The organism is Providencia sp. CIM-Carb-044 (assembly GCF_033901115.1).
GTDB classification, from domain to species: domain Bacteria; phylum Pseudomonadota; class Gammaproteobacteria; order Enterobacterales; family Enterobacteriaceae; genus Providencia; species Providencia hangzhouensis.
In genome coordinates, this window is the sequence record NZ_JAXADV010000016.1 from 1 (window position 1) to 57671 (window position 57671).

At 41.1% G+C, this 57671-nt stretch carries 54 protein-coding genes (1 of these 54 running past the window's edge); 12 read left to right on the forward strand and 42 right to left on the reverse strand.

From position 1 onward, the window contains the following. Positions 1-271: 271 nt before the first annotated feature. From SJ312_RS20430 to SJ312_RS20460, 7 genes are all read right to left on the reverse strand, one after another. Positions 272-982: a metalloregulator ArsR/SmtB family transcription factor gene (locus SJ312_RS20430; protein WP_319868294.1), complete on the reverse strand. Its 711-nt coding sequence runs from the start codon at positions 980-982 to the stop codon at positions 272-274. Next, positions 979-1368 carry a hypothetical protein gene (locus tag SJ312_RS20435; protein ID WP_004257151.1) on the reverse strand — a complete coding sequence of 130 codons (390 nt, stop codon included), beginning with the start codon at positions 1366-1368 and terminating at the stop codon, positions 979-981. Before SJ312_RS20435 ends, SJ312_RS20430 begins: the two co-directional genes overlap by 4 nt. Next, entirely contained in the window at positions 1361-1684 is a 324-nt protein-coding gene (locus SJ312_RS20440; RefSeq protein WP_094961787.1) for an antibiotic biosynthesis monooxygenase family protein, read from the reverse strand. Before SJ312_RS20440 ends, SJ312_RS20435 begins: the two co-directional genes overlap by 8 nt. Before the next feature lie 116 nt (positions 1685-1800). After that, positions 1801-2133 carry a YfiM family lipoprotein gene (locus SJ312_RS20445; protein WP_094961836.1) on the reverse strand — a complete coding sequence of 111 codons (333 nt, stop codon included), beginning with the start codon at positions 2131-2133 and terminating at the stop codon, positions 1801-1803. A gap of 71 nt (positions 2134-2204) precedes the next feature. After that, on the reverse strand, positions 2205-3560 hold the full coding sequence (gene pssA, locus SJ312_RS20450; RefSeq protein ID WP_153674180.1) for a CDP-diacylglycerol--serine O-phosphatidyltransferase: 1356 nt from the start codon (positions 3558-3560) through the stop codon (positions 2205-2207). A gap of 159 nt (positions 3561-3719) precedes the next feature. Then, a complete protein-coding gene (locus tag SJ312_RS20455) occupies positions 3720-6365 on the reverse strand; it encodes a bifunctional acetate--CoA ligase family protein/GNAT family N-acetyltransferase (RefSeq protein WP_096864975.1) in 2646 nt (881 codons plus the stop codon). A gap of 228 nt (positions 6366-6593) precedes the next feature. Then, positions 6594-7295 carry a tRNA-uridine aminocarboxypropyltransferase gene (locus SJ312_RS20460; protein ID WP_164455904.1) on the reverse strand — a complete coding sequence of 234 codons (702 nt, stop codon included), beginning with the start codon at positions 7293-7295 and terminating at the stop codon, positions 6594-6596. A 169-nt stretch (positions 7296-7464) separates the two neighbouring features. Between SJ312_RS20460 and SJ312_RS20465 the strand changes: the two genes are divergently transcribed. Beyond that, the gene (locus SJ312_RS20465) at positions 7465-8559 is read left to right on the forward strand and encodes a tRNA/rRNA methyltransferase (RefSeq protein WP_004257138.1); all 1095 of its coding nucleotides are present in this window, start codon (positions 7465-7467) and stop codon (positions 8557-8559) included. Between the two features lie 107 nt (positions 8560-8666). Here SJ312_RS20465 and emrB read toward each other — a convergent pair whose 3' ends face one another. From emrB to nrdH, 11 genes are all read right to left on the reverse strand, one after another. Continuing rightward, on the reverse strand, positions 8667-10202 hold the full coding sequence (emrB, locus tag SJ312_RS20470) for a multidrug efflux MFS transporter permease subunit EmrB (protein WP_110591302.1): 1536 nt from the start codon (positions 10200-10202) through the stop codon (positions 8667-8669). 13 nt (positions 10203-10215) lie between these two features. Next, positions 10216-11397 (reverse strand): multidrug efflux MFS transporter periplasmic adaptor subunit EmrA, encoded by a 1182-nt coding sequence (gene emrA, locus SJ312_RS20475; RefSeq protein WP_153674166.1) that lies wholly within the window; start codon positions 11395-11397, stop codon positions 10216-10218. A gap of 216 nt (positions 11398-11613) precedes the next feature. Beyond that, positions 11614-12129, reverse strand: a complete 516-nt coding sequence (gene mprA, locus SJ312_RS20480) for a transcriptional repressor MprA (protein WP_004257124.1) — start codon at positions 12127-12129, stop codon at positions 11614-11616. Between the two features lie 661 nt (positions 12130-12790). After that, positions 12791-13990, reverse strand: coding sequence for an MFS transporter (locus SJ312_RS20485; protein ID WP_136134943.1), 1200 nt, complete (start codon positions 13988-13990; stop codon positions 12791-12793). A 131-nt stretch (positions 13991-14121) separates the two neighbouring features. Beyond that, positions 14122-15117, reverse strand: a complete 996-nt coding sequence (gene proX, locus SJ312_RS20490; protein WP_319868297.1) for a glycine betaine/L-proline ABC transporter substrate-binding protein ProX — start codon at positions 15115-15117, stop codon at positions 14122-14124. Positions 15118-15219: 102 nt separating this feature from the next. Further along, complete coding sequence (gene proW / locus SJ312_RS20495; RefSeq protein WP_165880261.1) at positions 15220-16395, reverse strand: glycine betaine/L-proline ABC transporter permease ProW; 1176 nt, start codon at positions 16393-16395, stop codon at positions 15220-15222. Then, a complete protein-coding gene (gene proV / locus SJ312_RS20500) occupies positions 16388-17587 on the reverse strand; it encodes a glycine betaine/L-proline ABC transporter ATP-binding protein ProV (RefSeq protein ID WP_004257111.1) in 1200 nt (399 codons plus the stop codon). The genes proW and proV overlap by 8 nt, the downstream gene beginning before the upstream one ends. Before the next feature lie 727 nt (positions 17588-18314). Continuing rightward, positions 18315-19286, reverse strand: a complete 972-nt coding sequence (gene nrdF / locus SJ312_RS20505; protein ID WP_094961793.1) for a class 1b ribonucleoside-diphosphate reductase subunit beta — start codon at positions 19284-19286, stop codon at positions 18315-18317. 12 nt (positions 19287-19298) lie between these two features. Continuing rightward, entirely contained in the window at positions 19299-21431 is a 2133-nt protein-coding gene (gene nrdE, locus SJ312_RS20510) for a class 1b ribonucleoside-diphosphate reductase subunit alpha (protein ID WP_153674169.1), read from the reverse strand. A gap of 11 nt (positions 21432-21442) precedes the next feature. Then, positions 21443-21856 carry a class Ib ribonucleoside-diphosphate reductase assembly flavoprotein NrdI gene (gene nrdI / locus SJ312_RS20515; protein WP_165880266.1) on the reverse strand — a complete coding sequence of 138 codons (414 nt, stop codon included), beginning with the start codon at positions 21854-21856 and terminating at the stop codon, positions 21443-21445. Between the two features lie 8 nt (positions 21857-21864). Beyond that, positions 21865-22092 (reverse strand): glutaredoxin-like protein NrdH, encoded by a 228-nt coding sequence (gene nrdH, locus SJ312_RS20520; protein ID WP_036957963.1) that lies wholly within the window; start codon positions 22090-22092, stop codon positions 21865-21867. Positions 22093-22380: 288 nt separating this feature from the next. Between nrdH and SJ312_RS20525 the strand changes: the two genes are divergently transcribed. Beyond that, positions 22381-22839, forward strand: a complete 459-nt coding sequence (locus SJ312_RS20525; RefSeq protein ID WP_004257101.1) for a methylated-DNA--[protein]-cysteine S-methyltransferase — start codon at positions 22381-22383, stop codon at positions 22837-22839. Positions 22840-23055: 216 nt separating this feature from the next. Next, positions 23056-23265, forward strand: a complete 210-nt coding sequence (gene cspE / locus SJ312_RS20530; RefSeq protein ID WP_004257099.1) for a transcription antiterminator/RNA stability regulator CspE — start codon at positions 23056-23058, stop codon at positions 23263-23265. Between the two features lie 143 nt (positions 23266-23408). Here the strand turns inward: cspE and lipA are convergent, their stop codons facing one another. The 9 genes from lipA to rsfS all read right to left on the reverse strand — a co-directional run bounded on the left by lipA (position 23409) and on the right by rsfS (position 32000). Continuing rightward, positions 23409-24374, reverse strand: a complete 966-nt coding sequence (gene lipA / locus SJ312_RS20535) for a lipoyl synthase (RefSeq protein ID WP_004257088.1) — start codon at positions 24372-24374, stop codon at positions 23409-23411. Positions 24375-24497: 123 nt separating this feature from the next. Then, positions 24498-25112: a lipoyl(octanoyl) transferase LipB gene (gene lipB / locus SJ312_RS20540; RefSeq protein WP_071585879.1), complete on the reverse strand. Its 615-nt coding sequence runs from the start codon at positions 25110-25112 to the stop codon at positions 24498-24500. A 230-nt stretch (positions 25113-25342) separates the two neighbouring features. Continuing rightward, on the reverse strand, positions 25343-25606 hold the full coding sequence (gene ybeD / locus SJ312_RS20545; protein WP_004257083.1) for a DUF493 family protein YbeD: 264 nt from the start codon (positions 25604-25606) through the stop codon (positions 25343-25345). Between the two features lie 150 nt (positions 25607-25756). After that, positions 25757-26968 carry a D-alanyl-D-alanine carboxypeptidase DacA gene (gene dacA, locus SJ312_RS20550; RefSeq protein ID WP_094961795.1) on the reverse strand — a complete coding sequence of 404 codons (1212 nt, stop codon included), beginning with the start codon at positions 26966-26968 and terminating at the stop codon, positions 25757-25759. A 172-nt stretch (positions 26969-27140) separates the two neighbouring features. Beyond that, a complete protein-coding gene (gene rlpA, locus SJ312_RS20555) occupies positions 27141-28115 on the reverse strand; it encodes an endolytic peptidoglycan transglycosylase RlpA (RefSeq protein WP_153674171.1) in 975 nt (324 codons plus the stop codon). A gap of 13 nt (positions 28116-28128) precedes the next feature. Beyond that, positions 28129-29241 carry a peptidoglycan glycosyltransferase MrdB gene (mrdB, locus tag SJ312_RS20560; RefSeq protein ID WP_004257071.1) on the reverse strand — a complete coding sequence of 371 codons (1113 nt, stop codon included), beginning with the start codon at positions 29239-29241 and terminating at the stop codon, positions 28129-28131. Positions 29242-29278: 37 nt separating this feature from the next. Beyond that, positions 29279-31168, reverse strand: coding sequence for a peptidoglycan DD-transpeptidase MrdA (gene mrdA / locus SJ312_RS20565; protein ID WP_004257068.1), 1890 nt, complete (start codon positions 31166-31168; stop codon positions 29279-29281). Positions 31169-31200: 32 nt separating this feature from the next. Then, positions 31201-31671, reverse strand: a complete 471-nt coding sequence (gene rlmH / locus SJ312_RS20570; RefSeq protein WP_036957956.1) for a 23S rRNA (pseudouridine(1915)-N(3))-methyltransferase RlmH — start codon at positions 31669-31671, stop codon at positions 31201-31203. Between the two features lie 2 nt (positions 31672-31673). Next, positions 31674-32000, reverse strand: a complete 327-nt coding sequence (gene rsfS, locus SJ312_RS20575; protein WP_004257063.1) for a ribosome silencing factor — start codon at positions 31998-32000, stop codon at positions 31674-31676. 263 nt (positions 32001-32263) lie between these two features. Here rsfS and SJ312_RS20580 point away from each other — a divergent pair, with 263 nt between their 5' ends. Beyond that, the gene (locus SJ312_RS20580; RefSeq protein WP_165880270.1) at positions 32264-32986 is read left to right on the forward strand and encodes a YbgA family protein; all 723 of its coding nucleotides are present in this window, start codon (positions 32264-32266) and stop codon (positions 32984-32986) included. Here the strand turns inward: SJ312_RS20580 and nadD are convergent. From nadD to SJ312_RS20620, 8 genes are all read right to left on the reverse strand, one after another. Beyond that, positions 32977-33642: a nicotinate-nucleotide adenylyltransferase gene (gene nadD / locus SJ312_RS20585; RefSeq protein ID WP_094961798.1), complete on the reverse strand. Its 666-nt coding sequence runs from the start codon at positions 33640-33642 to the stop codon at positions 32977-32979. The genes SJ312_RS20580 and nadD overlap by 10 nt on opposite strands. After that, a complete protein-coding gene (holA, locus tag SJ312_RS20590) occupies positions 33635-34666 on the reverse strand; it encodes a DNA polymerase III subunit delta (protein WP_165880272.1) in 1032 nt (343 codons plus the stop codon). The genes nadD and holA overlap by 8 nt, the downstream gene beginning before the upstream one ends. Next, entirely contained in the window at positions 34666-35205 is a 540-nt protein-coding gene (gene lptE, locus SJ312_RS20595; protein ID WP_096864959.1) for an LPS assembly lipoprotein LptE, read from the reverse strand. The genes holA and lptE overlap by 1 nt, the downstream gene beginning before the upstream one ends. Before the next feature lie 30 nt (positions 35206-35235). Next, positions 35236-37818 (reverse strand): leucine--tRNA ligase, encoded by a 2583-nt coding sequence (leuS, locus tag SJ312_RS20600; RefSeq protein WP_319868299.1) that lies wholly within the window; start codon positions 37816-37818, stop codon positions 35236-35238. A gap of 313 nt (positions 37819-38131) precedes the next feature. Continuing rightward, on the reverse strand, positions 38132-38857 hold the full coding sequence (locus SJ312_RS20605; protein ID WP_004257041.1) for an amino acid ABC transporter ATP-binding protein: 726 nt from the start codon (positions 38855-38857) through the stop codon (positions 38132-38134). Then, positions 38854-39531 carry a glutamate/aspartate ABC transporter permease GltK gene (gene gltK / locus SJ312_RS20610; protein WP_036958176.1) on the reverse strand — a complete coding sequence of 226 codons (678 nt, stop codon included), beginning with the start codon at positions 39529-39531 and terminating at the stop codon, positions 38854-38856. Before gltK ends, SJ312_RS20605 begins: the two co-directional genes overlap by 4 nt. 4 nt (positions 39532-39535) lie before the next feature. Next, positions 39536-40276, reverse strand: a complete 741-nt coding sequence (locus SJ312_RS20615) for an amino acid ABC transporter permease (RefSeq protein ID WP_004257036.1) — start codon at positions 40274-40276, stop codon at positions 39536-39538. Positions 40277-40391: 115 nt separating this feature from the next. Then, positions 40392-41285 (reverse strand): amino acid ABC transporter substrate-binding protein, encoded by an 894-nt coding sequence (locus SJ312_RS20620; protein WP_319868301.1) that lies wholly within the window; start codon positions 41283-41285, stop codon positions 40392-40394. A gap of 580 nt (positions 41286-41865) precedes the next feature. Here SJ312_RS20620 and SJ312_RS20625 point away from each other — a divergent pair. The 5 genes from SJ312_RS20625 to SJ312_RS20645 all read left to right on the forward strand — a co-directional run bounded on the left by SJ312_RS20625 (position 41866) and on the right by SJ312_RS20645 (position 46699). Further along, entirely contained in the window at positions 41866-42276 is a 411-nt protein-coding gene (locus SJ312_RS20625) for a metal resistance protein (protein WP_096864958.1), read from the forward strand. A gap of 48 nt (positions 42277-42324) precedes the next feature. Next, complete coding sequence (locus tag SJ312_RS20630) at positions 42325-44397, forward strand: protein-disulfide reductase DsbD family protein (RefSeq protein WP_165880276.1); 2073 nt, start codon at positions 42325-42327, stop codon at positions 44395-44397. Next, positions 44394-45125, forward strand: a complete 732-nt coding sequence (locus tag SJ312_RS20635; protein ID WP_004257016.1) for a DsbA family protein — start codon at positions 44394-44396, stop codon at positions 45123-45125. Before SJ312_RS20630 ends, SJ312_RS20635 begins: the two co-directional genes overlap by 4 nt. A 435-nt stretch (positions 45126-45560) precedes the next feature. After that, positions 45561-46061 (forward strand): redoxin domain-containing protein, encoded by a 501-nt coding sequence (locus SJ312_RS20640; RefSeq protein WP_110591315.1) that lies wholly within the window; start codon positions 45561-45563, stop codon positions 46059-46061. A 110-nt stretch (positions 46062-46171) separates the two neighbouring features. Next, entirely contained in the window at positions 46172-46699 is a 528-nt protein-coding gene (locus tag SJ312_RS20645; RefSeq protein WP_096864955.1) for a protein K, read from the forward strand. 48 nt (positions 46700-46747) lie between these two features. Here SJ312_RS20645 and SJ312_RS20650 read toward each other — a convergent pair whose 3' ends face one another. Then, on the reverse strand, positions 46748-47461 hold the full coding sequence (locus SJ312_RS20650) for an NUDIX hydrolase (protein ID WP_004257005.1): 714 nt from the start codon (positions 47459-47461) through the stop codon (positions 46748-46750). 151 nt (positions 47462-47612) lie between these two features. Here SJ312_RS20650 and SJ312_RS20655 point away from each other — a divergent pair, with 151 nt between their 5' ends. Further along, positions 47613-48632, forward strand: coding sequence for an SPFH domain-containing protein (locus SJ312_RS20655; RefSeq protein ID WP_004257001.1), 1020 nt, complete (start codon positions 47613-47615; stop codon positions 48630-48632). Then, on the forward strand, positions 48632-49555 hold the full coding sequence (locus SJ312_RS20660; RefSeq protein ID WP_110591316.1) for a sugar kinase: 924 nt from the start codon (positions 48632-48634) through the stop codon (positions 49553-49555). The genes SJ312_RS20655 and SJ312_RS20660 overlap by 1 nt, the downstream gene beginning before the upstream one ends. A 46-nt stretch (positions 49556-49601) precedes the next feature. Here the strand turns inward: SJ312_RS20660 and lnt are convergent, their stop codons facing one another. The 5 genes from lnt to miaB all read right to left on the reverse strand — a co-directional run bounded on the left by lnt (position 49602) and on the right by miaB (position 55502). Further along, positions 49602-51131, reverse strand: coding sequence for an apolipoprotein N-acyltransferase (gene lnt, locus SJ312_RS20665; RefSeq protein WP_165880278.1), 1530 nt, complete (start codon positions 51129-51131; stop codon positions 49602-49604). Further along, complete coding sequence (corC, locus tag SJ312_RS20670; RefSeq protein ID WP_036958175.1) at positions 51131-52015, reverse strand: CNNM family magnesium/cobalt transport protein CorC; 885 nt, start codon at positions 52013-52015, stop codon at positions 51131-51133. The genes lnt and corC overlap by 1 nt, the downstream gene beginning before the upstream one ends. A gap of 490 nt (positions 52016-52505) precedes the next feature. Then, a complete protein-coding gene (gene ybeY / locus SJ312_RS20675) occupies positions 52506-52973 on the reverse strand; it encodes an rRNA maturation RNase YbeY (RefSeq protein ID WP_110591317.1) in 468 nt (155 codons plus the stop codon). Further along, positions 52974-54032 (reverse strand): PhoH family protein, encoded by a 1059-nt coding sequence (locus SJ312_RS20680; RefSeq protein WP_110592563.1) that lies wholly within the window; start codon positions 54030-54032, stop codon positions 52974-52976. Positions 54033-54071: 39 nt separating this feature from the next. Continuing rightward, entirely contained in the window at positions 54072-55502 is a 1431-nt protein-coding gene (gene miaB, locus SJ312_RS20685) for a tRNA (N6-isopentenyl adenosine(37)-C2)-methylthiotransferase MiaB (RefSeq protein ID WP_096864953.1), read from the reverse strand. 479 nt (positions 55503-55981) lie between these two features. Between miaB and ubiF the strand changes: the two genes are divergently transcribed. Further along, positions 55982-57169, forward strand: coding sequence for a 3-demethoxyubiquinol 3-hydroxylase (gene ubiF, locus SJ312_RS20690; RefSeq protein ID WP_319868304.1), 1188 nt, complete (start codon positions 55982-55984; stop codon positions 57167-57169). Between the two features lie 70 nt (positions 57170-57239). On the opposite strand, the gene SJ312_RS20695 is transcribed toward ubiF, so the two are convergent. Then, a protein-coding gene (locus SJ312_RS20695; protein ID WP_109912839.1) for a dicarboxylate/amino acid:cation symporter crosses the window boundary here: on the reverse strand, positions 57240-57671 show its 3' end. It continues 924 nt past the right edge of the window; only the last 432 of its 1356 coding nucleotides appear in the window; the start codon falls outside the window, past its right edge; it ends in the stop codon at positions 57240-57242.

Sequence of the window (57671 nt, forward strand, 5' to 3'; positions counted from 1 at the left end):
CGGTAGTTCAGTTGGTTAGAATACCTGCCTGTCACGCAGGGGGTCGCGGGTTCGAGTCCCGTCCGTTCCGCCACTTATCAAAGCCTCGTGATAAAAATCACGAGGCTTTTTTGTATTACTAACATACTGGATTTTATGGATAATAACCTATTGTAGGTGACTTGGGGCATTGTTTGGAGAAATACAGTTTTGCGTCTGCTTTTAATTAGTAATTAGCTTGGTAAGTATATTATCAAATCGTTCTAGGGGTGTTCGTTATTTTGTTGGGGGGTTAAGCTATATTAATATTAAAAATACGCTTTAAAGCTTTCTTACCGTAGGTAGTAAAAGTAATTTCTCGATAACCTTTTGTTTTCTCTATCCATTCTTTTTCTGCAAAAAATTTCAATAGTAAGGTTCCTGCTAGTCCCCCTAGGTGCATACGTCTTTCACTCCAATCCAAACAAGCATTTGCTATTTTTCGTTTTGTATTAGGATCAATGTCGATGCCTAATTTTTTAAATTGATTGGCACCAATCATTGATAATTTATTTTCTCTAGCTGTAAACCAGCCATTTTTATCCATAAATTCGTAGATCTGAACGGCAATTTCTCCGGCTAAGTGATCATAGCAAGTACGTGCCTTTCGCAGATGAATAGGTGTTGTTATAGGTGGGGTGTACTCCAATTTCATGGATACCCCCATTAATGTTTCTAATAATTCGGCAATGTCTGTGCCTGCAAGCCTATAATAACGGTGTCTTCCTTGAGATAGACAACTAATTAAGTGGCTGTTTAAAAGTTTAGTTAAGTGTGCACTCGTTGTTGATGGGGCTATATTTGCAGCTACGCTTAATTCTGTTGCTGTCCAAGCCCTGCCATCCATTAATGCACACAAAATACTGACCCTTGAAGGGTCAGCAATCGCAGAGGCAACTTTTGCGATAGATTGTTCTAATGGCTCTTTTTCTTCAATGGGAATACTATCTTTGCTTGGTATCATGGTTGGCTTTCCCACTTCTTTGTTACTTCAGCGGCTAATATATTGTTGTCTGTTATTAATATTAACCTGTTATTGTGGTCGCTGTATTGAACAAGGATATTAATTTGGTGAAGTGCGAGTTGAGAAACAATTTCTCCAAGTTCGCCAGGACGTTCTTGTTTTAATTTGCGGATCACTGGTTGTATGATACTTTCAACCTGTAAACCCTCAGTAGTTAAGGCATCTCGTGCTTTTTCTGGCTGGGTAACAAGAAAGTGAGCATGACTTTTTTCTTCGATAGAAAAAACGCCACCACCTTCAAGGCCAATACCATGTTTCCCTAATGTTGTCGCCAATAGTGCTAAAGCACCTACTTGGTTTTCAATAATCACATGAATATCATACATCAAAGCTATCCTCGTTATTGAATGAGTAATCCTTTAAGGTATGGGCAACTCGAATTCGATAATGGGAAAAAATGGTTTGTTGTCCTTCAACTTGTGCATCGATATGCATGAAATGGTTTTTCCATTGTTTTACTGCTTCTTCTGTTTCCCACCATGAAAGTGAGAGAATTTTTCCTTCTGTTGTAATAGATTGAAAGCGTTCGACAGCAATAAACCCGTCAATGTGCATAAGTTCAGATTTAAGTTTGGCTGCCAATTCAAAATAACGCTCTTTTTGCACTGGTATTGGGATGGCTTCAAAAATTACGGCAATCATAAAACTCTCCTTAATGTAGAAGCTCAACTATAACGGTTTAATTTATAGATACTTCGATGGTGAGCGAAATATTAAAAATAGGAGAGGAATGTAAAAATGGGAAAGAAGGGCGTGGGTTACTTTAAGGACTGATATAAACTATAACCTGCTATTGACCCTGCAACATCATAGGCAAAATCATGCCAACTCCACCCAGTACCATTAGGCCTGCTGTCATAAAGCTCTTTTGCTGCGCCAAGAGAAACTGAAAATAGAATACCAAATATGGCAGCATCGCGGTGTTGCATGTTTTGTTTATCTGCATAAGCATTACCAGCCGCAGCCATCGCGGCTGAAAATGCAAAATGCTGCGCTTTATCTTTACCTTGCCAATTATCATTAGCCCAATGAAAACCAGTACATCCTGTTGAAATGAATATAAGTAAGCTAATGATCAGTGATTTAAACATTTTTGGTAAGATACCTAAAAAATTAAAGTAGCAAAGTAAAAGCGCCACCGGAGTGACGCTTTGTTTAAATTCTAAAGGATGCGGCTAATTAAGCGATCGACTCGTATTCGACGTAGTCGTCGGATTAATTTCTTCACTTTAACAGGATAGGTTTGGATGCTATCCAGTTCACGAAAATGGCTAACAACCTTAGTATGAGTTCGAATGCACTCTAGCTCGTGATTGCGTTGCTCTTGCAACTGTTGTTTTGGATCGTGAATTAATACTGCGTTTTCAAGATCTAACCCCCAAGCTCGTGGGTTAAGGTTGTTACCCGTGATTAATTGCCAGTCATTATCAACCCACATTCCTTTTAGGTGGTAGGTATTGTCCGAATCTTTCCAGAGCCTTACTGTTAATTGCTGGCTATCAATAAAGCGTTGCAAGCGACTAACAAAACGGCGCAAGTTGATCTCATAAAGGTATGGCAATGCACCAATAATTTTAAATGGCTCTTCAGGTGGGATATAGAAGTCGTTGGCAGTTTTGTCACCAATGATAATTTCTACTTGTTTGCCATCACGCAGTAACCGACTAATAACCCTAACTAACACTGCAGGCAAATTAAAATAAGGCGTACAGATTGTTAGTTTATTGCTTGTTGCACCCATTAAATGCGTGATAACACGGTTTAAATCGTTTTTCTTACCGAGACCAACAAAGGGAGTGACGGACAGCTCATCATTAGTTGCATTCCCTGAAAATTGATAGGACGCTCCCCGTAAGCCCAAACGAAATTGTTTAATTAAATGCTTAAACTCAGCTGTTTTTGGTCGAGTTGGCGTATTTAATAAATGAATGGCATCAGCTTGTAGTAATGCGTCATCAATAAATTTTTTCATTGATGCGGTAAGTTGGCTATTTTTGATCAGGTGATAGCGGTCGTAACGGTATTTACTATGACGTTGTAAATAGACGTCATTAATACTTGCCCCGCTATAGAGTAGAGTATCATCAAATAAAAAGCCTTTTAGATGCAAAACACCCAGAGCTTCCCGTGTATTTACAGGGATGCCGTAGATAGGGATTTCAATTTCAGGGTAATGTTTTGCAACATCATAATACCAATCGGCATTAGTGGCGTTTGCTGCAACCCCGATGCGACCTCGCTGAGCACGGTGCCAGTCTACGAGAATTTTGATATCCAATGATGTATTAGCTTGTTTTGCAGCGTATAAAGCATGAAGTACGTCTTTACCTGCATCGTCTTTCTCTAAATACAAAGCCGTTATGTAGATAGTATTTTGAGCCTGAGAAATTTGTTTAAGCAGTTCATCACGAAAATCTTCTGTCTTATATAGCGTTTTTACATCAGCAATTTCTTGAGAGAGTTTTGGTAAACTTAACAAATATTGTTGATGTTTTGCTTGTTTTAATTTTGACAACATCACAGTGTAAATTTTCTCTTATTAGTCTAATAGCAACTCGCTTTGCGCACATTTTTAAGCGAATGATCTATGGATGATAGCATATTTAGCTAAACCATTTAGTATAAATTGACGACTTGTTTAATTACTATACAAGTTAAGCCGTGTCCTTAGATATTTCTATAAGTGAAGTGTCAGATTAACGACTCCATCTTCAAATTGAACGTCAATCTCAAAACCAAGTTTTTTAGCTAGGCTTATCATATTGCGGTTTTCAGGCATAGTTATGGCTGTTAGCTTTTTAATGCCGTGGCTTCGCGTATAGTTAAGTAACTTTTGCATAAGTTGATAACCGAGCGTTTGCCCTTTCATATCAGAGCGAACCAGTACTGCAAATTCAGCCTCTTGGTTATCAGGATCAGCCATTGCTCGCGTGACGCCAATAATTTCAGGCGTAGTATTGGGGTTTTTTACCGCAACGAAAGCCATTTCACGGTCATAATCAATCTGTGTCATATTGGCAAGATCATCGTGGGTAAATTCGCTGATCTCGCTAAAGTAGCGATAATAAAGATCCTCTTTAGTCACTTGCTCTATAAAGGATTTTAGCAAAGGTTCATCTTCAGGGAGGATCGGTCGTAGTAAGCAGGTAAGATCTTCTTTTAAATGAATTGTTTCTTCTAGCTCACTAGGATAAGGGCGAATTGCCAGCCTTGATGTTGTCGCATCATCTGTTGGGCTTAATGCCATGGAGACATCAAGTAAAGTAAATTCATCCCCTGAGGCGAGCAATGGATGAATATCTAACCTTGTAATATTTGGGCAATCAATAATTAAATTTGAAACTCGTACTAATAAAGCAGATAACCCTATGATGTTTAATGGTTCTAAAGCACTTCGGGATTTTATTTTATAACCTTTAATAGCATTAATAACTAGGTAGCGAGCTAAAGCCATATTTAGCGGAGGAAGAGCTACAGCAGCTTGGCTCTCTTGTTGCCACTCAATACCACCTTCTCCTAACATGATAAGAGGGCCAAAGACAGGGTCTAGTTCAACAGCGATCCTGAGCTCTTGAGCACCTGCTCGATTAGCCATACTTTGTACTAGTAGACCTTCAATTCGTGCATTAGGGAAATTTGTTGAAACACGTTCCATAATCGCTTTAGCTGCATCTTCTACCTCTTTAGCATTGCGTAAATAGAGCATGACCCCTTGTACTTCTGACTTGTGTACAATATCGGGAGAACGTAGTTTTAAAGCAACGGGGTAACCAATTTTCTCTGCGATTTCAATGGCTTCATTGCTCGAATGTGCAATCCAGGTGGGTAAGCTATTTAACCCGTAGGCTTTTAAAATTGGCTGAACTTCATGAGTATCCAAGTGGAGCTTATTATTTTCTAATGCTTGCTGAATATATTCATGAGCCTGTTGCGTATTAGCGGTGATACCTACTGGGAGGGCTGGCGTTTCTTTTAATTGTTTTTGGTTACGGCGATATTCCACCATATGCATATACGCCGTGATTGCCCCTTCTGGAGTGCGGTAGGTAGGGATCCCAGCTTCACTAAATAGGCGACGAGATTCTTGAGAGGAATATTCTCCACACCAGTTGGTTAAAATGGTTAGCCATTTTCCGCGTGGGTGTTGCTTAATAGTTTTAATAATTTTTTCTGCCATGGTTTTACTTTCAGTTATCGCACTGGGAGTGTGGATAAGTAACAAAGCGTCATGGTCATGGCTATCGAGCATTTTGTTTAGTACATTGATATAGCGCTCAACTGTGGAATCATCTCCTAAGTCAATCGGATTTTGTGTTGATAAATCAAGAGGTAATAGTGAGCTTAATTCATTTTCTGTTTCAACACTTAGCGTTGCAAGTTTACCATTACGTAAGAGAAGTTCGTCTAATGCCATCGCGGCTGGGGCAGAACCATTACTCATGATTGAAAGACGCTCACCGCGTAATGGAGTCATATAGCTTAATGTCTCAACCGCAGAAAACATTTCGTGAGTATCTTGCACGCGAAGAAGACCTGCACGCTGGATAGCAGCATCGTAAGCGGCATCTAGGCTAGGTTTATCGCCCAGTAGTTTTTGTGCTTTGCGGGTTCGACCACTTTTTATCACTAATATAGGTTTATTGCGTGAGGCACTGCGAGATGATGATAAGAAACGTCGTGCATCACTAATGCTCTCAAGGTACAACAAAATAGCGCTGGTTTTGCTGTCACGCGCTAAGTAATCGAGTAAATCGTCAATATCTATATCGATGCTATCACCAAGGGCAATAAAATAAGAAAAACCGATGTCTCGGTGCCTTGCCCAATCCAGAACGGTATTCGATACAGCAGCAGATTGAGAGATAAAAGCGAGTTTTCCTTTTAAGATTGGTATTGGAGAAAAACTTGCATTCAAACCTTGCCATGGGGCGAGAAAACCTAGGCTATTCGGGCCTAATAGGCGAATTTGATATTGCTGGGCGACTTTTTTTAATTCATTAAACTGAATTGAAGGGGATGACAAAATAATAACCACTTTACAGCCAGCTTCCCCTAATTGCTGTAAACAGGAGATATTACGTGAGTAATGGGTACAGATAACGGCAAGATCAGGTTTGAGCGGTAATTTATCTATAGAAGGATAAGCAAGTACGCCGAGGACAGAGTTTCGGTTTGGATTAACAGGTAAAATAGGACCTTTAAAACCGCTGGTAAGTAGGTTTTTCATCATCACCGAACCTGCACGGCTCGGGTTTTCAGATGCTCCCACGACAACGATAGACTTTGGCCGGAATAAAGATTCTAACTGACTGACTAAACCCATGGTTGATAACCCTTTGCTTTGCTGAACGAGATAAGCGTTCAATAGATAAAAAGTGGCTGAGTGATACTTATGAATACTATGCCTTATCTTTGAGATTGCGCTAGTTTATCTGGTGAGTTTAATTAATTTATACAAGCACGTTCACGTTTTATCAGCACGACGATCTAAAAGTTGTCATTTAATGGTACTGGGCTCGAAAAGAAAGAGAAAAACAGTACCAATAAATAGTTAGAGGTGGGATTCGGTAAGTAGCTTCTGTGCAATAGGGTGATGCGGTTTCCCTTCAAGGTATTTTCGACGGAAAAGATTGAAGTGGCTAAAGAGTTGTTGTGAAGCGTCTAAATCTCCCGCTAATTCTAAAACGGTAGCTGCAACTTCGGCGGTACAATGTTGTTCTTCCCTTGATGGCGTACGGAGTAAGTAGTCAGTTCTTGCTTTGGTATTAATTGAAAGCATTGGAATATCATTAAGATAAGGGCTTTTTCGAAACATTTTTCGTGCTTCAGGCCAGGTCCCATCGAGTAAAATAAATAAAGCGGGTTTATCCGACAAAGTCGGTTCATTGACTACGATGCGTTCATTTTGAGCGTAGCTTTCTGGAAAAATAAGGTAAGGCTGCCTTGTGGTGTCTTGCAGTGCCGCCAATAGCTGCGTATCAGGCTCTGTTCTTGACCATTGAAAGGCCAAAGTGTCGGGCAAAACATCCGCAATCAACTTTCCTGTATTACTTGGCTTAAATACCTCACCATCAAACATAATCAAGCAAAATTGGCTTTTTGCTTGTGATGATATGGTGTCTTGGCATAGGCATTGTGGGTTAGGTAACAAACAATATTGGCAACGTTTTACTCGGCAGCCTCGTGCCCTAAACGGTTTAGTCGATAATGCGAGGCGCTGTTGACGCAGGTGATAAACGGCATTCGAAGTCATGTTGAATTATTTTTTTTAGGCCTAAAATTAAGGCGCATATTGTACGCAAAACGATTTCTATACGATAGAAGTATATTCAATAACTTTTAGATGAGATAATAGTGCGAATCGGTAGCGTAGTCATGCAACATCATGTAATCTTCGCGCCATAGCTTAGTAGGGGATAGTGATGAACGACTCGAATGATTTTAGTGGTAAAAACGGCAAAGTAAAAGTGATGTATGTCCGCAGTGAAGAGCAGGACAACAATAAAGGTAATGATAAACGCCGAGGCGGTGGCCGTGATGATAGGCGCGGTAATGACAAGCGTGGGGGTGATAGACGAGATGGTGCCCGTCAAGATCGTGGTGGTCGCTCAAGCCGCCCTGAAGGTGGGCGTGAAGGTCGTCGCTCTGATAACCGTAATGAAGCACCTCGCGAGCGTTCGCCATGGCGCACTGTTTCTAAGCCAGATAGCGAAGAGTTAACGAATGACCATGGCGGAATTGTTGGTAAGAGCCAGATTGACCCTGAACAATTGCGTAAGCAGCGCCAAGAAGAAACTCGTATCTATGGTGAGAATGCCTGCCAAGCCATGTTTAAAAACCGCCCTGATGCGATTGTTCGCGCATGGTTCTTGCAATCTGTCACACCGCGTTTTCGTGATGCGTTAAAATGGATGGCGGCAAATCGCAAAGCTTACCACGTTGTTGATGACGAAGAGTTATCGAAAGCATCCGGAACTGAACATCATGGTGGTGTCTGTTTTATCATTAAAAAACGCGGTGGAATGAGTGCTGATGCTTACTTGCAGCAAGCGGCAGGTAATGACTGCGTATTAGCACTGGAAGATGTGGGAAATCCACATAATCTGGGCGGAATTATGCGTAGCTGTGCGCATTTCGGTATCAAAGGTGTGATTTTGCAGGATGCAGGCATGCTAGAGTCTGGGGCGGCAATTCGCACTGCAGAAGGTGGTGCTGAACACATTAAAGCGATTGATGCAGATGGATTGACAGATACTTTGGATAAATTCCGCAAAGCGGGTTATACCATTGTGACGACTTCTAGCCATAAAGGCAGTCAAGATCTCGCAAAAGCGAAGTTACCGGCCAAAATGGTCTTAGTTTTAGGCCAAGAGAGTGATGGTTTAAGTGATAGTACGTGGGATCAAGGCGATATGAGTCTCTATATCGGTGGAACAGGTAAAGTGGAAAGCTTGAATGTCTCTGTTGCAACAGGAATTATGTTAGCCCAGTGGTGGCAACAAAACCAAGTTAAATAACCACCTACGTTTTATCAGAAAAATAAGACCATACATAAAAGGATGTATTCCCGCTATGTATGGCTTTTTTATATCTATCACCAAGTTATTCCACTGGGTTGGGCTAATTAATGAGCACCACCGTCTTTTGAACCTGCCCCAAATGGTGGCTTAGCGAACCAGACAATGACCATCAGTAGGATAAAAATCCCAGCTGAGAGCCAGAATATCTCATTTGCTGACATAATCAGTCCTTGGTCAGTAATCGTTTTAGCAAGATAGGCTGCACTTTGCTGCTCATTCATGCCTATTTTCGCCAGTTCACTGTACATCTGTTGGGCATTTGGGTTATATGGGTTAACAAATTCAGCGAGGTTTTCATGATGCATTGACTCTCTTTGGGTCCACATTGTTGTGGTGATTGATGTCCCAATGGCTCCAGCTAGGGTACGAGTAAAGTTAGATAAACTCGATGCAGAGGCCATTTTTTCTGGCGGCAGGCCAGATAATGTAATGGTTGTCAAAGGCATAAAGAAACAAGCGATGGCTAAACCTTGCACAAATTGCGGCCAAGCAGCTTCGGCAAAACTCATCCCAGGTTCGAAAGTATAAGCACGCCAATAGTAGCAAACAGCATAGATAATAAAGCTGAATGTAACTAAATAACGCATATCAATTCGGTTACCAAAACGCCCTATAATTGGCGTAATCAATAGCGGTAATAATCCTACAGGTGCAGAGGCTAACCCAGCCCATGTTGCGGTATAGCCATAAACTTCTTGTAGCAATTGGGGCAGTAGTACAATCGTTCCAAAATAGAGCATGTAAGCAAGGCTTAAGGACAAACAGCCAATCGTAAAATTGCGTTCTTTAAATAGGGATAAGTCGATGACGGGATGGTCATCGGTGAGTTCCCATACAATTAAAAAGGCAATAGCGACAACAGCAATAACGGTCAGGACGATAATTTCAGTCGAGTTAAACCAATCCAGCTCTTTGCCTTGGTCAAGCATAATCTGTAAAGCACCAATACCAACAACCAATAGCACTAAACCAATAGTATCAATGCGCTGAATAGATATTTTAGTTTCACGGCCTTTTAAGGTGCGCATGATGGCAAAAATGATCGCAATACTAAATGGTACATTGATAAAAAATATCCAGCCCCAATGGTAGTTATCACTAATATAACCACCAAGAATCGGTCCGCAAATCGGAGCAATAACGATAGTCATTGACCAAAGGGCGAGGGCCATATTGCGTTTGGCTGGAGGATAATTGTTAAGCAGTAGGCTTTGAGATAAAGGAATGAGTGGTCCTGCGACTAAACCTTGTAAAACTCGGAATAAGATCAGCATCTCTAAGCTGCCAGAAATACCGCATAGCCATGAAGTTAAAGCGAATAAGCCTGTAGACCATAAAAATAGCCTGACTTCACCTATCCTACGGGCTAGCCAACCAGTGATGGGGATGGAGATGGCATTGGCAACGCCGAAAGAGGTTATTACCCATGTTCCTTGCGAGTTGGATGCCCCCAAGTTTCCTGCAATGGTTGGAATAGCTACGTTAGCAATGGTGGAATCAAGAACTTGCATAAATGTTGCCAATGAAAGAGCAATTGTCATCCATGCGAGTTTTGATCCCGTTAAAGGTGCTGTCGTCACGATTGCACCCCCACTATTTATTTCCTAGGTTATTATTAATTATCTCAGTAACTATTTTGTCCGCAGGAGACATATCTACAGCTAATGCAGCAGTATGGTAAGCAGGGGTATCACGCATCCCTTTAGAAAGCACTTTGCCATTTTTATCTAATGTATCAACCGTAACTTCGGTGGATAAACCGATACGTAATGGATATTCTTCAAGTTGGTTTTCATCTAAGGCTATACGTACGGGTAGGCGTTGGACTACTTTGATCCAGTTACCACTGGCATTTTGTGCAGGTAATAAAGAGAACGCGCTACCTGTTCCCATATCAAGTCCCACAACAGTACCGTTAAATACGATATCTTTACCGTAAAAATCAGTAATGACCTTCGCAGGTTGGCCGATACGCATATCCGCAAGTTGTGTTTCTTTAAAGTTCGCATCAATCCACATACCATTGGAAGGAACGATGGCCATTAATGGGGTTGAAGGGGTGATTTGTGAACCCACTTGTACACTGCGGCGTGAAACATAGCCATCAACAGGGCTGACGATTTTCGTCCGTTGCAAGGTGAGCCAAGCGTTTCGAACTTGTGTTGCTGCTTGCTCTACTGCGGGTTGTTTTTCAATTGAGCTATTTAACACTATGGCTTGATTAGCATTATATTGTTCTATTGCCATGTCTAATGCCGCTTTAGCACTGACGACAGCTTCTCTTGCGTGTTGTAGTTCTTCTTTACCAATGACATGGCTACTACCTAAAACTTCTCGACGTTTTAAATCATTTTGCAACCGGTTTAATTCAGAACGTTTGACCTCAATATTGGCTTGTAGCTGGCGGCTGTTGACCATGTGCTGGCGGGTTTGACGCACACTGTTGGCTAATTCTGTTTTTGCTTTATCGAGAGCTAATTCAGCATCACGTGGGTCCAGTTCAACCAAAACAGTTCCACTTGTCACGAAATCTGTGTTGTCCACATTGACAGTCATCACGCTGCCGGAAACTTGGGATTGTATTTGTACTTGGTTTCCCGCGACATAAGCATTATCCGTTGATTCATAGTGACGAAGAACGAGATACCAGTAGGCCCCCCAGCCAACGCCTATAATAATAAATAATAGAGTCAACAAGATAAGCGCACTTTTACGTTGCCTTTTTTTATTTCGTTGGGGAGTTTGCGTTTGTTGCATTTCCTCAGGGGAACTCATACTCGTATTTCTCCACTTCTCTGGATAAGGATCACGGTTGTTTCCAGTAGTTAGGTAATAACCACTGGAAACTGAGACTACAAATGATTTTGCTGTTTGATGGGATATCGTAAAGCATAAGGGTGAAAGGATAATGAAATATTATGGGCTGAAAAGTTTTTTTTCACCTTTGAGCTTAAGAATGGCTCAAATACATTAACCTTACAAATGTTATGGTCAATCTTTTATAGTATCCAGTTTTGTCAGTAATTTACGCATCAGCGTGTTAAGCTGTTGTTTCTCATCAGCATCTAAAACAGACCAAATATCAATTAATGCGCTGTGTTGAGGTGGTAATAGGCCATTTAAAAATTCCGTCCCTTTTTCTGTGAGGTGTAGATGAAGGCAACGTCTATCGTTGTGACTTTCTTTGCGCTCAATCCAACCATTTTTTTCCAGTTCATCTGCAATTCGTGTTGCATTGGTTCGTGAGGAACCAAGAGCCGCACTGAGTTCAGATGGCTGAATACTGCGGGAGTCTTTTGTATCAAGGATCATAAGTGCCATAAACAGGGTTTCATTAATACCTTGAGACCTTAACATATTATTTCGTGTTTCAAGTAACTTCCCATGAACATGCATGCATAGGCGTGTCAGTAGGATTTCTTGATACGGAATAGGACTTTCATGTGAATCTTGTTGTTCTACACGAGCATTGAGTAGCTCTTCAGTTGGTGTAAATGAACTTTCCATTATTGGGATACCTTATTAGTTTCAGTTGGTAAGATTACAACTGTCATCAACCACCTAAATGGTATATTAAAAGATAGAATTAGCAATTATACTTAATTAATATCGCCGATTTTATTTTGATAATGATACATGATTCATAAATTTTATGAATGTAATTTACCTATTTTTGTATAGCAGGCTGACCTTTTTACACTGATAGTGTCATTTTTGGTTATAAAAAAACCAAGCCAATGCTTAATTAAAGGCTAATTTCAATCATACAAAACAATATATAATCACACGACATTAACTCAATACCATTTTTTTTGTTACCCAATAATTACAACTTAGATAGATATTTTTAATGGATAGGTGTAATTACTTATTTTTGTATAATTTAAACATTATCTGATATAGCAATAATTTGATTTATTAACAGTTATACTACCTTTTCATAGAGTCATTGTATTTGTTTAACTGTGTCATTCCCTAATATTTACTTTGTTTACTATTACAGTTGATAATTATTGGCCTTATGATGAACTGTTTATTTATTCAATATTCAACAGATTTGATGGGTAAAATTGAGTCACATAAGTTTAATGTATTATGAGATTTTATATGTTTATGTGATCTCGAAAATTTTCATCATAAAATGTATTGATACAGATATCAGTTATGTTTAGTCATCAGTTGTGGTGATGATGGGATCATAGCGAATACCGATAGCCCAAATAATTAAACTTAGAGTGGTTAAGATTGCACCTGCAATCGCAACTCCCTCCCAACCCGCGTGTTCATAGGCATAGCCTGAAAGTAGAGATCCTAGTGCGCCCCCAATGAAATAGCTGGTCATATAGCCTGCCGTTAGGCGGTTACGAGCTTCAGGTAATATTCGATATAACGTACTCTGACTGGTGACATGGACGGCTTGTACTGCAAGGTCTAGCACCAAAATACCAATGATAAATGCGACCAGGGAATATTTCGCTAAACCGATGGGTATCCAGGATAATAGTAATAACACCAACCCAATAGTTGTAATGAGCTTTCCTTTGCCTTTATCGACAAGATGCCCTGCTTGGGAGGCCATAATGGCACCTGCGGCACCGACTAAGCCAAATAAACCTATAGTCCCTTCGGAATAATTGAATGGCGGACTGGCTAATAAGAAAGCCATTGCGGTCCACAGTAAACCAAAATTGGCAAATGATAATGCACCGAGAGAAGCGCGTACCGCAAGCACTGGAGTGCCGAAAAATAACCGGCCAATAGAACCAATGAGCTGGAAGTAGTTTAAGTTAGTTTTTTGATGGTAGCGGGGGAGTTTAATGGCTAGAACAATCATTAACAGCATCAATAATGCAAAGGCCACCCAATAGATCGCTCGCCAGCCACCGACCATAGCAACAGCACCTGAAACCGTTCTTGCAAGTAAAATGCCCAGCAATAACCCACTCATAATCATTCCTACCGCTTTACCGCGTTTATGTGGCTTAGCAATAGATGCTGCTAGTGGGATCAGGACTTGTGCAACAACTGAAAATAGTCCAGTAAGGGCGGTACCTAAAAGGATTTGCCAAATATTATTTGAAAGCGCTGTAATTAATAGCCCTAATGCCGAAAGAAAGGTCATCGTTAAAATTAAACGCTTGCGTTCAAACAAATCTCCCAACGGGACTAAAAAAAGTAAACCTGCCGCATAACCCAGTTGGGCCGCGGTGACAATAAACCCAGCCATATTAGTGGTTAAATTAAACTGCCCCGCAATGGTGTCTAAAAGCGGTTGAGCATAGTAATTACTGGCAACGACAAGACCTGTGGCAATGGCCATTAAAATAGTGAGGCCCGTTGTTAGCTCTGCAGTTTGGGTCTGTTTCATGAGGATTACCTATTATTAGCTAGGCGACTACTATAAACAAAATTTATTACCTTGGTTTATTTCTTTTTGTCATTGATGTAAAAAAGCCACCGGCTAGGGTGGCTAAGGTGACTTAATCGAGCTGTTTATACTTACTTAGCGGCTTCTTGTGCTTCTTTTACCCAGCCATCAAAAGTGGATTGATGGGCTTTGACCCAAGCATTTGTGTGGCGCTGAATATCCGATTGAGACGCTTCACCATTATGCATTCTTAAGTTTTGCGCGTTAATATCGGCAATAGGTAGTTTCATTACTTCAAATAATTTTGCTGCAGCAGGGTTATCTGCAGCCCATTTTTTATTGGCGACGATATGCATGGTATTTGGTGGGAAACCATAGTTTTTTCCGTTAGGTAATGTGGTGTCTGTTTTTTCACCGTTTGGCATTGATGAGAATGGCACTTCTAACCAAACTACATCACGGCCCGGCTTGAGGACATCACTTATCCAATAAGGCGTCCACGTATAATATAAAATAGGCTTACCTTCTTTATATCGGGTAATGGTATCTGCCATCATTGCCGCGTAGTTCCCTTGGTTATGGTCAACCGTTTTTTCTAAGTCATAGGCTTTTAAATGGTTATTGATGGCTGCTTCACAGCCCCAACCGGGGTTACATCCCGTTAAATCCGCTTTACCATTACCATTTGAATCAAAGAGTTTGGCAATTTTAGGGTCTTTGAGTTGTTCAACATTGGTAATCTTGTATTTTTCAGCGGTTTTTTTGTCGATGAGGTAGCCTTGAGCCGCATTGACAACATAATTACCTTGACGATAGAACACATTATCACCACCAGCGGCGTCATATTGCGCATTATGTAAAGGAACCCAGCTGGTGGCTAAGTAAGTCGCATCACCGTTCGCAATTGATGCGTAAGCGACATTATAGTCGACTTCTTTGATCGGTTGGACATCATAGCCGAGTTCTTCAAGGGCTTTCGCAACAATTAGTGTTTGGAATGTCTCCTCACTGATCGTACTTTGCACAGGGTTAATTTTTACCCCTTTACCTGGCAGGTCGTTAGCACCTGCAAATGGGACGGTAAACATGGCTGTTAGTGCAGATGCAAGAATGATTTTATGTTTCATTATATTGTTCCCTCTGTTTTTTCGCAGCGAGCTTGGCTTTAAAGTTAAGAGCCAAGTTAGGTGCCACGTGAGTGGCACTTAGGTGAATGGAGGATGTTCTGATTAATGGTTTTTTTTACAAAATGGGCGCATGACTAGCCCAATAGGGCCTTTTTGATACCAACGACATGATGTTTTGCCGCGAGTATCTTGCCCTAAAGATTGGGTAAAACGGTCTAAGATGATAGCCAGAATAACAATACCGACCCCTCCGACAGACGCGAGACCCATATCAAGGCGACCAATACCCCGTAAGACCATCTGGCCTAAGCCTCCGACGGCAATCATTGAGGCGATAACGACCATCGACAGCGCTAACATTAAGGTTTGGTTCACCCCGGCCATAATGGTTGGCATTGCTAATGGCAATTGCACTTTAAACAGCATTTGGCGAGGACTTGCACCGAATGATTCAGCGGCTTCAATTAAGTCAGCTGGGACTTGTTTGATCCCTAAAATGGTCAAACGAATGATTGGCGGTAAAGCAAATATAATGGTGACGACGACACCGGGCACATTACCGATACCAAATAACATAACAATCGGGACTAAATAGACGAATGCAGGTGTGGTTTGCATCGCATCAAGTAATGGGCGAATAATCTTAGCGGCTCTATCACTACGTGCCAACCAAATACCCAGTGGTAGTCCTATCACAATACAAAACAGTAAAGATGTGAGCACTAGAGATAGTGTCACCATCGCTTCTGACCAAGCACCAATCGCCCCGATGGCTATCATCGAAATAAATGTGGCCACACCCATTGCGCGTCCGGCTAATTGCCAAGTGAGTAATGCGAAAATAATAATGGCAACAGGAGCTGGTAGTGATGTAAGAAATTGTTCAAACCCGCTCAGAATGAAATCAATGGGGGCGCGTATTCCTTGGAATACAGGACGAAAGTTGAGAACAACCCAATCGATAGCATGCGTAACCCATGAATCAAGGGGGATCAGTGTGTTTTGGAAGGGGTCCATAATATTAAACTGATCGGGCACGATGCTATCAGTCGGTGCGGCATCAAGCCAATCACTCGAACTGGTATCAGTAGGTGTTGTTGTGTCTGATGCATTGCCCCAAGGATCATCCGCAGAGGTATTTGTCTCGCTAGAGCTTGTCGCTGCCCATGGGTCATCAGCTGGTGTATTTTCAGTACCTTGTGTTGGTGTCTCAGTGACTTCAGTATCAGCCCATGGATCTTGCTGGTTCGTCGTTGTTTCTTGATTTTGCTTACTCATTTGGTGTCTCCTTATCCAGCGCTTGTAACAGCATTCCTTTTGAAATCACGCCTAAATACCGGTTTTTTTCGTTAATAACCGGAACGGCGCAAGGGGCTTGTGCTACTGTAGAAATAACTTCATTTAAGGATGTATCACCTTGAATTGGTTCAATATCAGTTAAAATTGCGGCTTCTATACCTGCTTTTTCGTGAAGCGCTTTTTCTAAGGATTCAACAGAAACTACTCCGGCAAAGGTATGTCCTCGGGAAATTAAATAACCGTGATAGCGATCTTCATCATTAAGGACTTTTAGCGCGGAACGGGGACCAAAACCCGGTGCGATGTGTAATAGGGCATTTGGCCGCCTACGCGCGATGTCCTTAGCACTGAATACTTGGCTGATATCCACACCGCGGAAAAAGGTCTTAACATAATCATTCGCTGGATTATTGAGAATTTCATCAGGCGTACCAACTTGAACGACAACGCCTCCTTGCATGATGGCAATGCGGTCACCAATTCTCATGGCTTCATCAAGATCATGAGAAATAAAGACAATAGTGCGTTGTTTATCTCCTTGTAAGGAGAGCAGTTCATCTTGCATTTCAGTACGAATTAATGGGTCAAGGGCTGAGAACGCTTCGTCCATTAACAGAATATCAGGGTCATTGGCTAGTGCTCTGGCTAACCCGATACGCTGACGCATCCCTCCAGAGAGCTCATCTGGGTATGAATTCGCCCATTTTTCAAGATTAACTTGCTCAAGTGCATTCATGGCTTTCTTATGGCGCTCTTCTTTTGGAATACCAGAAAGTTCCATACCAAAAGCGGTGTTATCAATGACGTTCATATGTGGCATCAATGCAAAGGATTGAAACACCATACTAATTTTTGTTCGCCTAACTTCGCGCAATGCTTTGTCAGAGATATTGGAAATATCCTCTCCATCTATCATGACTTGCCCGCTAGTAGGTTCTATCAGGCGATTGAGGAGGCGCACCAAGGTAGATTTTCCTGAGCCAGAAAGTCCCATGACAACAAAGATTTCGCCTTCTTCAATCGTCAGATTAACATCTTGAACACCTACGGTTAGGCCTGTTTTTTCAAAGATATCATCTTTATTCATACCTGATTCTAATAGCTTAAATGCTTGATCAGGATTGTCCCCAAATATTTTATATAAGTTTTTAACTTGTAATTTTATTGCCATATATTATTTACCCAATTTTCAATCAATAAGGAAAATGAATTACCTGTATTGAGAGTGATGAATTCTATAGTGATAGTTAACACTATGTTTCCTAACTATGATTATCCTTTGAAAATTATTAGGGCATAGATTCCTGTATTTAGTTTAATTGATTAGCTAATTATGGATTAAATTCAAATTCCTCCGTTTGAGTTATTAGTAAAATTTGCAAGCAATAAACCCTAGCATAATAAAATCAGCTGGCAACCCTAGGTTAAGTATAATTAATCAAAAAAGTTAGAGGTGAAAAATGATTTTATTAATATAAATAAAAGTGTCATTGAGCTATAGGATGATAATTTTTATGATTTCCATATCAAAGTTAACTTACTGGTGAGGTTGAATTTATTCAAAAATAATACACTTTGCTTTTATTAATATGGGGACTACTGATTTTATTTAATTTTTAGGTGGATAGATGTTGAACTGATGGATGAAAAAATTGAATTTAATAGCTTATTGATTAATTAAATTAATGAAAAATGAAGTGAAACTTGATTGAATTGAAATTAATGGCCAGATTAACTCATTAAAAATGAGTAATTAAACAGATATACATATAAAAAACGAATAAATCAGTCTATTTTTTGAACCAAAAAATACCATGATGAATAAAATCATTATAATTCATCATGGTATGGTTTTTGTTGTGAATGATGTTTATCAATAAGCTAAATTAAAGCTTTGGTTAAAAGTCCCAGTCATCATCTTCGGTACTGACTGCTTTACCAATAATATAAGATGAACCAGAGCCCGAAAAGAAATCATGATTTTCATTTGCATCAGGAGATAAAGCAGATAATATCGCAGCACTGACATCGGTGACCGTATCAGGAAATAAGGCTTCATAACCTAAATTCATTAATGCTTTATTCGCATTATAATGAAGGAATTTTTTGACATCTTCTGACCAACCAACTGTGTCATAAAGTTCTTGTGTATATTTTACTTCATTTTCATATAAATCGAATAATAATGAAAAAGCAAAATCCTTAATTTCTTTCTGAGTATTCTCATCATATTGTGCTAATGATTTTTGAAATTTATAGCCAATATAATAGCCATGTATGGCTTCATCACGAATAATTAAGCGTATAAGATCTGCGGTATTGGTTAATTTGCCTCTACTTGACCAATACATTGGTAAATAAAAACCTGAATAAAATAGAAATGATTCTAAAAAGACACTTGCTATTTTTTTCTTTAAAGGATGTGAATCACAATAATAAGATAGGATGATCTTAGCTTTATTTTGTAATGCATTGTTTTCTTCACTCCAGCGGTATGCATCATCGACATCAACCGTTGAGCAGAGTGTTGAAAATATTGAACTATAAGAGCGGGCATGTACTGCTTCCATAAAGCTAATATTCGACAAAACCGCTTCTTCATGGGGGGTTTGAGCATCTGGCATTAAGCAAGGTGCACCGACCGTATTTTGAATCGTATCTAGCAGGGTAAGACCAGTAAATACACGTATCGTCAACTGTTTTTCTGCAGCAGTTAGGGTATTCCAAGACGGAATATCATTAGATAATGGCACTTTTTCTGGAAGCCAAAAATTGCTTGTTAATCGGTTCCATACTTCTAAGTCTTTATCATCCTGAATACGGTTCCAGTTAATGGCTTTTACTGGTGTGTTAGATGCGCTGGTGGTCATAATATTTTCCTATTACAAAGTGCAAGATACGCAGCCTTCGACTTCAGTTCCTTCGAGGGCAGTTTGGCGTAATCGGATGTAATACAATGTCTTGATTCCTTTTCGCCAGGCATATATTTGCGCTCGGTTAATATCTCGTGTGGTGGCATCATCTTTAAAAAATAGAGTCAAAGATAAACCTTGGTCAACGTGCTGAGTTGCCATGGCATAAGTATCAATAATTTTTTCAGGGCCGATTTGGTAAGCATCTTGGTAATATTCTAAGTTTTCATTCGTCATGAAAGGAGCAGGGTAGTAGACACGACCAATTTTACCTTCTTTACGAATTTCAATTCGTGAAACAATCGGGTGAATGCTTGATGTTGAATTATTGATATAAGAAATGGACCCAGTAGGAGGTATTGCTTGCAAGTTTTGGTTATAAATCCCATAGGTAATGACAGACTGCTTTAAAGCTTGCCAATCTTCACGAGTTGGAATTTCGATACCCGAATGTCGGAATAATTCCTGAACGGTTTGTGTTTTTGGTAGCCAAATATTGTTGATATATTTATCAAAATAATCACCAGAGGCATAGGTTGAATGTTCAAAACCAACAAATGCAGTTTTTCTTTCGATGGCTAATTGGTTTGAAGTTTTTATTGCGTAATAGGTGACCGTATAAAAATAGATATTGGTGAAATCGAGCGCTTCTTCTGAGCCGTAATAAATATGCTCCCTTGCCAAGTAGCCATGTAAATTCATTTGACCTAACCCAATCGCATGCGATTGTCGGTTACCTTCAGCAATGGAAGGGACAGAGCGAATATCGCTCATATCTGAAACTGCGCTCAATGCTCTGACTGCCGCAGCTATTGATTGGGCGAAATCCGGTGAATCCATTGTTTTAGCAATATTCATGGAGCCTAAATTACAGCTAATATCTTTACCAATTTGTTGATAGCTCAAATCGTCTTCATAAACGCTAGGGCGATTAACTTGCAGTATTTCTGAGCAAAGATTGCTCATATTTATGCGCCCTGCGATAGGGTTAGCTCGGTTGGCAGTATCTTCAAATAAAATATACGGATATCCAGATTCAAACTGAATCTCAGCTAAAGTTTGGAAAAATTCCCGAGCATTAATTTTGTATTTTTTTATCGCTTTGTTATTGACCATCTCATGGTATTTGTCTGTAACGCTAATTTCAGACATAGGAACCCCATAGATGCGCTCAATATCATAAGGAGAGAACAAATACATGTCCTGGTTATCTTTCGCTAGCTGGAAAGTAATATCGGGGATAACGACCCCTAAAGAAAGTGTTTTAATCCGTATTTTTTCATCTGCATTTTCACGCTTAGTATCAAGAAAACGCATAATATCAGGGTGATGAGCATGCAAATAGACGGCACCGGCGCCTTGCCTTGCACCTAATTGGTTGGCATAAGAAAATGCATCTTCTAACATTTTCATGACAGGAACAACACCAGAAGACTGGTTTTCAATCAGTTTTATTGGGGCGCCTTGTTCCCGCAAATTGGTCATTAGAAAGGCGACTCCGCCACCTCGTTTGGATAGCTGCAAAGCCGAATTCACAGAGCGGCCAATAGATTCCATGTTGTCTTCGATTCTTAAAAGAAAACAAGAGATTAGCTCACCGCGTTGTTTTTTACCGCAGTTAAGGAAGGTGGGAGTTGCAGGTTGGAAACGACCTGTAATAATTTCATCGACATACAATTTAGCAAGAGATTCACTCCCTTGCGCAAGCGTTAAAGCAACCATACAAACGCGATCTTCATAGCGTTCGAGATAGCGTTTGCCATCAAAAGTTTTCAGCGTATAGCTCGTGTAATATTTAAAGGCACCGAGAAACGTTTGAAAACGGAATTTATGAGCGTATGCCTGTTTAAATAGTGCTTTGATAAATTCAAAGTCATATTGTTCTAATACACTGTTTTCGTAATAATTTTCTTGTACTAAAAAGTCTAATTTTTCTTTTAAATCATGGAAAAATACGGTGTTTTGGTTCACATGCTGTCGAAAATAGTGGTGAGCCGCTTCTTTGTCTTTATCAAATTGAATACGGCCTTCATTATCATATAAATTCAACATCGCATTGAGCGCATGATAATCCACATCTGATATATTTTGCATTTTATCCATTTGGAATAACTCTAGTTGTTTGTACGTAGCCAAAACGTTTTTAGGCCTTGTTGAACGGACTGAACATCTTTATCAGTACCAAGAAGTTCAAAACGATATAGGTAGGGGACATGGCATTTTTGCGCAATGATATTTCCAGCTATCGCATAGGCATCACCAAAATTGGTATTACCCGCAGCAATAACACCGCGGATAAGTGTGCGGTTGACTTCAATATTAAGAAATTGGATCACCTCTTTTGGGACAGCACCTTTGCTACCACCACCACCGTAGGTCGGCAGCAATAAAACATAAGGTTTTGTCGCAATTAGACTATTTTCGTGGCTTCCAATAGGCAACCGCGTTGCTGGGACACCTAGCTTTTCAATAAAGCGATGGCAATTTCCTGAGCGACTTGAAAAATAGATGAGTGATTCCGTTTTCATAACACCACCTAAGCGGCTAATAAGCTAATCATGTCTGGTCGAAAACCTGCCCAATGTTTGTCTCCCGCAATAACAACGGGAACTTGCTGGTAGCCTAATTTTCTGACTAATTCAAGAGCTTGGCTGTCTTCAGTAAGGTCAATGATTTGGTAGGAAATAGATTTGCGATCTAAGGCTTGATAAGTTGCATTACACTGAACGCAGTTAGGTTTACTATAAATGGTAATCTCAGCCATGTTATTTACCTTTTGAATGTTTAATAGCAGTAAAAATAAGGTGCGTGACATATAAATACTATATATAGATTTTTAACTTATCAACCACACAATATGTAGTGAATAAAAAATATTGAATGATAATTATTCTAATTATTAGCTAGGTGGTTATTAACATTGAAAATAAAAAAGTATGGTATTGGATGATTCAGATAGACTCTCTAAGAAAAAAGATCATTGCAAAGTGGAAATAATTTACTCTATAACTGTATATACAATCAGGTAATTGAGTCCTTTTGAGGAGATACTATGTACCATCAATATTTAGCAACACCGGATAAATTTCCTAAACCGTGGATACATATTACGGCTGATGATGACGGAATAACGAGCCTCTATTTTGTGGATGAAAAAACAGAAAAAGAAACGAAGAATGAGCACTCCAAGCTTTGTGTGAAAGAATTAAAGGAATACTTTAATCATAAAAGAACCGTTTTTACGGTTGCATTAAATCCACAAGGAACAGAATTTCAGAAAAAAGTGTGGAAACATCTTTGTGGGATCCCTTACGGGGAGCGATGGAGCTATAAAGATTTGGCGTTAAAGTTAGGCTCCGTAAATTATTGTCGTGCGGTCGGTATGGCAAACTCACGTAATCCAATCTCATTAATTGTTCCTTGTCATCGCGTACTTGGGCATGATGGAAAATTAGTGGGGTATACAGGGGGCTTAGATATTAAAGATTGGTTACTTTTGCATGAGAAGTAAACACTAAATAATTAGTTATAGGTAATACTATTGGTTGTAATAATTACTATTGATAAGAATTATTGTCGAAATCAGAACCTATTCTATCGATAAATAATATTTTTTTATCTTTTTAGTCCATTTTCGTGATCTAGGTTGTAGACAAGTAACTGAGAAATCTGATGTACTGAGCTTGATACAGATGGTGTGTCTATTTTATTTTAAAGGTAATATTTGATGTCTAAAGTTAAAGGTAACGTTAAGTGGTTCAACGAATCTAAAGGTTTTGGTTTTATCACTCCAGAAGATGGTAGCAAAGATGTATTTGTTCACTTTTCTGCGATTATGGGCGATGGTTTCAAAACCTTAGCTGAAGGCCAAAAAGTGGAATTTGAAATTACTGAAGGTGCTAAAGGCCCATCTGCTGCTAACGTTATTCCTCTGTAATTTTTATAATTAAGATTAAAACGAACAGCTGAAAACTCGCCCTAGCTATCTAGGGCGAGTTTTTTTATTTATAAAAATAAAAAAGGCCTGATATAAACCAGACCTTTTTATCAATAAATTGTCTATAAATTAAACAGTTGAGGTTATTTAACTTCTTCGCCTTTAGCTTGTAAATCGGCATGATAAGAAGAGCGAACGAATGGTCCACAGGCTGCGTGAGTGAAGCCCATTGCCATGGCTTCTTCTTTCATTTCATCGAACTCAGCAGGGCTGACATAGCGTTTGACGGGTAAGTGATGGCGACTTGGTTGTAAGTATTGGCCTAGTGTAAGCATCGTTACACCATGACGACGTAAGTCGCGCATAACCTCGATAATTTCTTCATTGGTTTCACCAAGACCGACCATTAACCCCGATTTAGTTGGGATATTTGGATGTGCTTCTTTAAATTTTTCGAGTAATTTTAAAGACCATTCATAGTTAGCGCCAGGGCGAACTTGGCGGTAAACACGTGGCACATTTTCAAGATTATGGTTAAACACATCAGGTGGTGTTGCGGTTAAAATCTCTAATGCGCGATCCATACGGCCGCGGAAGTCAGGAACCAGCGTTTCAATTTTAATTGATGGGCTTTTTTCACGAATAGCACTAATGCAATCAGCAAAATGCTGTGCTCCGCCATCACGTAGGTCATCACGGTCAACAGACGTAATGACGACATAGCGTAGTGCCATATCTTTAATAGTTTGCGCTAATTTTTCGGGTTCGTTGGCATCTGGTGCATTTGGGCGACCATGGGCAACATCACAGAATGGGCAGCGGCGGGTACAAATAGCCCCCAAAATCATAAAGGTCGCGGTACCATGGTTAAAACACTCAGAAAGGTTAGGGCATGATGCCTCTTCACATACAGAGTGTAAGCCATTTTTGCGCATGGCTGCTTTAATGCCTTGAATACGAGTGGAATCAGCAGGAAGCCTAATTTTCATCCAGTCAGGTTTACGTAGAATTTCTTCTCGTTCAGTCACAACGTTTTTGACAGGAATCAGCGCCATTTTGTCGGCGTCACGATATTTAATTCCGCGTTCTATCTGAATTGGTTTACTCATAATATGACGGTTCCAGTTATCTTTTATGCTGATGGATAAGTGATAATTCTAAATAAAACCGAATGGAGACTGTTATCCATTCATTAAAATATTTTTTAAAAATGTTAAAAAATTATAGCATTATTATTGAACAATATGAAATCCTAGTGTGTCACAGAATTGGCGAATTAGCACAGGCTGAACATCGGAAACTGATACTTTGGGAGCAAGATTACTCATTTGAGTCATCTTTAATTCACTGTAACCACAAGGATTAATACGATTAAAGGGTTCAAGATCCATATCAATATTCAATGCGAGCCCATGAAAAGAACAGCCTTTCCTTATGCGTAATCCGAGGGAGCAAATTTTGTCGCCATTAACATAGACACCGGGAGCATCAGGGCGAGGATACGCTGCAATATTAAAATGGGCAAGGGTATTTACGACGGTATTTTCTAATGCGGTAACTAGCTCACGAACACCAATTTTATTGCGTTTTAGATCGAGCATAACATACATCACTTGTTGCCCTGGCCCATGATAGGTAACTTGGCCGCCTCTATCACTTTGGATAACAGGGATATCACCAGGGGCAAGAACGTGCTCCGCTTTTCCGGCTTGGCCTTGGGTAAATACGCGAGGATGTTCAACTAGCCAAATTTCATCATGGGTTTCTGGCGTACGGTGTTCTGTGAATTGGTGCATCGCATCAGAAACAGTTTGATAAGGAGCAAGGCCAAGTTGGCGTATGGTTATACATCTATCTGACAAAATTTAGGTGTCCACGTTGTCTTTATCGTTGCGGGCAGTATAACGCCTATGTTTGCCATACTTCAAGTTAACATACGACTGGATGCTTGCATAAAATGTGATTTAGATTGGAAACAAATGTTATTTAGAAGTGAATATATTGCATTTTAACGTAGGGCATAAAAATGAAAAAGGCCGAATAACAGTAGACTATTCGGCCTTTGATAACTTGTTGTTTAAAGTACAACTTTCACTAACTCTAATGCACCTAACTCAGTATACAAGGTTTCAACTTGTTCAATATGAGTTGCATTGATAGTAATAGAAACTGAGTGATAATTGCCTTTGCTACTTGGTTTTACGTCTGGGCTATAGTCACCTGGCGCATGACGCTGTACCACTTCAATCACTTGATCAACCAGTTCAGGCTGTGCCAAGCCCATCACTTTGTAGGTTAATGGGCATGGGAACTCAAGCAGTTCACCTAATTTCGTTTTCATGGGCACTCCTAATTTTTAAATTGGGCTGCTGGCTGAAAAAGATTGGCTGGTATTAAACCAGCCAATGAGATGTATTCATCCAACAAACATTTCGGTACTTATCTATTTCGATATTTACTATATGGGGACGACTTATTTTAGTTTCAAGTCTTAACCAAACCAGCGATGAAAGAGTAATTTTATGTAGTCAATTAACCGACTGAAAAAACCACCTTCTTCAACATCTTTTAACACTGCTAAAGGGTGCTGTTCGATGATTTTACCATCAAGTTGGAAGCTAATTGTCCCTACTTGTTGGCCTTTGGTTAATGGTGCTTCTAGTTCAGTTGTCGTTAATTCATAGCTGGCTTTTAAATCTTTTAAGCGGCCTCGTGGGATAGTGAGGTATAAATCTTCGGTCACACCTAATTTTACTTCATTTTCATCACCAAACCAGACTGGCACACTGGCAAAATCCACATTGGCTTGTAATGGTTTAACGGTTTCATAAAAGCGGAAACCGTAAGTGAGTAATTTTTTACTTTCGGCATCACGGCCTTTGCTACTTTTCCCCCCCATAACAACGGAGATCAGGCGCATGTCACCTTCAGTTGCTGATGCGACAAGGTTATAGCCCGCGGCATTAGTATGGCCTGTTTTGATGCCATCAACAGCTAAGCTCTTATCCCACAACAGCCCATTGCGGTTTGTTTGACGGATGTTGTTAAAGGTAAACTCTTTCTCTTTATAAATTGCGTATTCTTCAGGCACATCACGTACTAGCGCTTGCCCAATAAGAGCCATATCACGTGCTGAACTATATTGGCCCTCAGCATCTAACCCATGAACAGTTTGAAAATGGGTATTTTTCAGCCCTAATTTGTTCACGTAACCATTCATTAGCTGAACAAAGTTGGCTTGGTCACCCGCAATATAGTCGGCCATTGCAACACAGGCATCATTACCTGATTGCAAGTTAATGCCACGAGTTAACTGAGAAACGCTAACACGATCGCCTGGTTTTAAGAACATCAATGATGAGCCTTTAAATACTGGGTTACCAGTAGCCCACGCATCATTTCCAACCGTGACAATATCATTTTCACCAATTTTGCCTGACTTAATTGCCTGACCGATAACATAGCTGGTCATCATTTTTGTCAAACTCGCCGGATCACGGCGTTGGTCAGCATTACTTTCAGCGAGAACTTTGCCTGAATTATAATCAATTAAGATATAAGCTTCTGCATCAATAGCGGGCGCTGCAGGAATTGATGTATTTGGGAAGGTTTCATTAGCGTTCGCAATGTTAGCAGTCATAAGAAGGAGTGCGGAACCCAGCACAGTATGACGCACGATGCGTGATGGAGCGACATTATTCATGGTTTTACCATTACATCCGAAATTCGGTTAACACAAGGAGGCGCAGTTTAGCAAAAGAACGGGATAAGAAAAAAGTGACTTTTGCGCTGTACCAATGATTTTTTTGTCAGTTGAATATTGCCTGTATTTAGGTTGCCCAAAATATGATTGAGCAACCTAAAGTTACATAGCTCTATGGTGCAACGACCATTGACGATTGGTTTTTTTCAGACTGTAAACGGCCTTGAACCTCAACAGCTTGTTGTCTTGTACTAAATGGCCCTAGCTGTACTCGGTAAATACCATTATAGGGTTGTAGACGGCCTGGAACATTAAATTGTGTTTTCAACTCATTCAGCATATTTTGCGCGTTGGCTTGGCTACTAATGGCACCAGCTTGAACAAGAAAACCACGCTCTGGAACCGGTTCTTCAGCTATAATGGCTGCAGGTGGCGGTGTTGGTGTTTGCAGGTTCATGTCTGGCATAGTAGGCTGCATCGGTTCTTTGGGCTGCTGAACTGGCAATGTATTTTCCGGAGTTGGCAAGTTTTCCATCACAGGGGTGCCCATTGGGCCAGAACCTAATTGTGGGCGTCCCGGTAAAGCATAGCTCTGTTTCACAAAGTTAGAACCTACTGTTCCTGTCCCTGATAAGGAGCCATCTTGGGCAACTTGAATGGCATCAATTTTAATTTTTGTCGTAGGCATTAAATTCAGGCGGTCAGCGGTAGCTCTTGAAACAGCAATACTTTTACCTGGAACATAAGGCCCGCGGTCATTAACACGAACAACCATCATGCGGCCATTCATCATATTGGTGATACGTACATAACTTGGGATTGGCAAAGTCGGGTGAGCCGCTGTTAATTCCACTGGGTTAACGCGTTCCCCAATCGCAGTCATATTACCTGCAGACTCAGCACCATAAATGGATGCATAACCCACTTGGCTAAATTGTGATGGGTCACGTACGATTTGGTATTGTTGACCATTACGTGAGTAATCATTATTTGCGGTTGGATGATACGGCTCATAATGAGGCTCTGCACCTAATACATCTTGAGTGGGTACATTGGTTGGCACTTGGGCTGGTTGTTTAACTTCATCTGTCACACAGCCACTGAGTAGCGCGGCTGTGACGCCAAGCATTATCCATTGTAAACGCATACTAAGCCTCATTTTATAAACTTTTAGAAAGGAATTTTCGGTGTGTATGTATCGACATGATAATACCGAATCCAGCCATTAAAACAATCAATGCGGAGCCCCCATAACTCACTAAAGGGAGGGGGACACCAACCACAGGTAATATACCACTGACCATACCGATATTCACAAATACATAGACAAAAAGGATTAAGATCAAGCCGCCAACCATAACTCGACCAAAGGTGTTTTGTGCGCTAGCAGCAATATAAAGCCCGCGAATAATCAGTAAAAGGTATAGGCCAAGTAAAATGAGCACCCCAACTAAGCCAAGTTCCTCTGCTAACACAGCAAAAATAAAGTCGGTATGTCTTTCTGGCAAAAATTCAAGCTGTGATTGCGTGCCATGTAGCCAACCTTTCCCCATTAACCCACCAGAACCAATTGCAATTTTTGACTGGATAATATGGTAACCAGCCCCTAATGGGTCAGTTTCTGGGTCTAATAACATCATGACACGGGCTCTTTGGTAGCCATGCATTAAAAAGAACCACAGCAGGGGAATGAAGGCCGCGAGCGCAATCGCTGCAACAGTAATAAGCCGCCAACTCATTCCTGCAAGGAACAAAACGAACAAGCCTGAAGCTGCAACTAAAATTGAAGTACCAAGGTCTGGTTGCGCCGCCACCAATAATGTGGGTACAAAAATCAATACTAGTGCAATTACGGTATTTTTGAATGAAGGAGGGCATAGGTCTCGGTTCATAAAACGAGCGACCATTAAAGGGACTGCAATTTTTGCAATTTCAGAGGGTTGGAACCGAATGAACCCTAAGTCTAGCCAACGCTGAGCCCCTTTACTTATCTGCCCAAAGACATCAACAAAAACCAGTAAAATAACGCAGAAGATAAACAGGTGAGGCGCCCAATTTTCATACATTCTAGGGGGGATCTGCGCCATCACTATCATGACGACGAAGCCTGTCGCTATCTGCCCTAATTTACGCTCCATCATTTCAGGATCTTGGCCGCTGGCACTCCACATAATAAATGCGCTGTATGCAAGCAACGCGATAATAATTAGCAGCATAGGCACATCTATATGCAGACGTGTGGATAACGAAATTTTTTTCTTATCGTCTGTCATATTCTTTATAGCTCATTGTTATTCATAGAATTGCGCATCAGCGATCTTCTCCTGCATTGGTTGCTGACACTGCGACTTCGGTTCGGTTATCACCAAGAAGAACGTGGTCAAATATTTGCCGCACAATATCACCGACTGCTGGGCCTACGCCCCCATTTTCTAAAATAATCGCAACGGCAATAGTGGGTTTATCATACGGAGCATAAGCAATCATTAACTTGTGGTCGCGCAAGTGCTCTGCCAGCTTACTGGCATTATAGGTTTCATAGCTGAAGACTTGTGCGGTACCGGATTTCGCAGCTGCTTTATATGGTGTACCAATGAAACTACGGCGGCCAGTACCATTCGGGGCATTGGCTACACCGTACATTCCATGCTTAGCTAGTTCCCAAAAACCTGAGTTAATATCGCCGATTTGTTTGGTTTCTTTGTCTTCATAAGGCACCATGGCATTACCCAACTTTGTGCCGTAGAGTAAATGAGGGGTCTTAACTTGACCATCATTTATTAATGTCATCAATGCTTTTGACATTTGAATTGGAGTTGCTGTCCAATAGCCTTGTCCTATCCCAACAGGGATCGTATCACCTTGATACCAAGGTTTTTTATAGCGTTTTTGTTTCCATTCACGGGTTGGCATTATGCCAGAACGCTCTTCAGCCAGGTCAATACCCGTATAATCGCCAAAACCAAAACGGCTCATCCATTCAGAAATACGATCAATTCCCATATCATAAGCGACTTGGTAGAAGAAGGTATCCGCAGATTCAATAATGGATTTCGATACGTTAAGTTTACCGTGTCCCCAACGCTTCCAGTCGCGGTAGCGTTTTTCTGAACCCGGTAATTGCCACCAACCAGGATCAAAAATAGTCGTATTTGGCGTGATTACTTTTTCACTCAATGCGGCGACAGAAATAAAGGGTTTTACTGTTGATGCAGGGGGGTAAAGCCCTTGAGTTGTCCGGTTAATCAACGGCCTATCAGGGTTATTTAATAACGCTTGATAATCTTTATTTGAGATACCGTTAACAAACAAGTTAGAGTCATAACTTGGATTAGACACCAGAGCCAAAATTTCGCCATTACGTGGGTCAGTGACCACAACGGCAGCACGGCTAGTGGTTAACAGTTTTTCGATATAAATCTGTAATTCGAGATCAATGGTAAGGTAGATATCCCGACCAGCTTGCGGTGGTTGTTCATGAAGTTGGCGAATAACACGACCACGGCTATTCACTTCAACTTCTTCATAACCTGTTTTGCCGTGTAAGATGTCTTCATAATAACGTTCAATACCTAATTTACCGATATCGTGGCTAGCGGCATAATTGGGTAATAAACCTTCTTTATCAAGACGTTCAACATCTTTGTCATTAATTTTTGCCACATAGCCAATCACATGGGTTAGTGCAGAACCGTATGGGTAAGAACGACGTTGGTAGCTTTTGACCTCTAAACCAGGAAAACGGTACTGGTTAACAGCAAAACGAGCGACTTGGACTTCGTTAAGCTGTGTTTTTAGTGCAATAGAGGTAAACCGACGTGAGCGCTTACGCTCTTTTTCAAAATTAGTGATGTCTTCGTCAGTTAAATCGACCACACTACGAAGATTATCTAAGGTTTCTTGTAGATTACTGACTTTTTCGGGCACGATTTCTAACTGGTAAAACGTGCTATTAAGTGCGAGTTGGGTTCCTCGGCGGTCATAAATAATCCCACGGCTTGGTGCAATAGGCACCAATTTGATTCTGTTATCGTTTGACCGCGTTTGGTAATCTTCATGACGGACAATTTGTAAGTGATACAAATTCGTCACAAGAATAGACGTTAAAATGACAATCACACCGAAGGCGATAAGCGCTCGGCGGATAAACAAAACTGATTCAGCGGTATGGTCGCGAAAAGGGGTGCGTTGTGTTTTCATCCCATTGCCATTTTGAACATATTTAAACCTGACTATTCCCTGTGATAAGGGTGGTTAGTCGTAATACTCCATGCGCGATAAAGACTTTCAGCAACAAGGACACGAACCAGTGGATGGGGCAGCGTAAGCGGTGAAAGCGACCAGCTTTGCTCCGCGGCTGCTTTGCAAGCGGGTGAAAGACCCTCGGGACCACCGATTAATAAACTAACATTACGGCCATCTTGTTTCCATTTATCGAGCTGTACGGCAAGTTTTGGGGTATCCCAACGATCCCCTGGAATATCCAAAGTGACGATGCGATTTCCTTTACCTACAGCTGCGAGCATTAATTCGCCTTCTTTTTCTAGAATGCGCTTTATATCTGCATTTTTCCCGCGTTTTCCTGCTGGAATTTCCGTTAATTCAAATGGCATATCTTTAGGAAAACGGTGGAGGTAATCCATAAAGCCGGTCTGGACCCAGTCCGGCATTTTTGTTCCAACGGCGATGAGCTGTAATTTCAAACTCAGCTCCAAAGCTTTTCTAATTCATACATACGACGACTTTCTTCTTGCATAATATGAACAATGGCATCGCCAAGGTCGACGACAATCCAATCAGAAATGCCTTGCCCTTCAACACCCAATGGCATTAAACCATTTTTGCGGCAAGCTTCGATTAATCTGTCAGCGACTGACATCAAATGGCGGCTTGATGTCCCTGTACAGATGATCATCTGATCGGTAATACTTGATTTCCCTTGAACATCGATAGTAATGATATCTTCTGCTTTAGCATCATCAAGCTGATCGATAATAAATTGTTGGAGTTCAGTTCCTTGCAAAAGGTTCACCTTTTATTCAAATAAACAGAATATCACGTTAAACACTGTTTGTAGTTTGTAGATAAAATAATGGCTGATAACGAATCAAACACATTAACAGCCTTGTTATTTTACCCTAGATTTTAAGAAAAATCGGCTAAATTATTTTTTATTCATTGTGGAGTGAAATTTATAGGGATATCCGTACATTTGAGCAAGAAGTTTGTGTTAACTTTACAAAATAACTCTAGAAACTGTACTCCTGAAAAACATTTTAGGATGAGATAGGTATTATGCAAATAATTAAGCCAAAAGTTTTTATATTTGAAGGGATTAATCATCTTCCTGTTAATATTCATCGACAAGTGAGTTCCATGGTTGAATTTATGACGGATTTTTCCCATGAGGACAGGCAAAACAAAGTTAATGGTATTATTTGCTTTGGGCAGCAACTCCCTGAATTACAGGGGCTATTCCCTGCTAACATTCCAATATTAACCAGTAATAAACTACAAGATACAACGTTCTGGGACTGCTTTTTGACGAAATTGTATACGTTACAAAGGTTAGATGGCTTATACAACGAGTTAACACATCACAACATTATTCAATTTCATAGCTGCCACAAATATCTCATCATGGCGTATTCCCCTGTTGGCTATCAGTATACAGGGCGTTTAGTGGCGAGTATTAAAAGCAGTACCGACCTCGTGTGTTTTTTTAATCAATATAAAGCTTGTTTAATGGAAATATTGGCGACAGTGCCAGCAAGAAATACGGAAGTTAATGCGCTGAGCCATATGCAAGGTTATTTCAAACACAAAGCCACGAAGGATGAGAAAAAACGCTTATTATGGCTGATTAACGACTATTTAGCGGGGAATTTACCGTTAAACAGGCCGTTAGAGATGATGAAACAATTGCTTATTCAATACCCAGACAACTATTTAATAGAGCAAGTCATTTTTGAGCCATATCCGAATAGTTGTTCAATAAGGGAGCTCCCTTATTGCTGATAAAGGTGATGTTGATGAATATATTGCAGAACTGCATCTGGAATTAAATCGTGACAAGAGTCGCCTGAATTTAATTTTTCGCGGATCTCTGTTGCTGAGATATTTACCAGTGGAGTATCTCCAATAAAAATATACCCATTCGCCACTTGGTTTAAGGCAATAGGGTCTGTTGTTTGATGTTCTAACAGCCAGTTTTGCATTTTAGGATCGGCAAACTGTGTGGCATATCCCGGTCGGGAACAAACCAATAAATGGCAGTTATCAAGTATCCGCTCCCAGCCGTACCATTTATTAATCGATAATAAGGAATCTTGACCAATAATAAACGCCAGAGGTTTTTCTGGCCCAATTTCTTGGCGTAATTCAACCAGTGTTTCTATCGTGTAAGAAGGGCTATTTTTCTCTAATTCACGTGTATCGATAGCAAATAAAGGCGCATTTTGAATTGCGAGTTTCACCATTTCTAAACGTTGTGATGGCGTCGCTTCTGGTTGTGGGCGATGGGGGGGAACGTGGTTAGGTAACAAGATAACTTTTTCGAGCCCAACTTGTTGAGCAAGTGCTTGCACTGGACGTAAATGGCCAAAGTGAATGGGGTCGAACGTCCCACCGAATAATGCGAGCAAGTTATGCTGTTTTGAAAATGAGTTACTCATGAATAAAATTCTCTGCAAATGCTTTACCACATAATAGCATAGACAGTGACTGCAGGTCAGGCCATGGAGAATGGCTAAAATCTTGTTTAATATTGATTTCTGCTTGCGTTAATAACATTAATGCAGATTGTAATTGATGCAATGTTAAACGTTGTAAGGCTTCAGTGAGCACACCTCGGCGGTTTTGCCACACTTTGTGTTGATCAAATAATGTCTTTAACGCGGTTGTTGCAGACTGGCGTTTTAATGTAATAAGCAACATTAGATCGCGTTGGATTGATCGCAATAAAATAACAGGCTCAATATCTTCTTGCTGCAATTGCTCTAAAATATGCCATGAACGGCGGGATTTACCCGCCAATAGGGCATCAACCCAATGGTAGGGAGTAAAATGCGCAGAGTCATTAACGGCACTCTCAACCCGAGGATAGGTGAGTTTACCATCTGGATAAAGAAGAGACAGCCGCTCAAGTGCTTGCGCCAAACCAAGTAAATTCCCTTCATAACAGTAACAAAGTAGCTGGTTAGCTTCGGTTTCTAACGAAAGCCGCATACTGTAGGCGCGTTTAGAAACCCATTGTGGTAACCGCTGATATTCAGGCGTTAGGCAGCTGATATAAATAGCATCTTGGCTAATTGCTTTAAACCAAGCACTGTTTTCTTGTGCTTTAGTGAGCTTATGACCACGTAACACAAGAAGGAGGTCTGAATGCAGTAATTGCGCCAGTTGGTTCAGCTTTTCAGCCATGGCGGCATTAGGACCATTTTCAGGCAACAACAGCGTGAGAGTTTGACGGCTAGCAAATAGGCTGAGAGCTTGGCAGAGGCTAAAAATCTCATCCCAATCAGTATGTTGCTCTAGAGAAAACGAAAAATGCTCTTCAAAGCCTTGCTCTTGTGCCGCTTTGCGGATGGCATCTTGGCTTTCTTGAAGAAGAAGGGGCTCATTGCCCCAAATTAAATAGCGGCCTCTTAGAGACTCTTGTAACGAAGAGGCCAGCTGTTCAGGGTAGATACGTGTCATTATGGTTGAGTATTCGTATCAGCCGCTTGGTTTTTTGCTTTTTCAAGTTCTGCTGAATGAACAAGCAATAATTTACGCACGATATTGCGTGCAGCTTGTTCTTGCATTTCTTGCCTTACAATTTCTTTTTCAGCATCTTTCGCCAGTGCTTCTAAAGGGTTGTCGAAGAAAGTGCGTTCAACACGGCTTTGTAAAGGATAGATAGCACCATCAGGCATTAACACTTGCACATTCATTACCAGTGTTAATTGTTTCTCTGCCGCTTTACCATCTTGATAAACGGACACAGTTTCAGTGTTCTCATTAGAACTCAGAACTTTCAAAATGGGAACACCGGCTCTTCCAGTTTCGAGAATGGTCACATTATTGAGCCGCAGTTGTTCCCTAAGCGCCCTTGTAAGGTAGCCATATGGATCACTTGAACTTAGTTGCAAAGTTCTCAGTTCCTCAGGAATTTGTGTTGTTCCTTGAAGACGAAAACCGCAACCTGCGGTGACTAGCACCGCCAGGCTCAAAAATAAAGTTATCAGATAACGCACCTGGCCTCCTTATCAGCCAACAACCTAATATTAACCTACAACAAGGTTTAGCAATTTGCCTGGGACATAGATTACTTTGCGTATGCCGACACCTTCAAGGTATTTCGCTACGCTCGGTTCATTTTTTGCCATATCTAGGACAAATTCTTGGTTTGCATCAGCCGGAACGGTGATACGACCACGAACCTTACCATTAACTTGAACGACAACCAGTTTGGTATCGTCAATCATGGCTTTTTCATCAGCAACAGGCCATTGTGCGAAATCGATGTCTGTTTGGTGACCGAGCGCTTTCCACATTTCAAAGCAAGCGTGTGGAATGATTGGTGATAACATCAGCGTGATAGCCTCAAGAGACTCTTGGACTAATGCACGGTCTTGTTCCGTTTCTTGTGGTGCACGAACTAATTTGTTCATGAATTCCATGATAGCAGCAATAGCAGTGTTGAATGCATAACGACGGCTGAAATCATCAGAGACTTTCGCGATTGTTTTGTGCAGATCACGACGTAAGTCTTTTTGTTCAGGTGTTAATGTGCTGATATTTAAAGGTGAAGTTGCACCTTTTTGTGAGTGCTCGTGTACTAAACGCCAAACGCGACGAACGAAGCGGTTAGCACCTTCAACGCTGGATTCTTGCCACTCAAGGGTTAACTCTGGTGGTGCAGCAAACATCATAAATAGGCGAACGGTATCCGCACCGTATTTTTCGACCATTAATTGTGGGTCAATACCGTTGTTTTTCGACTTAGACATTTTGCTCATACCAGTATACACCAGTTCATGGCCTTCATTATCTACGGCTTTAATAATACGGTTTTTGTCGTCACGTTCAACAATGGCGTCTGCTGGAGAAACCCAAACACGCTGACCATCGCTGCCCGTATAATAGAATGCATCAGCAAGCACCATGCCTTGGCACAGTAAGCGTTTTGCTGGTTCATCTGAGTTGACTAACCCTGCATCACGCATCAACTTATGGAAGAAGCGGAAATACATTAAGTGCATGATGGCATGTTCGATACCACCAATATATTGGTCAACCGGTAACCAGTAGTTTGCTGCCTCGGGGTCTAACATGCCGTCGTCATATTGCGGGCAGGTATAACGTGCATAGTACCAAGAAGATTCCATAAAGGTATCGAAGGTATCGGTTTCACGTAATGCAGGTTGACCGTTAATGGTCATTTTTGCCCACTCAGGGTCAGCTTTAATTGGGCTGGTAATGCCGTTCATCACGACATCTTCTGGCAAAATGACAGGTAACTGGTCTTCAGGAACAGGAACGACAGTACCATCTTCCAATGTTGCCATTGGGATTGGTGCCCCCCAGTAACGTTGACGTGAAACACCCCAGTCACGTAAGCGGTAGTTTACTTTACGTTGACCTGCACCTAGTGCGACAAGTTTATCTGAAATGGCATTGAAGCCAGCTTGGTGGTCTAATCCACTGAATTCAGCTGAGTTAATCAGTGCATTTTTTTCGGTCATCGCTTCTTGGGATAAATCAGGCTCATTGCCATCAGCATCGGCAATAACTGCTTTGATGGGTAAGTTATATTTGTGAGCGAATTCCCAGTCACGTTGGTCATGGGCAGGAACGGCCATAACAGCACCAGTACCGTATTCCATTAAAACAAAGTTAGCGACCCAAATTGGCAGCTTTTCTTGGGTTAATGGATGAATAACGAATAAACCGGTTGCCATACCTTTTTTATCCATGGTTGCCATATCTGCTTCCGCAGTTTTGGTATTACGGCACTCATCAATAAATTGGGCTAATTTAGGGTTATTTGTCGCGGCTTCTTTAGCCAGAGGGTGACCTGCTGCAACAGCCACATAAGTTGCCCCCATAAAAGTATCAGGGCGAGTGGTATAGACTGTTAAGGTTTCATCACGGTCTGCAACATTGAACGTGATCTCAGTCCCTTCGGAACGACCGATCCAGTTGCGCTGCATGGTTTTGACTTGCTCTGGCCAGTCATCTAATTTGTCAAGGTCGTTGAGCAGCTCTTCTGCGTAGTCGGTAATTTTAATAAACCACTGTGGGATTTCTTTGCGCTCAACAGGGGTGTCACAACGCCAGCAGCAGCCATCAACCACTTGTTCATTCGCCAAAACAGTTAAGTCATGTGGGCACCAGTTAACCGCAGAGGTTTTTTTGTACACTAAACCTTTTTCATACAATTTAGTGAAGAACCATTGTTCCCAACGGTAATATTCAGGGGTACAAGTCGTGACTTCGCGATCCCAATCGTAACAGAAACCGAGCATTTTCAGCTGGTTTTTCATGTAATCGATATTGGCATAAGTCCAAGGCGCAGGAGCAGTATTATTTTTAACCGCAGCACCTTCAGCAGGCAGACCAAACGCATCCCAACCAATTGGTTGGAGAACGTTTTTCCCCAACAAACGTTGGTAACGAGAGATAACGTCACCCATGGTGTAGTTACGTACGTGGCCCATGTGTAGTCGACCAGAAGGGTAAGGTAGCATGGACAGGCAGTAGTATTTTTCTTTGCTGTTGTCTTCAGTCACTTTGAAAGTTGCTTTTTCATCCCAGTGACGCTGTACTTTAGGCTCTATATCTTCTGGACGATATTGTTCTTGCATGGCACCGATAATCCTATGGTGAATAAATGCTACATCTGTAGCGTGAATGTCTTTCTTAATTAAGATCGCATAGCATAGCGGATCTACACCGAAAACAACAATAGTTGATTAGCTGAACCTACGAGGGAGGCTGGATATTGCTTTTCGGGGAACGGATCAGGATATTTTACGCTGATAACCAAACAACTTAACTAAAAAGTTTGTTAAATGGTAGTGGTTTATTGATCTATTTCGAATTCAGGTTGTTGCTGTTGATTTATTTGCTAATAGCACCGTGATAAGACGAGGGAGCTAATGAGCTCCCTCTCGAATATTAATGGAGGATTTTTGCGAGAAAATCTTTTGCACGGTCAGATTGTGGGTTAGCAAAAAAGTCTTCTTTTTTACTGTCTTCAACTATCTTGCCTTCATCCATAAAAATAACACGATTAGCCACTTTCTTGGCGAATCCCATTTCATGGGTAACCACCATCATGGTCATGCCTTCATTGGCTAATTCAACCATAACATCAAGCACTTCGTTGATCATTTCTGGGTCTAGCGCTGAAGTAGGTTCATCAAATAGCATAGCGATAGGGTCCATACACAGTGCTCGAGCGATAGCGACACGCTGTTGTTGCCCACCTGAAAGCTGAGCTGGAAATTTATTGGCATGGCTGGATAAACCTACGCGTTCCAATAATTTCAAACCTTTTGCTTCCGCTTCTTTTTTATCGCGGTTTAATACCTTAACTTGCGCTAATGTCAAATTTTCAATAATCGACAAATGAGGAAATAGCTCGAAGTGTTGGAATACCATCCCAACTTTAGAGCGAAGTTTTGCAAGGTCAGTTTTTTTGTTATTAACTTGAATATCATTCACAAAAATCTCACCCTGTTGAATCGGCTCTAAACCATTCACTGTTTTTATTAATGTGGATTTACCAGAACCAGATGGCCCGCACACAACCACAACCTCACCTTTTTTAACTTCAGTTGTGCAGTCTGTAAGCACCTGAAATTGGCCATACCATTTGGATACATTTTTCAGGGTTATCATGAAACAGTCCTTTTCTTAAGATAATTCACTAACATAGAAGCGCCAAAACTGACAATAAAGTACACCAGACCCGCAAACAGTACCATCTCTACTTGTGTCCCATCACGCTCACCAATATTGGTGGCGGTACGGAAAAAGTCTGTCAAACTGAGCACATACACGAGGGATGAGTCTTGGAACAGCACAATCCCTTGAGTCAACAATAACGGCACCATGGCTTTAAAGGCTTGCGGTAACACCACGAGCCGCATAGTTTGCATATTTGTCATTCCCAAAGCTAACGCCGCAGAAGCTTGTCCTCGTGAAATACTTTGAATACCAGCACGAATAATCTCAGAGTAATAGGCCGCTTCAAAAAGAGAGAAGGCTATCATTGCAGAAATTAAACGAATATCATTTTTTGGTGATAAGCCTAGAACATTTTGTAATAAGCTAGGCACAATTAAGTAGAACCACAGCAAAACCATGACTAGTGGAATGGAGCGAAATGTATTCACATACAAGGCAGCAAACCAGCTAATGGGTTTGAATGTGGATAACCGCATCACAGCAAGGACAGTACCCCACAAAATCCCCACCACTATCGCGGTCAGTGTAATTTTCGCGGTGACAATAAAGCCATCGATTAAAAAGGGCATACTCGGAGCAATTGAGCTCCAGTCAAATTCATACATCATTTTACCGCCCTCCAAGAGTGCCAGGTAAGCGAACTTTGCGCTCTAATAACGTCATCAGAATCATGATAATGACGTTAATACCGACATAAGCTAACGTAATTGCGGTAAAGGATTCCCATGCGTGAGCAGAATAGTCCAATAGCTTTCCTGCTTGTGCTGCCATATCGACTAAGCCAATGGTTGACGCAATGGCTGAGTTTTTAACCAAGTTCAACATTTCTGACGTCATTGGTGGCAAAATAACCCGATAGGCATTGGGTAATAGAACGTAGCGATAGGTTTGTGGCAAAGTCAGCCCCATTGCGAGTGCGGCACTTTTTTGCCCTCTAGGTAGTGACTGAATGGCTGCGCGCACTTGCTCAGTCATCCGCGCTGCGGTGAATAACCCAAGGCAAAGCATTGAGGAAATAAAGAATTGATAGTTAGGATCTAAATCCATTTTAAACCAATCCCCGATTGAACGCGGGAGAAGTTCTGGAATAACTAAATACCAAGTAAAAAATTGTACAATAAGCGGCACGTTACGGAATAATTCTACGTATGCGGTACCTAAAAAAGCTAAAAAACGGTTAGGTACTGTACGTAAAATACCGAAGAATGAACCGACTAGAAATGCAATAATCCAAGCGCAAATAGAAAGTGTTACGGTGACTTCGAGGCCAGATATTAACCACCCTAAGTAGGTGGTATTCCCAAATGGGGCTTCCTGAAGGAAAATCCCCCAATTCCAGTTAATAGACATGATATTGACTTCCTGTGGGCAATGTAATTCCCGAATACTGTCGTAAGAGAGGATGCAAGGCGGGGAACGACCGCCTTGCAATTCTTACTTCAGTAATACCCTGTTTGTCTTTTTATTAGTTTAATGCTTTGTCATTTGGTTCTTTAAATAAGGCTTTCATTTCATCGGACAAAGTAAATTTCAGGTTCAGATTTTTTGGTGGAATAGGCTGATTGAACCAGCGGTCAAAGGATTTCTCTGCGACCCCCGAGGTCTGTGCTTTCGCAATGGTTTCGTCGATAAGCGCTTTAAATTGAGGGTCATCTTTACGCAACATACAGCCATAAGCTTCTTCAGTTTGCGGTTTGCCAACGATTTCCCAGATATCCGGTTTTTTCGCTTTTGCTCGCTCACCCGCTAACAATGCATCATCCATCATAAAGGCAACAGCACGGCCTGACTCCAAGGTACGGAATGAGTCACCATGGTCTTTCGCGCTGATAATGCGCATTTTCATATTTATTTCATCATTCAACTGATTCAACAGAATTTCAGAAGTCGTACCTGAGGTCACGACAACATTTTTACCAGCTAAGTCAGCAAAGTCTTTTACACCGGAATCACCTTTGGTGAGTAAGCGTGTCCCGACCACAAAGATAGTGTTAGAGAAAGCCGCTTGTTTTTGTCTTTCTACGTTATTGGTTGTTGAACCACATTCAAAATCAAATGTGCCATTTTGCAGGAGTGGAATACGGTTTTGTGATGTAATGGGAATGAGTTTGACTTGCAGATCAGGCATGTTTAATTTTTTCTTCACTGCATCAACAATGGCATTTGAATAATCCTGCGAGTAACCAACCACTTTCTGGCTATTATCATAGTAAGAGAACGGTACGGATGATTCACGATGACCAACAACTATTACACCGTTGTCTTTGATTTTTTTCAGAGTGCCGTTTAATTCTTCTGCTTGGACTGCGCAGGTTGCACCTAAAATCATCATCGATAATACAAGTTTACTTATACGCATAATTACAACTCCTTTAGAACATCGGTGTAAACCCGTTGTAATTTTAAGGGGTCATCACGAGATAACACCTGAATTACTGTGGTTTTGTAGTGTTGTGTTTGCAAATGTTTCGCAGATTTAGACAATACCGCGATTATCCGCTATATGTTTTATTGTTGTTAAAAAGTAATTAAATTTGTTAATTAATGAAAACAAATTGTTTCAATTTCGGGAGCTGTCTCGCATATTATTTGGGTAATTTTTGAATTACCGCACTAACATGGTGATTTGCCACTTAATATTGTCCTAAACTGATAGTCACGCACTGTTAAGGTGCAATCTATCTTCGTTTCATGTCATATATTGGATAAAGCAATTTACGTGCCTAGTTTTGATGGAACTGCATTTTTGTTCATTGGGAAGAGAATAATATTTGTAAAGTTAGCTGATGACACTTGTACGGAATATTTTGCTGTGTAAGATGTAACCTCTATTTAACTTATAGACGGTGTAACGGTATTAATCAAAGACTGGTTTTTATCGTTATGGTTATCAAAGTCGCATAATTAGTATTATTTCAGGAAGTTATACCAAGGTGCGCATGAACAGGCATTTAAAATTAGGTAAAGGATTAGTGATATTCGCCTGTCTGATGGTATTGATTTGTATGAATCAACGCGCCGTCGGAGAGCGTCTGCTCGCCAATTTTTTTGTGCCAGATGTCTTAGCTCAAGTGCAAATTAATACTGGAGCTAACCTTTCCTATATCGAACAATCACAAGTAAAACAAGGTGATGGCAGTAGTACACATCTTTCTAGTTGTGAACTGAGCGCCAAGTCATTAATGACTTTGTTACCTGCTGTGCTTGAACCATTCTTCTTTATGTTCCTTACTTTGGCTGCGCTAACTTTATTTTGTACTAATCTATTTATATCTAGAGCAAATAATGAAGAGAAACATGCCCCTCCAAGAGTCAGAAGACACTTACAATTTTGTAATCTTCGGAATTAACACACAACGAATAGGGATTCGTTTGTGTAATTTATTCTGGAGGAAACAATGCGTTTTTTAATTAATTCATTTTTTATATTTTTTGCACTATTTTCGAGCAGTTTATACGCTGCAGATACGGGGTGGTTGCAACCTGCGAATACGGGGTGGATGAATGACAACACTCCACGGCATGCGCAGGTCAGGTTATTAAGTTCAGCACAGGAAAATGGCAAAATTGAGGTTTTGCTTGATGTGAAACTTGATGAGGGATGGAAAACCTATTGGCGCTCGCCAGGCGAAGGCGGAGTAGCGCCTGAAATCGTATGGTCGTCACCTGTTGAATCAACGGATTGGCAATGGCCAACACCAGGGCGCTTTGATGTCGCGGGTGTTTCAACTCAAGGTTATATGGGCGATGTGGTTTTCCCCATAACAGTAACAAGTAATGAGAAGTTGGACAAACTGGCAGGAACGTTAACATTATCAACATGTAGTAATGTTTGTATTTTAACCGATTACCCATTTGAGCTCGATTTAACAGAACCTGTTCCTGCTGACTTTACTTGGGCGTTTAACCAAGCCAAAGGTGCGGTTCCACCATCAAGTGGTTTAGTTGAGCAAACCAAAGTTGGTTTTGCTAATGATAAGCTAATCATTGAATTACAAAAAAACACAGGGAACTCGTGGGAACAACCGAACATCTTCACTGATGTGGTTGAAGGGGCGGCGTTAGGCGTACCTGTAATAGAAACATCAGGAGAACATTTAACAGCAACAATAGATGTTGGTGATGATTGGGGGGGCGAGTCTCCTGATTTAACCGGAAAAACCATTTCTTTTGTGGTTTCTGATGGTGACATTTCCCAGCAAATTAGCCATCAAGTTAGCACATTTACTGGCACAATAGCGTCAAAAGTGAGCGGTGCTTCTTTATGGCAAGTAGTGTTATTTGCACTTTTAGGTGGCTTGATCCTTAATCTAATGCCATGCGTTCTTCCTGTACTCGCCATGAAACTGGGCTCAGTCTTAATGGTTCCGCAAGGTGAGCAGAAAACCATTCGTCGTCAATTTTTACTGTCTTCTTCAGGGATTTTGGTTTCCTTCTGGTTACTCGCCTTACTGATGACCTTACTGCGGGTCGGTCAGCAAGCCGTTGGCTGGGGTATTCAGTTCCAAAACCCGTGGTTTATCGGCTTTATGGTGGTGGTAACGGCGTTATTTACTGCAAATTTATTTGGTTTATTCGAAATCAACCTTGGCAGTAAGGCTAATACACGCTTGGCGACCGCAGGTGGTCATGGCAATAGTGGTCATTTCTGGCAAGGGGTATTCGCGACATTGTTGGCAACGCCTTGTTCTGCACCATTTTTGGGCACAGCCGTGGCCTTTGCACTGGCAGCGCCAATGGAAGAGTTGTGGTTGATCTTCACGGCATTAGGTGTCGGAATGAGTTTGCCTTGGCTATTAATTGCCGCTTTTCCTGCTATTGCGAGGTTGTTACCAAAACCGGGTATGTGGATGCTCAAATTGCGTGCAATACTTGGAGTCATGATGCTAGTTTCCAGCTTATGGCTAATTAGCTTATTAATTCCGCATTTTGGTGTCTCTACTTCGACCGTGATTGCTGTCATTTTCTTAGTGTTATTAGTGGTCTTTATCGCGATAAAACGTGGTGTAAGGGCGGCTATCTTGCCATTTATATTATTTGCCGTTTTTGCTGGTGGATTTGTTTGGATGACGCAAGAACAGCACTCTGGTAGCCGCTCTCTCGTTAAAGATACGGTGAATTGGCAACCGCTAACTGAACAGGCAATTAATGATGCGTTAGCGGATAATAAACGCGTATTTATTGATGTTACCGCGGAATGGTGCGTAACCTGTAAGGCAAATAAATATAATGTATTGCTAAGAGATGATATCCAACAGCTGCTTAGTGAACCCGATGTTGTTGCTTTACGGGGTGATTGGACGAAACCTTCACCTGAAATTACTGCATTTTTACAAAAACGTGGGCAGGTCGCTGTTCCATTTAATCAAATCTATGGCCCAAATTTGGCCGAAGGCGAAATACTTTCAACGATACTTGATCGTGAATCGCTAATATCCGTTATGAATCAGGCCAAAGGAGCCACAAAATGAAAAAAACAATTTTAGCTGTTTTATTTTCGTCACTAATGATTGGGTCAGTAGCACAGGCGGCACCTTTGAGTGCAGACCAAGAAGCACAAGTGCGTAAATTAGTGCGTGATACTTTGGTTGAAAACCCAGAAATTCTCGAAGAAGCTATCGTTGCCTTGCAAGCCAAACAAGGGGAAAAACAACAAGCCCAAATGAAAGAAACGTTAAAAGCGGAGCACGATGCTTTATTCAATGACCCAACCAGCCCGCGTATCGGTAAAAAAGATGCCAAGTTAGTTTTAGTTAACTTTACTGATTTTAACTGCCCATTCTGTAAGCGTTTCGACCCTCAACTGATGGATATTGTGAAAAAATATCCAAATGATGTGGCAGTGGTAATCAAATATTTACCATTTAAAGGCCAAACATCAATGGATTCAGCTCAGTTAACCATGACACTGTGGCAAGAAGACCCGAAAGCATTTGAAGCTTTACACCATAAATTTATGCAAAAACAGGGCATGCTATCAGATGCAAATATCAAAGATGCTCTCAAAGCCACTGGCAACGATAAGCTAAAAGCGAGTGATAAGAGCCGCGATGGTATTCGTACCAATATGATATTGGCAGAAAAATTGGGTGTGAATGGAACGCCAGCAACATTGGTGGGTGATGAAATGATCCCAGGTGCTATTGATGCACAGCAGTTTGAGGCGGTAGTGAAGGAGCAGCTCGCTAAGCTCAAATAATCCTCGTCATACTTCGCGCTGTGGCGTTGTTGGCTTCGCTTACTAACCCTAGTCACATACTTATGTATGCTCCTAGGGCTTAGTTTCACTCGCCGCCTAGCCTCAACACGAATTATTTAGAGGATAGATTGTGCCTCGTCATACTTCGCGCTGCAGCGTTGTTGGCTGCTCTCGACTACGTGGGTCACATACTTGTGTATGCACCCCACGATAGTCTCGTTTGCCGCCTAGCCACAACGCGAATTATTTAGAGGATAAAGATTAAATAATCCAAACTCTAGAATTAGAGGATAAAGATTAAACAATCCAAACTCTAAAATTAGAGGATAGGAAAAAAATATTTAATTAAATGCTAAAGCATTCATTTTAAGTGGATGTTTTGGTTTCTTACATCTTTGATTTGTACTATTTGATAACAAATAGGTAAGTAACTATATGAATAAAATAAAAAAGTGGTCTAAAGAAATTATTGTTTTGGCAATTATTTTATTTATTGCCTTTACGGTGATGGATTTATGGCGCAAACCACAAACCCTTGCGCCCGTATTATTGGAGCAGCACACTCTAGTGAATGGTGAGAGCGTTTCATTAGCTGAGTTAAGTAAAGAAAAACCGATTCTAGTGTATTTTTGGGCAACTTGGTGTGGGGTATGTAATTTGACTTCGCCAACGGTATCAGAGTTAAGCCAATCAGGTATGCCAATTATTTCGATCGCGATACGTTCAGGTGAAACATCTCGCTTAATCAAGGGAATGGAAAACAAGGAATTAACGTTTCCTGTGATTAACGATACCAGCGGTCAGCTTTCCAATGCGGTTGGGGTCAGCGCAACTCCCACATTTATGGTAATTGATAACGGTGAATTAGTTAGCTTTACATCGGGTTGGACTAGCTCTTATGGTCTAAAAATGCGTATGTGGTTGGCATCCTTTTAACTTTCCACCATCCCCTTTGACCTAAAAAAGGGGACTTTTCTGCCTATAAGTTTAATTTATCATTATGGTAAACTCATTCGGCTATATAAATAATAAAATAGGTGAATGGGATGGCTATGTTTAAAAAAGTGGTTGGATTATTTTTAGGCGCGGTATTAATCACGGGATGCTCCCCTGATGTGGAAGAAAAAACGACAACTAAAGAACCATCAGGAACAATAGAAAATTCAAAAATAGAACAGCGTTATGATGAAATAAAAGCTAATTCAACAGAAGATAAAATCAATGCGTTTAATGCAAAAGGAGATGATGACCCAACGATGTTACGGGGCATTTTTCTATCTGACATGGCGGAATCATTGCCTATGCTGATTGATGACGTAACACTATTGACGGAAGTGACTGCTAAAAATGGCATGTTATTTTACCAATACACTATCAAAGGGATCCCTGACAATATATTGGAAGGTGATAGCTGGCAGCAAAATATGCGTGAGATTTTAAATCGCAACTATTGCGGTAAAAATGCAGGTATGGATATTTTGCATGAAATGTTTCCCGAAGGCATTACGCATAATTATCATAAGTCTAACAAACTCATTTTTACCTATATTGTTACCCCTGCAATTTGCCAATAGCATTCATTGGAATGCCTGATAATATTTGTTTATCAGGCATATCAATGATTAAAATTCTAAATTACGAATAAAACGGTAGTCCGCTGATTGTGGTTTTAAACGATACAAATTAGCGGGTCGGCCACGCTCGTGGCGTTTTTCTCCGGTATCAATTAACAAATCAGCTTGTTCGAGTCGGCGCCTAAACGATTTATTTTGTAAAGGCTTACCAATCAAAACTTCATGGACATGTTGTAGCTCTGCTAAGGTAAAAACGTCAGGTAATGCAAAACCTGGAACTATCGAATAGAGTGATTTTTGCTTTAGGCGTTCTCTCGCTTGTTGATAAAGTTTGAGGTGGTCGAATGCAAGAGTCAGTTGTTCAATTTCATCAATAGAAACCCATTTTACAGAATCCACGGTATCAATATGGGCTTCGCAGGCTTGGTAAGCAATTAGAGCTGTATAGCAAACAGTGACAGACCAGCCGCGAGGGTCTCGTTGGTGGTTTCCTTCCGTACAAAGTTGCTCAACATAAGGAGGAATAACTCCTGTTTTTTCTTTTAGCTTGCGTAAAACAGTCTCTTCTAAGGTTTGATCATTTTGCTCGTCAATAAATCCTCCCGGTAAGCCCCATTTTCCTTTTTCAGGGAAACTTGCTCGCTCAACCAGTAATACCTTCAACGTATTTTCATGATAAGTAAATAAAACGGCATCGACAGTGAGTAAAGGCGATAAATAATCTTTTCTGTCATAACTAGCAAGAAACTCTTTTTCATTCATATTGTTACCACTCAACGCTAAAGATGAAGTTTAGGGTTAGATCATACAGGTAAAAATAGTTATTGTCATTAAGACATTTAACACTTGACTTATTTGTGTCTATAAGACAATAATCAATTAAGGTCATAAAGACAATAACGAGGAATCCACTATGATTAACTTTAAATATTTCAAAGCAGACTCATCAACTTTTGTTATTCAATCGGTGAATGGGAAAGTGCGTAAGCAAGGTAAGGGGCTCAGTTTTTGGTATAACTCCGATAAAACTTCCATTGCGGCGCTTCCATTAAATGCCCAAGAAGCCCCATTTATTTTTAATTTACAAACGTCTGATTTCCAAAGTTTACGTATTCAGGGGCAAATTTCTTTTCAGGTAAAGCAGCCGGAAAAAACCGCGGACGTCTTAAATTTTAATTTATCTAAGGATGGGAAAAGCTACTCTTCTGAAGATCCCCTTAAATTAAGTGACCGAGTTGTGCGAGCAGCTCAAACAGTGATTCAAGCCAAAATACAAACTACTTCATTGCGAGATGCATTACTAATTAGCCAATCATTAGTGATTTTGGTGAACCAGCAATTAGCAGAGCAGGCGGTTATTGAGTCACTGGGAATTGAAATTTTGGATGTTTCTATTTCCGCCATCGCACCATTACCTGAAACGCTCAAAGCGTTAGAAGCACAAGCGAGAGAATCCATACTGAAAGAGGCTGATGATGCCATTTATGCAAGACGTAAGTTTTCTGTAGAACAAGAACGAACAATTAAAGAAGCTGAATTAGAAACAGATTTATCTGTTCAGGCCAAAGAACAACAAATTGAAGAGGCTCGTCTTGATAATGAGCGAAAAATATTGCGAGAGCGAGCCGAAATAGAGCAAGAAGAGTTAATTGCACAAGTAAGTGCAGAGGCAAAACGCAATGAGCTGGTTGCGCTTAGTGTTGAAAACCAGCGTATACAGTCTGATGCAGATGCTTATTCCATTGAATCTAAAATGAAAGCTTACAGTCAATTACCCGTTGAAAACTTAAAAGCGTTAGCGTTGGCTAAAATGGGACCTGAGCAGTTGATGGCGATGGCATTCGAATCATTGGCACAAAATGCTGGAAAAATTGGTGAGCTCAATATATCGCCTGATTTATTTAGCCAGTTAATGAAAAAAGGAGGTAAATAATGCAAAGGAATAATGACGTGCGATTTGTATTAGTCATGCGTAAAACGCGTTTACAGGAATTGATTGAACGCTTTAACACCTGGCCTCAAGCCAAATTTTACTTGGAGCACAACCATGTTGAAGTGAGCGATTATTTAAATGAACATGATTTATATCTGCGCCAATTAGTGCAAGCCGAATCGGTATTGAAATCATTGGGTAGATTTCAATTATTGGAACGAAAATTATTACCGAGTTACCAATTTTCTAAACAGGATATTGTTGTTGTCATTGGCCAAGATGGTTTAGTGGCGAATACCTTGAAATACTTAAATGGACAGCCAGTTATTGCTATTAACCCTGACCCTGAAAGGTGGGATGGCCAACTACTTCCTTTTGAAATAGGCCAATTGCAGGAAGTCGTGATAAATACCTTAAAAGGAAAAATAGAGCAAAAAATAGTGACTTTTGCACAAGCTACAACCAATGATGGGCAATCACTATTAGCGGTAAACGATTTATTCATTGGCCCGAAAAGCCACACTTCGGCACGCTATTTATTGAACTGGAATGGGGAACAAGAGTTTCAATCATCTTCTGGAATAATTATATCCACAGGACTTGGGTCAACGGGGTGGTTTCAATCTATTTTAGCGGGAGCACAGGCCATTATGGGAGTAAGTACTCACCCGTTGGCAAAAGGATTTGGTTGGGGGGAAAGTAAATTACAATTTAGTGTTAGGGAGCCGTTTTTAAGTAAAACGACAGGAACCAAATGGGTATTTGGTACGATTGAGCCGAGTAGCCCGTTAGCTGTTGAGTCATTAATGCCAGATAACGGCGTTATTTTTTCTGATGGCATTGAAGATGATTTCTTACAATTTAATTCAGGCTGTATTGTGACGGTGAAGATTGCGGACACACAGGGGTTATTGGTTGCTTAGCTAATTCCCCACCTCATTTACAGGTACCGAGGTGGGGTCAACATCGTTACTTTTGACGTCTATTCATAGCAAAACCAAGAATACCAAACATAATGGCGATTCCCCACATAGGATGATTACTCCAACGTGCGTAAGGGGTTAGCCCTGTTGTCGGTGTGACTTCAGTGGCAAGAGTCGCTGTTTTAAATTGTGGTAGCATATCTTGTATTGAACCATCCGCACGGATCACCGCAGTTATCCCGTTATTAGTGGAACGTAATAATGGGCGTCCCAATTCTAACGAACGCATACGTGCCATTTGGAAATGCTGCCATGGGCCGATAGATTGGCCAAACCACGCATCATTTGAAACAGTAAGTAAGTAGTCGCTATCAGGTTTAAAATTATCTCTGACCTGTGTACCTAAGATAATTTCATAACAAATAGCGGCAGTGAGGTGAATATTCCCTACAGCGAGTTGGGCTTGTTGGTAATCACCACGGCTGAATCCAGACATCGGTAAGTTAAAAAACGGTGCAATAGGGCGCAGGATATCTTCTAATGGAACAAACTCCCCAAATGGCACTAAATGATGTTTGTTATAACGGTTTTTTGATGGGTAGAGATACGGGTTTTTATCCCCTAATACAATAATCGTATTAAAGAACTCATATTCCCCATCCATTGGCCTTGCATCAACGATCCCTGTGATTAATTGAGTGTTCGAAGCCGCTAACAGCCGGTCGAGGGATTTTAGCCATGCTTGGTTATCCAGTTCAACAGAAGGTACGGCAGATTCAGGCCAGATAATTAGCGATGCTTTACCAATATAAGGACGAGATAACTCCATATAGGTATCTTTGGTTTTCTGTAAAAAACTGGCTTCCCATTTCATTGATTGCGGGATATTACCTTGAACTAATGCCACCTGCATTTTGTTGTCTTCAAGCGGGGTAAACCACTGAATATTTTTGGCAACTAATGGGGCAAACAGTAAAACTACCGCTGTGGCTAATGCAATAAAGCTACGACGTAGGATAGCGAGCGCTAACAAACCACTAATGCTAAATAATAGCAATGTGATCATTTCGACGCCGAATATTGGAGCGAGCGATTTCATGGGGCCATCAATTTGGCTGTAGCCAAATTGCAGCCATGGGAAACCAGTGAGAACCCAACCACGTAAAAACTCAGTGACTTGCCACAGGGCAGGAGCAAGAAATACTAAACGCCAAATATTGGCATGTGGGGCAAATTTAGCCATCAATGCCCCAAAAAGCCCTGTATAAAGGGAAAGGTATGCTGCCAAAAGAATGACAATAAAGACGTTAACAGGCCCTGGCATCCCCCCAAAATCCGCGATACTGACGTAAACCCAGTTAACGCCACTACCGAATAAGCCAAATCCCCAAGCGAAACCGATAGCAAAAGATTGCTTGGCTGTGCGCTGCAAGGTCAGTAATTGGAGAAAAAGGATAGAAAGAAGTGCGGCAGGCCAGATGTCAAAAGGCGAAAAAGCCAGCGTTCCACTGGCTCCGAAAATTAAAGCCAGCAGTAACCGCAACCGCTGACTTTGATAAATAGACGTTGAGTTCATTAAGTCTGTTCTTCTTCCAAAGTTGGAACTGGCGCGTCGTCTGGAATTTTCACGTGAAGCAGAAGGATCCGGCGACTATCTGCCATCGCAACTTTAAATTGATAGTTGTCAATTGTGATGGTTTCACCACGAGAAGGTAGATGACCGAAGGCTTGCATAACGAGGCCACCGACCGTATCAACCTCTTCGTCACTAAAATGAGTCCCAAAGGCTTCATTGAAATCTTCAATCTGCGTAAGGGCGCGCACAGAATAAGAATGGCGGCTAAGTTGACGAATATCAACATCGTCTTGGTCGTCGTATTCGTCTTCAATTTCGCCCACGATGAGCTCTAAAATATCTTCAATAGTCACTAGACCAGAAACACCACCAAACTCATCGATAACGATAGCCATATGGTAGCGTTGAGAGCGGAATTCTTTGAGTAGTCTGTCTACTCGCTTACTTTCAGGGACAACAACCGCTTGGCGTAATACCTTATCGATACTAAAAGGCTCAGCGTCAGTACGCATAAATGGCAGTAAATCTTTTGCCATTAATAACCCTTCGATATGGTCTTTATCTTCACTAATAACAGGGAAGCGTGAGTGAGCAGAGTCAATAATGACATCAAGGCACTCATCAAGCGTTTGGTTACGTTTTAAGGTAACAATTTGGGAACGCGGGATCATAATGTCGCGCACACGCTGATCCGCAATATCCATTACCCCTTCAAGCATTTCGCGGGTGTCAGGATCGATCAAATCGTTCTGTTCAGAGTCGCGGATTAATTCGACCAAATCATCACGATTTTTAGGTTCACCATGGAATAGGTGATTTAACAGTGCAAAGAACCCTTTCTTAGGACCAGGGTTATCGCTACTCGAAGAGTTATCGTCGCTCATGGCGGTTAATTTTTTTTTCCTCAAAAAATACTCGTCATACTTCGAACCGCAGCGTTGTTGGCTGCACTCGGCTACTCGAATCACATACTTATGTATGCTCATCGAGATATCCTCACTGGCCGCCTAGCTGCAATTCGAATTATTTAGAGTATTTACTCGTCGTATCTCGAACCGCAGCGTTGTTGGCTGCACTCGGCTACTCGAATCACATACTAATGTATGCTCATCGAGATATCCTCGCTGGCCGCTTAGCTGCAATTCGAATTATTTAGAGTATTCACTCGTCGTATCTCGAACCGCAGCGTTGTTGGCCGCACTTGGTACCAAAAGTAGCCCAAGTCAAAGTATTTGGAGCTTAGGTTAGTTAATAAAAACAGTTTACTACATTCTTTTTTAGCACAAAATTGACGGTTTATCTGCAAAATAACCGTCAATTTTTTGTAAAGTAATGCTTTCTTTGAGAAAGATATCTCAAAAAATTATAGTTAGGTCACTCTTTTTCTGCAAGATATGGGTCTTCATAGCCCAACTCAGCTAGAATTTCAGTTTCTAAACCTTCCATTTCTTCCGCTTCATCATCTTCAATATGATCATAGCCTAAAAGATGAAGGCAACCATGAACGACCATATGAGCCCAGTGCTCTTCTGCCGTTTTTTGTTGGTCAATAGCTTCTTGCTCAACGACTTGGCGGCAAATAATTAAATCACCAAGCAAAGGCAGTTCAATTTCTGGTGGAGCCTCAAAGGGGAATGACAACACGTTAGTCGGTTTGTCTTTGCCACGATAGGTTAAATTTAAGTGATGGCTTTCCTGCTCATCAACTACCCGAATAGTGACTTCACTTAGTGCTTGAAATTTCGGTAAAACAGCGGCTAGCCAACGCTGAAACTCGGCTTCCGAAGGCAAGCCATCAGGGTTTTCACACGCAATTTGTAAATCGAGAATAATGTCACTCATTTATAGATTTTCCTGCTTTTCAAATTGCTTTTGTTGTTCTTTTTCTTTTTCTTCACGTAACTGCTGGCGACGTTTATTGTCTTGTTCTTCCCAAGCCTCATAAGCCATGACAACTTTTGCAACGACTGGATGGCGAACTACGTCTTCACTGTGGAAGAAATTGAAGCTTAAATCATCGACTTCGGAAAGCACTTCAATGGCATGACGTAACCCTGATTTACTACCACGAGGTAAGTCAACCTGAGTAATATCACCCGTCACAACCGCTTTGGAATTAAAACCAATACGTGTTAAAAACATCTTCATCTGTTCGATGGTGGTGTTTTGGCTCTCATCTAAAATAATAAAAGCATCATTCAAGGTACGGCCACGCATATAGGCCAGCGGTGCGACTTCGATAACATTACGCTCAATCAGCTTTTCAACTTTTTCAAAGCCTAACATTTCGAATAGCGCATCATAAAGTGGGCGTAGATAAGGGTCGACTTTTTGGCTGAGATCCCCAGGTAAAAAACCAAGTTTCTCACCTGCTTCAACCGCAGGACGGGTTAGCAAAATACGGCGGACCTCTTGGCGCTCTAACGCATCTACTGCCGCGGCTACCGCTAAATAGGTTTTCCCAGTTCCTGCAGGGCCAATGCCAAATGTAATATCATGGTCTAAAATATTGGCGATATATTGCGCTTGATTTGGAGTGCGTGGTTTGATCACACCACGTTTAGTCTTAATATTCACCGCTTTACCGTAGTCAGGAACGCTATCGGCAGATTGCTCTAAAACACGGCTATCCAGAATGGCTAAGTGAATATTTTCAGGGTCGATATCAGGGATAACACCGCGCACAGGCGCGGTATCGACATACAGTTGACGTAAAATTTTGCTCGCCGCTTGAACATTCAGCGGCTTACCCGATAACTTAAAACGGTTATCGCGGCGATTAATTTCGATAGCAAGGCGGCGTTCTAGCTGCTTGATATTATCGTCAAATGGCCCGCAGAGGCTCATTAAACGCTGGTTATCTGCGGGTTCTAGAAAGATTTCTTGTGTTGCGATTTGCAAATTTTTTGTCTCGGTCACTGAATATCCTATGGTTGTGGCTTAGGGTTGAAAGCTGCCAACACCTAGCTCATCTTCTTTACGAGTACGTGCAATAACAGACTCTGGTGATTCATGAACGCGAAGACCCATTTGATCTTCTGTACGAATGACTTTACCGCGCAATGAGTTGGTATAAACATCCACAATTTCGACATCCACAAATTTACCGATCATATCCGGTGTGCCTTCAAAGTTCACAACACGGTTATTTTCAGTACGTCCAGACAGCTCCATGACGTTTTTACGCGATGTTCCTTCAACTAAGATACGTTGAACGGTTCCCACCATTTGGCGGCTGAAGCTTAATGCTTGCTGATTAATACGCTGTTGCAGTAAGTATAGACGCTGTTTTTTCTCATCTTCGGTTACATCATCAGGTAAATCCGCAGCTGGGGTGCCTGGACGCGCGGAATAGACAAAGCTGTAGCTCATATCAAAGTTCACGTCTGCAATCAGTTTCATGGTTTTTTCGAAGTCTTCGGTTGTTTCACCGGGGAAGCCCACGATAAAGTCTGAACTGATTAGAATACCAGGGCGTGCTTCACGCAGTTTGCGAATAATGGCTTTATATTCAAGTGCGGTATGAGCGCGTTTCATCATTGTTAGAACGCGGTCTGAGCCACTTTGCACGGGTAGATGCAAGAAACTGACTAATTCAGGGGTATCGCGGTAAACTTCGATGATATCGTCAGTAAATTCAATTGGGTGGCTAGTGGTAAAGCGGACACGGTCGATGCCATCAATAGCCGCGACTAAACGCAGTAATTCTGCAAATGAGCAAATTTCACCATCAAAGGTTTCACCACGGTATGCATTCACGTTTTGGCCCAGTAAGTTAACTTCACGTACACCTTGTGCGGCTAACTGTGCGATTTCAAAAAGAATATCATCACAAGGGCGGCTAACCTCTTCACCACGGGTATAAGGCACTACGCAGAAAGTGCAATACTTGTTACAGCCTTCCATAATGGAAACGAATGCGGTCGGGCCTTCAGCGCGAGGTTCTGGTAAGCGGTCAAATTTTTCAATTTCAGGGAAACTGATATCGATAACAGGGCTACGCGTACCTTGAACTTGATTAATCATCTCAGGCAAACGGTGCAAAGTTTGCGGGCCGAAAACGATGTCAACGCTTGGCGCACGTTGGCGAATAAAATCCCCTTCTTGCGAAGCAACACAGCCGCCTACACCAATGATGATGTCAGGGTTTTTATCTTTAAAAAACTTCCAACGACCAAGCTGATGGAAGACTTTTTCTTGTGCTTTTTCACGAATGGAACAGGTATTAAGCAGTAATAAGTCTGCTTCTTCTGCAACTTCAGTGAGTTGATAACCATGGGTATTTTCTAATAAAGAAACCATTTTGGATGAGTCATACTCATTCATTTGGCAACCCCAAGTTTTAATATATAGCTTTTTATTCGTCGACATGTCGTATATCCGGTGTTTTCGAAGCGGCTAGTGTAATGGACTCCGAAACGCGTTGTAAATCCAAAGTCCTACCCTTTATATTTTTGGGAACTCGCATGCATTTTGATTAAGGACATCATTGTATGATGGGATAAATGCAAAGATATTTAAAATAATATCACTACACGAAATCTAAGGGCAGGCAATTTGCCTATTGTTTTAAAATTAGCACGTATTGTATTCATTTGCGGCATCAGTGACCAGAGGATGTTGCAAAATTGTGGTTGTTTTTTGTGCAAATCAAAGTGTTTTCAGCAAAATATACTATTTGTAAGGTTATTAAGGTGGAGGAATGAATGACCTCTAAGACTTCAATGCCTATATTTCCTGTGAGAACCCTCATTTTTCGGTACAATACCTTTATCAACGTGGTCACTGTTATCAAACAATAACCTTTATTAAACAGTAACCTTTATTAAACAGTAAATAGTAGCGAACGTATGAATAAATTAATCGAATCTTATGATGTTGTCGTCGTTGGCGCAGGTATGACTGGCGCGGCAGCAGCATTGGGCTTTGCTCAAGAAGGCATGCGAGTCGCTTTGCTTGAAAAAGCACAACCTGCGGCCTTTGCCCCACAAAGTGCTCCAGATGTTCGTATTTCTGCGATTAGCCGTGCTTCTGTTGAATTGTTGGAGCAATTAGGGGCTTGGCAACATGTTAAGGCAATGCGAAGTGCTCCATATCGTCAGTTAGAAACATGGGAAGAGCCAGAGAGCAATGTGGTTTTTGATGCTCAGAGTCTTGGGTTGCCTGAACTTGGGTTTATGGTAGAAAACCGTGTGTTACAGCTTGCATTATGGCAAGAATGTGAAAAATACAGCAATCTAGACCTTGTCTGCCCGGCGAAACTCATCAATTTATACCAACCTAAGTCACAAGAAGAGTGGATATTAGCATTAGATGATGGCCGAGCTCTGCAAGCTAAGCTTGTTATTGGAGCTGATGGCGCGAATTCGCAGGTCCGCAAAATGGCAGGGATTGGTAGCCGTGGCTGGCAGTATCGCCAATCATGTATGTTGATTAGCATTCAAACACAGCAGTCTCAGCAAGATAAAACATGGCAGCAGTTTTTTCCATCAGGGCCTAGGGCATTTTTACCGCTGTATGATAATTGGGCTTCATTAGTCTGGTATGACAGCCCTGCAAAGATTAGGCGTTTACAAGGCATGTCAATGGAACAGTTGACGGGAGCGATTTCTGAAGCTTTCCCTGAACGTTTAGGGCCTGTTACCGCAATTGCGTCAGGGGCATTTCCACTGACTCGTCATCATGCTCGTCGCTATGTAATAGATGGATTAGCATTGATTGGTGATGCCGCTCATACCATTAATCCATTAGCGGGGCAGGGAGTGAATTTAGGCTACCGAGATGTTGATGCGTTGTTGAAAGAAGTGATTTACGCGCGCGAATACATACAACCTTGGCATTCCCTTGATGTATTGAAGCGTTATCAACGCCGTCGTTTGCCTGATAATTTAATTATGCAAGCTGGAATGGACGTATTTTATATGGCATTTAGTGAAAAGTTACCAGGATTGAAAATAGTTAGGAACCTTGGGTTGATGGCGGCACAGCGTGCTGGAGAAGCGAAAAAGCTGGCGTTGAAGTATGCTTTAGGTTTATAGAAATTATCTTGAATATAATAAATAGGCCGCTAATTAGTGGCCTATTTATTATTAAGTGAAGAAGTTATGGTTATTTATTATTAGCTAAATCAACTGGCTGAATATTACTTGTGTCTGTATTGATGCTGTCATCTTCAGTAATCACTGAATCTAATGTTTCATTTTTTGCTGAAAATGCATGAGCCAGTTTTTCTGTGTCGAGTTCTTTTTCCCAACGCGCAACAACGATACACGCACATGCGTTACCCACTAAGTTAGTTAATGCACGGCACTCAGACATAAAACGGTCGATACCTAAAATAAGCGCCATACCTGCGACAGGAACGCTTGGCACCACCATCAGTGTGGCTGCTAAGGTAATAAACCCTGCACCCGTCACACCAGCTGCACCTTTTGAGCTTATCATCGCAACTAACAGCAACGAAATTTGTTGCCAAATAGTGAGCTCAATATTAGTGGCTTGGGCAATAAACAATGCAGCCATCGTCATATAAATATTCGT

Coding starts and splice junctions, on each gene's coding strand:
- SJ312_RS20430 (WP_319868294.1), bottom strand. CDS start 982: ATGATACCAAGCAAAGATAGTATTCCCATTGAAGAAAAAGAGCCATTA.
- SJ312_RS20435 (WP_004257151.1), bottom strand. CDS start 1,368: ATGTATGATATTCATGTGATTATTGAAAACCAAGTAGGTGCTTTAGCA.
- SJ312_RS20440 (WP_094961787.1), bottom strand. CDS start 1,684: ATGATTGCCGTAATTTTTGAAGCCATCCCAATACCAGTGCAAAAAGAG.
- SJ312_RS20445 (WP_094961836.1), bottom strand. CDS start 2,133: ATGTTTAAATCACTGATCATTAGCTTACTTATATTCATTTCAACAGGA.
- pssA (WP_153674180.1), bottom strand. CDS start 3,560: ATGTTGTCAAAATTAAAACAAGCAAAACATCAACAATATTTGTTAAGT.
- SJ312_RS20455 (WP_096864975.1), bottom strand. CDS start 6,365: ATGGGTTTAGTCAGTCAGTTAGAATCTTTATTCCGGCCAAAGTCTATC.
- SJ312_RS20460 (WP_164455904.1), bottom strand. CDS start 7,295: ATGACTTCGAATGCCGTTTATCACCTGCGTCAACAGCGCCTCGCATTA.
- SJ312_RS20465 (WP_004257138.1), top strand. CDS start 7,465: ATGAACGACTCGAATGATTTTAGTGGTAAAAACGGCAAAGTAAAAGTG.
- emrA (WP_153674166.1), bottom strand. CDS start 11,397: ATGAGTTCCCCTGAGGAAATGCAACAAACGCAAACTCCCCAACGAAAT.
- mprA (WP_004257124.1), bottom strand. CDS start 12,129: ATGGAAAGTTCATTTACACCAACTGAAGAGCTACTCAATGCTCGTGTA.
- SJ312_RS20485 (WP_136134943.1), bottom strand. CDS start 13,990: ATGAAACAGACCCAAACTGCAGAGCTAACAACGGGCCTCACTATTTTA.
- proX (WP_319868297.1), bottom strand. CDS start 15,117: ATGAAACATAAAATCATTCTTGCATCTGCACTAACAGCCATGTTTACC.
- proW (WP_165880261.1), bottom strand. CDS start 16,395: ATGAGTAAGCAAAATCAAGAAACAACGACGAACCAGCAAGATCCATGG.
- proV (WP_004257111.1), bottom strand. CDS start 17,587: ATGGCAATAAAATTACAAGTTAAAAACTTATATAAAATATTTGGGGAC.
- nrdF (WP_094961793.1), bottom strand. CDS start 19,286: ATGACCACCAGCGCATCTAACACACCAGTAAAAGCCATTAACTGGAAC.
- nrdE (WP_153674169.1), bottom strand. CDS start 21,431: ATGGATAAAATGCAAAATATATCAGATGTGGATTATCATGCGCTCAAT.
- nrdI (WP_165880266.1), bottom strand. CDS start 21,856: ATGAAAACGGAATCACTCATCTATTTTTCAAGTCGCTCAGGAAATTGC.
- nrdH (WP_036957963.1), bottom strand. CDS start 22,092: ATGGCTGAGATTACCATTTATAGTAAACCTAACTGCGTTCAGTGTAAT.
- SJ312_RS20525 (WP_004257101.1), top strand. CDS start 22,381: ATGTACCATCAATATTTAGCAACACCGGATAAATTTCCTAAACCGTGG.
- cspE (WP_004257099.1), top strand. CDS start 23,056: ATGTCTAAAGTTAAAGGTAACGTTAAGTGGTTCAACGAATCTAAAGGT.
- lipA (WP_004257088.1), bottom strand. CDS start 24,374: ATGAGTAAACCAATTCAGATAGAACGCGGAATTAAATATCGTGACGCC.
- ybeD (WP_004257083.1), bottom strand. CDS start 25,606: ATGAAAACGAAATTAGGTGAACTGCTTGAGTTCCCATGCCCATTAACC.
- dacA (WP_094961795.1), bottom strand. CDS start 26,968: ATGAATAATGTCGCTCCATCACGCATCGTGCGTCATACTGTGCTGGGT.
- rlpA (WP_153674171.1), bottom strand. CDS start 28,115: ATGCGTTTACAATGGATAATGCTTGGCGTCACAGCCGCGCTACTCAGT.
- mrdB (WP_004257071.1), bottom strand. CDS start 29,241: ATGACAGACGATAAGAAAAAAATTTCGTTATCCACACGTCTGCATATA.
- mrdA (WP_004257068.1), bottom strand. CDS start 31,168: ATGAAAACACAACGCACCCCTTTTCGCGACCATACCGCTGAATCAGTT.
- SJ312_RS20580 (WP_165880270.1), top strand. CDS start 32,264: ATGCAAATAATTAAGCCAAAAGTTTTTATATTTGAAGGGATTAATCAT.
- nadD (WP_094961798.1), bottom strand. CDS start 33,642: ATGAGTAACTCATTTTCAAAACAGCATAACTTGCTCGCATTATTCGGT.
- holA (WP_165880272.1), bottom strand. CDS start 34,666: ATGACACGTATCTACCCTGAACAGCTGGCCTCTTCGTTACAAGAGTCT.
- leuS (WP_319868299.1), bottom strand. CDS start 37,818: ATGCAAGAACAATATCGTCCAGAAGATATAGAGCCTAAAGTACAGCGT.
- SJ312_RS20605 (WP_004257041.1), bottom strand. CDS start 38,857: ATGATAACCCTGAAAAATGTATCCAAATGGTATGGCCAATTTCAGGTG.
- gltK (WP_036958176.1), bottom strand. CDS start 39,531: ATGTATGAATTTGACTGGAGCTCAATTGCTCCGAGTATGCCCTTTTTA.
- SJ312_RS20615 (WP_004257036.1), bottom strand. CDS start 40,276: ATGTCTATTAACTGGAATTGGGGGATTTTCCTTCAGGAAGCCCCATTT.
- SJ312_RS20620 (WP_319868301.1), bottom strand. CDS start 41,285: ATGCGTATAAGTAAACTTGTATTATCGATGATGATTTTAGGTGCAACC.
- SJ312_RS20625 (WP_096864958.1), top strand. CDS start 41,866: ATGAACAGGCATTTAAAATTAGGTAAAGGATTAGTGATATTCGCCTGT.
- SJ312_RS20630 (WP_165880276.1), top strand. CDS start 42,325: ATGCGTTTTTTAATTAATTCATTTTTTATATTTTTTGCACTATTTTCG.
- SJ312_RS20635 (WP_004257016.1), top strand. CDS start 44,394: ATGAAAAAAACAATTTTAGCTGTTTTATTTTCGTCACTAATGATTGGG.
- SJ312_RS20640 (WP_110591315.1), top strand. CDS start 45,561: ATGAATAAAATAAAAAAGTGGTCTAAAGAAATTATTGTTTTGGCAATT.
- SJ312_RS20645 (WP_096864955.1), top strand. CDS start 46,172: ATGGCTATGTTTAAAAAAGTGGTTGGATTATTTTTAGGCGCGGTATTA.
- SJ312_RS20650 (WP_004257005.1), bottom strand. CDS start 47,461: ATGAATGAAAAAGAGTTTCTTGCTAGTTATGACAGAAAAGATTATTTA.
- SJ312_RS20655 (WP_004257001.1), top strand. CDS start 47,613: ATGATTAACTTTAAATATTTCAAAGCAGACTCATCAACTTTTGTTATT.
- SJ312_RS20660 (WP_110591316.1), top strand. CDS start 48,632: ATGCAAAGGAATAATGACGTGCGATTTGTATTAGTCATGCGTAAAACG.
- lnt (WP_165880278.1), bottom strand. CDS start 51,131: ATGAACTCAACGTCTATTTATCAAAGTCAGCGGTTGCGGTTACTGCTG.
- corC (WP_036958175.1), bottom strand. CDS start 52,015: ATGAGCGACGATAACTCTTCGAGTAGCGATAACCCTGGTCCTAAGAAA.
- ybeY (WP_110591317.1), bottom strand. CDS start 52,973: ATGAGTGACATTATTCTCGATTTACAAATTGCGTGTGAAAACCCTGAT.
- miaB (WP_096864953.1), bottom strand. CDS start 55,502: ATGTCGACGAATAAAAAGCTATATATTAAAACTTGGGGTTGCCAAATG.
- ubiF (WP_319868304.1), top strand. CDS start 55,982: ATGAATAAATTAATCGAATCTTATGATGTTGTCGTCGTTGGCGCAGGT.